The sequence below is a fragment of the Mesorhizobium sp. M0983 genome (assembly GCF_040318975.1).
GTDB lineage: Bacteria > Pseudomonadota > Alphaproteobacteria > Rhizobiales > Rhizobiaceae > Mesorhizobium.
On record NZ_JAMYNH010000007.1, the window covers coordinates 285,777 to 328,491 of the forward strand.

General features: G+C 63.1%; 31 protein-coding genes, 1 tRNA gene and 5 pseudogenes (1 of these 37 running past the window's edge). 13 read left to right on the forward strand and 24 right to left on the reverse strand.

The genetic code is table 11. The annotated features are described in order from the left end of the window. Positions 1-313: the 3' end of a hydroxyacid dehydrogenase gene (locus NKH71_RS16090; RefSeq protein WP_352483965.1), read on the forward strand. It extends 719 nt beyond the left edge of the window; the window shows 313 of its 1,032 coding nt (coding positions 720-1,032); the start codon falls outside the window, past its left edge; its stop codon occupies positions 311-313. A 27-nt stretch (positions 314-340) separates the two neighbouring features. Here NKH71_RS16090 and NKH71_RS16095 read toward each other — a convergent pair whose 3' ends face one another. The 11 genes from NKH71_RS16095 to NKH71_RS16145 all read right to left on the reverse strand — a co-directional run bounded on the left by NKH71_RS16095 (position 341) and on the right by NKH71_RS16145 (position 13,776). Next, positions 341-826: a hypothetical protein gene (locus tag NKH71_RS16095; RefSeq protein WP_023717999.1), complete on the reverse strand. Its 486-nt coding sequence runs from the start codon at positions 824-826 to the stop codon at positions 341-343. Positions 827-930: 104 nt separating this feature from the next. Continuing rightward, positions 931-3,762 carry a nitrate reductase gene (locus NKH71_RS16100; protein ID WP_352790659.1) on the reverse strand — a complete coding sequence of 944 codons (2,832 nt, stop codon included), beginning with the start codon at positions 3,760-3,762 and terminating at the stop codon, positions 931-933. A gap of 3 nt (positions 3,763-3,765) precedes the next feature. Then, complete coding sequence (nirD, locus tag NKH71_RS16105; RefSeq protein ID WP_352483963.1) at positions 3,766-4,095, reverse strand: nitrite reductase small subunit NirD; 330 nt, start codon at positions 4,093-4,095, stop codon at positions 3,766-3,768. Between the two features lie 66 nt (positions 4,096-4,161). Beyond that, the gene (nirB, locus tag NKH71_RS16110; RefSeq protein ID WP_352895157.1) at positions 4,162-6,612 is read right to left on the reverse strand and encodes a nitrite reductase large subunit NirB; all 2,451 of its coding nucleotides are present in this window, start codon (positions 6,610-6,612) and stop codon (positions 4,162-4,164) included. Positions 6,613-6,631: 19 nt separating this feature from the next. Then, positions 6,632-7,933, reverse strand: coding sequence for an MFS transporter (locus NKH71_RS16115; RefSeq protein WP_352483961.1), 1,302 nt, complete (start codon positions 7,931-7,933; stop codon positions 6,632-6,634). Between the two features lie 59 nt (positions 7,934-7,992). Continuing rightward, a complete protein-coding gene (locus NKH71_RS16120) occupies positions 7,993-8,229 on the reverse strand; it encodes a hypothetical protein (protein WP_352790662.1) in 237 nt (78 codons plus the stop codon). Positions 8,230-8,480: 251 nt separating this feature from the next. Next, positions 8,481-9,278, reverse strand: coding sequence for an ABC transporter ATP-binding protein (locus tag NKH71_RS16125; protein ID WP_352790664.1), 798 nt, complete (start codon positions 9,276-9,278; stop codon positions 8,481-8,483). A gap of 11 nt (positions 9,279-9,289) precedes the next feature. Beyond that, on the reverse strand, positions 9,290-10,186 hold the full coding sequence (gene ntrB, locus NKH71_RS16130; RefSeq protein WP_352483959.1) for a nitrate ABC transporter permease: 897 nt from the start codon (positions 10,184-10,186) through the stop codon (positions 9,290-9,292). Positions 10,187-10,260: 74 nt separating this feature from the next. Next, entirely contained in the window at positions 10,261-11,577 is a 1,317-nt protein-coding gene (locus tag NKH71_RS16135; protein WP_352895158.1) for a CmpA/NrtA family ABC transporter substrate-binding protein, read from the reverse strand. A gap of 358 nt (positions 11,578-11,935) precedes the next feature. Beyond that, entirely contained in the window at positions 11,936-13,174 is a 1,239-nt protein-coding gene (locus tag NKH71_RS16140; RefSeq protein WP_352790667.1) for a CmpA/NrtA family ABC transporter substrate-binding protein, read from the reverse strand. 2 nt (positions 13,175-13,176) lie between these two features. After that, on the reverse strand, positions 13,177-13,776 hold the full coding sequence (locus NKH71_RS16145; protein ID WP_352483956.1) for an ANTAR domain-containing response regulator: 600 nt from the start codon (positions 13,774-13,776) through the stop codon (positions 13,177-13,179). Between the two features lie 142 nt (positions 13,777-13,918). On the opposite strand from NKH71_RS16145, the pseudogene NKH71_RS16150 reads away from it, so the two are divergent. Then, a pseudogene (locus tag NKH71_RS16150) lies at positions 13,919-14,313 on the forward strand (ABC transporter permease subunit); the annotation flags it as partial. 418 nt (positions 14,314-14,731) lie between these two features. Further along, positions 14,732-15,571 (forward strand): hypothetical protein, encoded by an 840-nt coding sequence (locus NKH71_RS16155; protein ID WP_352495733.1) that lies wholly within the window; start codon positions 14,732-14,734, stop codon positions 15,569-15,571. 288 nt (positions 15,572-15,859) lie between these two features. Here NKH71_RS16155 and NKH71_RS16160 read toward each other — a convergent pair. From NKH71_RS16160 to NKH71_RS16190, 7 genes and pseudogenes are all read right to left on the reverse strand, one after another. Continuing rightward, positions 15,860-16,329: pseudogene (locus NKH71_RS16160) on the reverse strand (ATP-binding protein); the annotation flags it as partial. A 267-nt stretch (positions 16,330-16,596) separates the two neighbouring features. Then, entirely contained in the window at positions 16,597-17,472 is an 876-nt protein-coding gene (locus tag NKH71_RS16165; protein WP_352791719.1) for a serine hydrolase, read from the reverse strand. After that, positions 17,370-17,753: pseudogene (locus NKH71_RS16170) on the reverse strand (serine hydrolase); the annotation flags it as partial. The pseudogene NKH71_RS16170 and the gene NKH71_RS16165, both read right to left, overlap by 103 nt. Positions 17,754-18,105: 352 nt before the next feature. After that, a complete protein-coding gene (locus tag NKH71_RS16175) occupies positions 18,106-19,605 on the reverse strand; it encodes a helicase HerA domain-containing protein (RefSeq protein WP_352495732.1) in 1,500 nt (499 codons plus the stop codon). A 203-nt stretch (positions 19,606-19,808) separates the two neighbouring features. After that, complete coding sequence (locus NKH71_RS16180) at positions 19,809-20,696, reverse strand: alpha/beta fold hydrolase (RefSeq protein WP_352640724.1); 888 nt, start codon at positions 20,694-20,696, stop codon at positions 19,809-19,811. Positions 20,697-20,774: 78 nt separating this feature from the next. Further along, a complete protein-coding gene (locus NKH71_RS16185) occupies positions 20,775-22,814 on the reverse strand; it encodes a PAS domain-containing hybrid sensor histidine kinase/response regulator (RefSeq protein WP_245278536.1) in 2,040 nt (679 codons plus the stop codon). Positions 22,815-22,866: 52 nt separating this feature from the next. After that, the gene (locus tag NKH71_RS16190; protein ID WP_352483997.1) at positions 22,867-28,572 is read right to left on the reverse strand and encodes a HAMP domain-containing protein; all 5,706 of its coding nucleotides are present in this window, start codon (positions 28,570-28,572) and stop codon (positions 22,867-22,869) included. Between the two features lie 186 nt (positions 28,573-28,758). Here NKH71_RS16190 and NKH71_RS16195 point away from each other — a divergent pair, with 186 nt between their 5' ends. Further along, the gene (locus NKH71_RS16195; protein WP_352895159.1) at positions 28,759-29,157 is read left to right on the forward strand and encodes a hypothetical protein; all 399 of its coding nucleotides are present in this window, start codon (positions 28,759-28,761) and stop codon (positions 29,155-29,157) included. Positions 29,158-30,443: 1,286 nt separating this feature from the next. Next, positions 30,444-30,641 carry a hypothetical protein gene (locus NKH71_RS16200; protein ID WP_031193688.1) on the forward strand — a complete coding sequence of 66 codons (198 nt, stop codon included), beginning with the start codon at positions 30,444-30,446 and terminating at the stop codon, positions 30,639-30,641. A gap of 131 nt (positions 30,642-30,772) precedes the next feature. Here the strand turns inward: NKH71_RS16200 and NKH71_RS16205 are convergent, their stop codons facing one another. The 3 genes from NKH71_RS16205 to NKH71_RS16215 form a co-directional block, all read right to left on the reverse strand. After that, positions 30,773-30,976 carry a hypothetical protein gene (locus NKH71_RS16205; RefSeq protein ID WP_352548929.1) on the reverse strand — a complete coding sequence of 68 codons (204 nt, stop codon included), beginning with the start codon at positions 30,974-30,976 and terminating at the stop codon, positions 30,773-30,775. A 220-nt stretch (positions 30,977-31,196) separates the two neighbouring features. Continuing rightward, positions 31,197-31,272 (reverse strand) — tRNA-Ala (locus NKH71_RS16210). Between the two features lie 162 nt (positions 31,273-31,434). Further along, positions 31,435-31,824, reverse strand: coding sequence for a TIGR02300 family protein (locus tag NKH71_RS16215; RefSeq protein WP_023676282.1), 390 nt, complete (start codon positions 31,822-31,824; stop codon positions 31,435-31,437). 194 nt (positions 31,825-32,018) lie between these two features. Here NKH71_RS16215 and aroA point away from each other — a divergent pair, with 194 nt between their 5' ends. The 4 genes and pseudogenes from aroA (at position 32,019) to rpsA (ending at position 36,235) form a co-directional block, all read left to right on the forward strand. Next, positions 32,019-33,377, forward strand: a complete 1,359-nt coding sequence (aroA, locus tag NKH71_RS16220; RefSeq protein ID WP_352548931.1) for a 3-phosphoshikimate 1-carboxyvinyltransferase — start codon at positions 32,019-32,021, stop codon at positions 33,375-33,377. Next, positions 33,374-33,652, forward strand: a pseudogene (locus NKH71_RS16225) (DUF6881 domain-containing protein); the annotation flags it as partial. The gene aroA and the pseudogene NKH71_RS16225, both read left to right, overlap by 4 nt. A 30-nt stretch (positions 33,653-33,682) precedes the next feature. After that, a complete protein-coding gene (cmk, locus tag NKH71_RS16230) occupies positions 33,683-34,333 on the forward strand; it encodes a (d)CMP kinase (protein ID WP_023718022.1) in 651 nt (216 codons plus the stop codon). 204 nt (positions 34,334-34,537) lie between these two features. Beyond that, on the forward strand, positions 34,538-36,235 hold the full coding sequence (gene rpsA, locus NKH71_RS16235) for a 30S ribosomal protein S1 (protein ID WP_023676278.1): 1,698 nt from the start codon (positions 34,538-34,540) through the stop codon (positions 36,233-36,235). A 90-nt stretch (positions 36,236-36,325) separates the two neighbouring features. On the opposite strand, the gene NKH71_RS16240 is transcribed toward rpsA, so the two are convergent. From NKH71_RS16240 to NKH71_RS16250, 3 genes are read right to left on the reverse strand one after another with little or no spacing between them, the layout of a single operon-like run. Next, entirely contained in the window at positions 36,326-37,033 is a 708-nt protein-coding gene (locus tag NKH71_RS16240; RefSeq protein ID WP_023718023.1) for an SDR family NAD(P)-dependent oxidoreductase, read from the reverse strand. 57 nt (positions 37,034-37,090) lie between these two features. Then, positions 37,091-38,671: a 5-guanidino-2-oxopentanoate decarboxylase gene (locus NKH71_RS16245; protein WP_023718024.1), complete on the reverse strand. Its 1,581-nt coding sequence runs from the start codon at positions 38,669-38,671 to the stop codon at positions 37,091-37,093. After that, positions 38,668-39,516, reverse strand: a complete 849-nt coding sequence (locus tag NKH71_RS16250) for a dimethylarginine dimethylaminohydrolase family protein (RefSeq protein ID WP_352895163.1) — start codon at positions 39,514-39,516, stop codon at positions 38,668-38,670. The genes NKH71_RS16245 and NKH71_RS16250 overlap by 4 nt, the downstream gene beginning before the upstream one ends. 218 nt (positions 39,517-39,734) lie before the next feature. Here NKH71_RS16250 and NKH71_RS16255 point away from each other — a divergent pair, with 218 nt between their 5' ends. From NKH71_RS16255 to NKH71_RS16270, 4 genes and pseudogenes are all read left to right on the forward strand, one after another. Next, on the forward strand, positions 39,735-40,544 hold the full coding sequence (locus tag NKH71_RS16255; protein WP_352483948.1) for an ABC transporter ATP-binding protein: 810 nt from the start codon (positions 39,735-39,737) through the stop codon (positions 40,542-40,544). 54 nt (positions 40,545-40,598) lie between these two features. Beyond that, positions 40,599-41,393: a transporter substrate-binding domain-containing protein gene (locus NKH71_RS16260; protein WP_352483947.1), complete on the forward strand. Its 795-nt coding sequence runs from the start codon at positions 40,599-40,601 to the stop codon at positions 41,391-41,393. A gap of 126 nt (positions 41,394-41,519) precedes the next feature. Beyond that, positions 41,520-42,251 (forward strand): ABC transporter permease, encoded by a 732-nt coding sequence (locus NKH71_RS16265; RefSeq protein ID WP_036244431.1) that lies wholly within the window; start codon positions 41,520-41,522, stop codon positions 42,249-42,251. Then, positions 42,251-42,694 (forward strand): annotated as a pseudogene (locus NKH71_RS16270) (ABC transporter permease subunit); the annotation flags it as partial. The gene NKH71_RS16265 and the pseudogene NKH71_RS16270, both read left to right, overlap by 1 nt. Between the last annotated feature and the right edge of the window lie 21 nt (positions 42,695-42,715).

The window sequence follows — 42,715 nt, forward strand, 5'->3', positions numbered from 1 at the left end:
CATCCTACTCAGCCGGGCTGGCGTGGTCGATTTTCCGGCACTGATGGATGCTGTCCGCAGCGGCCACATCGTCGCCGCCAGTGATGTTTTTCCTGAGGAGCCGCTGGCCCAAGATCACCCGGTCCGCACATTGCCGGGGTTCCTGCGCTCCGCCCACCGGGCCGGCGCACTCGACATCGCTTTCAAGCGGATGGGCGACATGGTGCTGGAAGACATGGACCTGGTCGACCGCGGCCTGCCGCCGATGCGTTCGAAGCGGGCCGAGCGTGAGACCGTTTCGCGAATGCGCTCAAAGCCGGTCGACAAGAATTAAGCCGTCTGTCCCGACGGTCGCACATGCTCAGATCGTGAAGGACCAAAACAGGCAGGCCAGTGTCGCAGCGGCGAAGACGACGAAGAACAGGCTTCTCAACAGGATGTTGCGCCGCAGTTCGTTGATGAAGAGATGGCATCCGACGATGGCTGCGACAAACAGGAACCGCCAGTTCAGCAGTGCCGAGAGCACATCGTGCTGACCGAAAGCAAATCTGGCGGCGAGACATCCAACGATGACCGCGAACAACACGATGACCGTCCAGAAGATTGCATCGGCGGCATGCGTCAGGACGATGCCGGCGAGCCTGATCGGCAGAACCATCATCAGCAGTGCGCTGAGGAAGTAGACCGCCGCGAGCGGAATGAATGCCCCTGCATCGGCGACGTCACTCAAGCGCTTGGCGCCGATCGCGCCATAGGGATAGCCATGCCTGGCCACCGCCAGGCTGAGCGCCATCAGCAAAGCCGTCAGCACGGCCGCAAGCGCGAATGAGGTCAGGGCTTTACTCATGGGGCTCCCGTTCCGAACGAATCGAAGTCAGAACGGTGGTAGCCTATGGTTTGTAAATTGCTAGTAAGCATCATGCAGCGGCGCGGCAGAGTTCCTCGGCGCATTCACTCTGCAGCTTGCAGACGCCGCCCGTCGATAATGGTCTTGATCTCGGCGCGGCAGGAGCCGCAATTGGTGCCGGCGTGAAGGGCGGCGCCGATTGCCGCGACGCTGGTGCAGCCGCCGCGCACCGCTTCCGCGATCTGGTTGGCACCGACCCCGAAACAGGCGCAGACGGTGGCGCCGCGGTCGACGCTCTTGCCGCCAGGCCTGCCGGCGACGATCGCCAGCCGCGCCTGCCGATCGGCATGGTCGGCACCCAGTTGTTCGGCCGCCCAGCCGCGCGACACCGCTACCGGGGTAGGCGCAAGATAGAGCGCGCCGACCAGCCGACCGCCCGCGAAACGGGCGAAGCGATGGTGCCCGCCGGCGATGTCGTGATAGGCGAGCGCCTCGCCTTCCGGGCCGAACAGCGCGGCGGCAAACCCGGTCCAGTCGCGGCTGTCCTGCAGCGCAATTTCAAGGCGCCAGCCGGCGGGGCAGCGGGCGAGGCTCCAATAATCGGCGTCGATGGATGCGGGCCGTTCCGCAAGCACCGCGAAGCCGAAGGCCGTGGCGGCGAACCGCTCGATTCGGGCGGCAACGTTCTTTGAAGCCGGCTGGCCTGAAATCGCATCAGTCGTCGGCGCGACCAGGGCATCGACGCGCGCGCGCGCGGAAAACTGATCGGTCCAGTGCATCGGCACGAACACAGAGCCTTGGCGTTGGCGCCCTGTCACCAGCGCGCGGACCACGACCTCGCCATAAGCTGTCGAGACGCGCACAATATCGGCATCGCCGATGCCGTAGTGCTGCGCATCAGCCGGGTGAATTTCGACGAAAGGCTCGGCCATGTGCTGCGACAGGCGCGGGCTCTTGCCGGTTCGCGTCATGGTGTGCCAGTGGTCGCGCACGCGCCCGGTGTTGAGCACCAACGGGTAGTCCAGGCTGGTGCGGGTTTGGGCGGTTGGGCGGATGGCAATAAAGCGTGCCTTGCCGTCGGGTGTGTAGAAATTGCCGTTGGCAAAGAAGCGGGTGCTTTTGTCCTCCGGCTGGCGCCACGCACCCCCCTCTGGCCTGCCGGCCATCTCCCCCTCAGGGGGGGAGATTGGCAGTTTTGCCGGCACCGCCTTTTCAGCAATGGTAACGATTGGCGAAACCGGTGGCGACATCCAATCTCCCCCCTTGAGGGGGAGATGGCCGGCAGGCCAGAGGGGGGTGCCTTGGCTCGGCGCTGGCCATTGGAATGGCGCCAATTTCTCAAAGGTCCCTGAATCAATCGCGCCATACGCGCCTATATCAAAATCGCGCGCGCCGTCATTCTCGAAACCCGACAACGCCGCATGCTCGGCGAAGATGTCGGCCGCCGACACATGCGAAAAAGCTTCGGCAAACCCCATCCGCCTGGCGACTTCAGCGATGATCCACCAATCTGGCCTTGCCTCGCCGGGCGTGGCCAAAAAAGCCCGCTGGCGCGAGATGCGGCGCTCCGAATTGGTGACGGTGCCGTCCTTCTCGCCCCATGCCGCCGCCGGCAGCCGGACCTGAGCATGGCGGACCGTGTCGGTCTCGCCCAGCACGTCCGAGACAACGACAAACGGGCAAGCCTTGATCGCCGCCTCGATGGTATCGGCGTCCGGCATCGAATCGACCGGATTGGTCGCCATGATCCACAGCGCCTTGATGCGTCCGTCGGCCACCGCTTGGAACATCTCGACCGCTTTCAGGCCGGGCTTTTCGACGACGGTCGGCGCGTTCCAGAAGCGCTGCACGCGGTTGCGGTGCTCGGGGTTTTCGATCTCCATGTGGGCGGCCAGCATGTTGGCCATGCCGCCGACCTCGCGGCCGCCCATAGCATTGGGCTGGCCGGTCACCGAAAACGGCCCGGCGCCGGGCTTGCCGATGCGGCCGGTGGCGAGATGGCAGTTGATGATGGCGTTGACCTTGTCGGTGCCCGAAGACGACTGGTTTACGCCCTGGCTGTAGACGGTCACCGTCTTCGCCGTCGCGGCAAACAGGCTGTAGAAGCGGGACAGTTCGTCCTCACTGAGACCCGTGGCAGCCGCGATGCCGGCAAGGTCGAGCGCCGAGGCAGCGAAAAGCGCTTGCCCGAATCCGGTCGTGTGCGCCGTGATATAGGTACGGTCCAGCGCGTTATGCTGGCCGAGATAGGCGAGCAGCCCTGTGAACAAAGCGACGTCGCCATCGGGCGCGATCCCCAGATGCATGTCAGCGATATCCGATGTCATGGTGCGGCGTGGGTCGATCAGCACCACCTTCATCTCGGGCCGCTTTTCCCGGGCAGCGGCAATGCGCTGATAGAGCACCGGATGGCACCAGGCGAGATTGGAGCCGACGAGCACGATCAGGTCGGCAAGTTCCAGATCCTCGTAATTTCCCGGAACCGTGTCCGAGCCAAAGGCGCGGCGGTGGCCGGCGACCGACGAGGCCATGCACAGGCGCGAATTGGTGTCGATATTGGCCGAGCCGACAAACCCCTTCATCAGCTTGTTGGCGACGTAGTAGTCCTCGGTCAGCAACTGGCCGGAAACATAAAAGGCGACCGAATCGGGGCCGTGTTCGGCAATGGTTTGCGAGAAGGTCGAAGCGACTAGATTGAGCGCTTGGTCCCAGTCGGTACGGCGACCGTGGATTTCCGGATGAAGCAGCCTGCCGTCGAGATCGATGGTCTCGGCCAGTGCGGAGCCTTTGGAGCAGAGGCGGCCGAAATTCGCCGGGTGGTCCGGGTCGCCACGAACGGTTATTTCACCGTCCGCGGCGACCTTCGCCAGCACGCCGCAACCCACCCCGCAGTAGGGGCAGGTGGTCCTCACCTCGCGCGCTTCATCAATCTGCATGGTTCACGCCGCGCGGCTGGCCAGCGCTTCCAGCGCAATGAACAGCCGCTCGCCGTCGATCCGCACCGGAATGGTGCGCACCACGCCCTCGTCGGCGCCGAGCGCCTTGCCTGTCTCGAGCGAGATCACCCAATTGTGCAAAGGACAGGTCACCGCCGTGCCATGGACGATGCCCTGGCTGAGTGGCCCACCCTTGTGCGGGCAATGGTCGTCGATGGCGAAGACTTGATCGTCGGCCGTGCGAAAGACGGCGATCTTTCCTTCGGGTGTGGCGACGCAGCGCGCACCGCGACGCGGAATGTCCGAGAGCGTGCCGATGGATACCCAATTCATGTGGCTATTCCTCTTTTGCGCGTGTTCTTGTCCGGAAACCGCATTCCACTTTTCGGGAACACGCGCCTACTCCGCCGCCTGCGCAAAGCCGACCGAAGCCATCGGCCGGAATTCATGCTTGTCCTTGCCGGAAGCACGTTCCGACCACGGGTCGACCTGGGCGAATTTCTGCGAGAAGACGAAGCGCGCGAAATAGGCCTTGCGCTTCTCGCCATCGTCCATGATCTGGCGCTTGATCTCGGCGATGCCGACGCGCTTGGCCCATTTGTAGATACGCTCGAGATAGCGGCCCTGCTCGCGATACATCTGCGTCAACGCCACGATATGCTCCAGCGCCTCGTCCTCGGTCTTGACCAGGCCGAGCACTTCGGTGCCCTTGATGTCGAGCCCGGCGGCGCCGGCGAAATGGATCTCGTAGCCGCTATCGACGCAGATCACGCCGACATCCTTGCAGGTCGCCTCGGCACAGTTTCGCGGACAGCCCGATACCGCCATCTTGACCTTGGCAGGGGTCCACGAGCCCCACATGAATTTTTCGATGCGGATGCCCAAACCGGTCGAATCCTGCGTGCCGAAGCGGCACCAGTCGGAACCGACGCAGGTCTTTACGGTGCGCAGCCCCTTGGCATAGGCGTGGCCGGAGACGAAGCCAGCCTGGCCGAGATCGGCCCACACCGCCGGCAGGTCTTCCTTGCGGATGCCGAGCATGTCGATGCGCTGGCCGCCGGTGACCTTGACCATCGGGATCTCGAACCTGTCGACGACGTCGGCGATGGCGCGCAATTCGGCGGCGTTGGTGACGCCGCCCCACATGCGCGGCACCACCGAATAGGTGCCGTCCTTCTGGATGTTGGCGTGAACGCGCTCGTTGATGAAGCGCGACTGGTAGTCGTCGGCGTATTCGTCGGGCCAGTCGCAGACGAGATAATAGTTTAGCGCCGGCCGGCATTTGGCGCAGCCGCAGGAGGTCTTCCATTCCAACTCCTGCATGACGGCGGGAATGGTCTTCAGGCCCTTGGCCTTGATCAGCCGGCGGACCTCGTCATGACCAAGCGCGGTGCAACTGCACATCGGCTGGACCGCCGCGGGGTTGTATTTGTCGCCGATGGTCAGCACCATCAACTTCTCGACCAGTCCGGTGCACGAGCCGCAGGAGGCAGACGCCTTGGTGTGCGCGCGCACGTCGTCGAGCGAGGTCAGGCCCTTGGCCGTGATCGCGCCGGTGATCTTTCCCTTGCATACGCCGTTGCAACCGCAGATTTCCGCATCATCCGGCAAGGCTGCAACGGCCGCCATAGGGTCCAGGGGGGCGCCTCCCTGGTAGGACTGGCCGAAGATGAGCGTATCGCGCATCTCGGATATATCGGTCTGCTTCTTCTTGAGGTCGTTGAACCAGGCGCCGTCGGCCGTCTCGCCGTAGAGCACTGTGCCGATGATGCGGTCGTCCTTGAGCACCAGGCGCTTGTAGACGCCGGCCGCCGCATCGCGCAGCACGATCTCCTGGCGGTCATCGCCCTCGGCGAAGTCGCCGAGCGAGAACAGTTCGATGCCGGTGACCTTGAGCTTGGTCGGCGTGTCCATGTGGACGAAAGCCGCTGCCTCATTGCCGGCCAGATGGCTGGCGGCGACGCGCGCCATCTCGTAGAGCGGCGCGACCAGCCCGTAGACCTGGCCGTTGACCTCGGCGCATTCGCCGATTGCATAGATGTCGGGATCGTTGCTGCGCATGCCGGCGTCGACGACAATGCCGCGATTGACGGCAATGCCGGCTTCCTTCGCCAGGACCGCGTTCGGCCTGATGCCCACGGCCATGACGACGAGCGTTGCGGGAATGACAGTGCCGTCGGCAAGCTCCACCCGCTCGACCTTGCCGTTGCCGGTGATCGCCTGGGTGTTGGCCTTGGTGATGACCTTGATGCCGCGCTGCTCGACGGCGCGCTGCAGGAGATATCCGGCGGCCGGATCGAGCTGACGCTCCATCAGCGTCGGCATGACATGCAGCACGGTGACGTCCATGCCTTGCGCATTTAAGCCCGCTGCTGCCTCGAGCCCGAGCAGGCCGCCGCCAATGACCACAGCCTTGGCCCGCGACTGGGCGGCAAGCATCATGGCCCGGACGTCGTCCAGATCGCGATACGTGAGCACGCCCGGCAGGTCATGGCCCGGCACCGGAATGATAAACGGCACCGAGCCGGTGGCGATGACGAGTTTGTCATAGGGCTCGGTCACGCCATGATCGGAGGTGACGGTCTTTGCCTGCCGGTCGATGGCGACGATCTTGTGGCCCTTGTAGAGGGTGATGCCGTGCTTGATGTACCAGCCGTCGCCATGGATGATGATCTCTTCATAGGCCTTTTCGCCCGACAGAACCGGCGACAGCATGATGCGGTCGTAGTTCACGCGCGGCTCGGCGTTGAAGATGGTGACCTGGTAGCGCCCAGGCGCCTTTTCCAGGAGGTGCTCCAGCATGCGCCCGGGGGCCATGCCGTTGCCAATGATAACGAGTTTCTCGGTCATGTCCTGATCCACTCCGGTCTCACTCAGCCGCGTAGGAAAGGCCTGAAGCTTCGTCAGACGCCGTGCGCTCCATCCGCCGGATGGAAAAATGCATCCAGGCAAAGCAGGTGGCGACGATGACGAAGAGCAGCATGAAGCAGCTCGACCAGACGCCGGTGAGGTCGTTGAGCGCGCCGAAGACGATTGGCAGGATAAAGCCGCCGAGCCCGCCAATCATGCCGACAACGCCGCCGACCGCGCCGACACTCTGCGGATAGTAAGCCGGGATGTGCTTGTAGACGGCAGCCTTGCCAAGGCTCATGAAGAAGCCGAGCACACAGGCAACGGCTATGAAGGCGAGCGGGCCGACCTCGAAATGGAAGGCGATCGGCCCGCTGACACCGCGCACGACGTAGTCTGCCGAGGGGAGAGACAGAACGAGAGTCGCGGCGGCACTGACAGCGAAGGTCCAGTAGAGCACGGTGCGGGCGCCGATCCGGTCGGAAAGCACGCCGCCATAGGCGCGGAAAATACTTGCCGGAATTGAATAGGCCGCGCCGATCATACCGGCGGTCGCAAGCCCGAAGCCGTAGACGCCGATCAGGTAGCGGGGCAGCCATAGCGAGAGCGCCACGAATGCACCGAAGGCGAAGAAATAATAGAAGGCGAAGCGCCAGACCTGCAGGTTCTTGAGCGGCGCGAATTCCTGCCAGAAGCTTCTCGAGGGCGCGGCCTTGCCGGCGCGGCGCTCGCGGATGACCGGATCGTCGCCGGTCGTGAACCAGAAGACGGCGGCCATGACGACGAGTGCTGCCGCCCAGATCAGCGCGACCGACTGCCAGCCCCAGGAGAGAAGCACGAACGGTGCCAGGAACTTGGTGACCGCGGCGCCGACATTGCCGACACCGAAAATGCCAAGCGCCGTGCCCTGCTTGCCGGCCGGGAAGAAGCGCGAGACATAGGCGACACCGACGGCGAAGGAACCGCCAGCGAGCCCGACGCCCAGCGCAGCGACCAGCATCTGCCCGTAGGTGTGCGCAAAAGCGAGCAGAAAGGTCGCGACCGCCGCCGCAAGCATGGTCGCGGTGTATACCAGCCGTCCGCCAAAACGGTCGGTCCAGACACCGAGCACCATACGCACGAGCGAGCCGGTGAGGATCGGCGTGCCGACGAGCAGGCCGAACTCCGTCTCGTTCAGCCCCAGCTCCTGCTTTATGCGCACGCCGATGATTGAAAAGATCGTCCACACCGCGAAGCAGACGGTGAAGGCGATGGTGGACATGACAAGCGCCTGCCGGGGAGCACTGTCCTGGCTGGGCGCGGCTGGGAGATTTGCGGTCATTTTCTGGCTCCGGTTAGCGGCGTGGGAAGCACCGCCCTTGTGCTGTTCGTTCGCGACTGTCAGCGGCGCGGCATCGCCCGCAGCGCGCTGACGGCGAGAAAATCGCGGCGCGTGAAGTCCGCGAGGGACGCGCCAGTTCCGATCCGTTTCGTCATCGTCGTCTCCGGTTGGGCGCCGCTTGGGACCAGCGCCGTCGATTGCGTCAAAACAAAAAAGCCGCCGGCCAGGTCTTCGCGTCCGGAGTTCCGGGAGCGCGTGTGGACCTGAGCGGCAGCTTTGCCTGTGGCGCCCGCCATTGGACGCCGTGTCACTTGGCCCTTGCGGACCTACATGTTGAAAAGCAGGAAGCGTGCCAATTCGACAGCGCTCTGAATTATCGAATGAAACCAATGTGAACCGCAGCCGCGCGACTTTTGACCAAGCTCGGCAGCGGATCAAAGATTAGTCAGAATGCCTTGCACAGCAGCATAATATTTGTGCAATGCGGTAGATTGCCCATTGCCGATGCAGATTGCCAATGATGATGACGAGTTTTCCGGTTATTGCCTTACTCCGCGGCTTCGACGAAGCGGTGGCGTTCGTAGAGGAATTTCAGCACCGCCTCGCGGCAGCGCAGGAAGGTGCGGTCGGAGGAAAGCTCGATGCGCCGACGCGGCCGGGCCAGCGGCACGGGAAGAACCTCGCCGATGGTGGCCGCCGGGCCGTTGGTCATCATGACGATGCGATCGGACAACAGCACCGCCTCGTCGACATCGTGGGTGATCATAACGGTCGTCGAGCCGAGCCTCGAATGGATATCCATCACCGCGTCCTGAAGATGGGCGCGCGTCAGCGCGTCGAGCGCGCCGAAGGGCTCGTCGAGCAGCAGGATCTTCGGCTCCATGGCCAGCGCCCGGGCGATGCCGACGCGCTGCTTCATGCCACCCGAAATCTCGGCCGGACGTTTGTCCTTGGCATGCGCCATCTGCACGAGATCGAGATTGCGCATGATCCATTCATGCCGCTGGGCCCGGCTCCTGCTCCGGCCAAAGACCTTTGATACTGCCAAATTGATGTTTTCGTAGACGGTCAGCCATGGCAGCAGGCTGTGGTTCTGGAACACCACGGCGCGTTCCGGGCCGGGACTATCGACCTCCTTGTCCTCGAGCAGAACGGCGCCGGCCGAGACCTTGGTCAGGCCGGCGATCAGGTTGAGCAAGGTCGACTTGCCGCAGCCTGAATGGCCGATGATCGAGACGAATTCACCTTTGTCGATGGTCAGCCGGATGTCCTTCAGCACGTCGCTGACCTGGCTGCCGCGGGCGAAGGATTTGTCGATGTGGTCGAGTTTCAGATAGGCCGTCATCGTCCCTCTCCTCACTTTGCCGTTGTGCCGCGGGTGACGAAGACGCCGACCGCCGCGACCAGGCGGTCGAGGCAGAAGCCGGTGACGCCGATATAGGCGAGCGCGACGATGATGTCGGGCAGCCGCGATGAGTTCCACGCGTCCCAGATGAAGAAGCCGATGCCGACGCCGCCGGTCAGCATTTCGGCGGCGACGATGGCGAGCCAGGACAGACCGATGCCGATGCGCAGGCCGGTGAAAATGTAAGGTGCAGCTGCCGGCACCATGATCTTCACGAAGAATTCGAACTGGTTGAGCCTGAGGATGCGGGAGACGTTGCGGTAGTCCTCAGGGATGTTGCGGACGCCGACCGCGGTGTTGATGATGATGGGCCAGATCGAGGTGATGAAGATGACGAAGATCGCCGACGGGCTGGAATCGCGGAACGCCGCCAGCGACAGCGGCAGCCAGGCGAGCGGCGGCACCGTGCGCAGGATCTGGAACACCGGATCGAGGCCGCGCATCGCCCAGATCGACTGACCGACAAGCGCGCCGAGCGCAACGCCGACGATCGCCGCAAGGCCGAAGCCGACGGCGACGCGCTGCAGCGAGATCAGCACCCGCCAGGCGAGCCCGATATCCTGCGGGCCGTTGTCGAAGAACGGATGGGCGATCAGGTCATAGGCCTCGTTCCACACCTGGCTTGGCGGTGGCAGGCTGGCTGTGGGCGACGAACAGGCGACCTGCCAGACGACGAGCATGATGGTGATGACAATGACCGGCGGCACCAGCGTGCTGGCCAGCTTGCCGGCGATCGCGGCCGGGTCGAAGCGGCGCCGCGCCCTGGCGGTGAAAGCGATGACCTCGGCGGGCTTGGCCGGCGCGGGGAACGGCTTCACCTTGCTGTCCTCGATGGCTTGGATAGACATTTCTCGAAAACTCCTTGGCAGCACATGCACAACGGGCGGCGTTGCCAACGCACTGTCGCGCATCTATGTCGGGCTCAGGCCGACGCCTTGATCTTCAGGCTGTCGAGATAGGCCGACGGTTTCTCCGGATCGAAGATCTTGCCGTCGAAGAAGGTTTCGGTGCCGCGCGACGAAGACGCCGGAATATCGGCCGCGGCGACACCAAGATCCTTGGCCGCCTCGCGCCACAGATCCTCACGGTTGACCTGGCCGACCAGTGCTTTGATGTCGGTGGTCGGCGCGAACTTGCCCCAGCGGATGTTCTCGGCGAGGAACCAGCTGTCGTGGCTCTTGAAGGGATAGGACACGCCGCCCTGCCAGAACTTCATGTAGAGATCGGTGCCGTTGGCGACGCGGCCATTGCCGTAGTTGATGTCGCCCTTGAGGCGGCCGATGATGTCGGCGGTCGGCACGTTCATCCACTGCCGCTTGCCGATGATGGCGGCCATCTCGTCCTTGTTTTCTTTTGCCTCGCACCATTGCTGGGCCTCCATGACGGCCATCAGGATCGCCTTGGTGGCGTTCGGATATTTGTCGATGAAGGCGGCGCGCACGCCGAGCGCCTTTTCCGGATGGCCCTTCCACAGTTCGCCGGTGGTGGCGGCGGTGAAGCCGACGCCCTGATGGACGAGCTGCTCGTTCCATGGCTCGCCGACGCAGAACACGTCCATGTTGCCGACCTTCATGTTGGCGACCATCTGCGGCGGCGGCACGACGATGGTCGAGACATCCTTGTCGGGATCGATGCCGCCGGCAGCCAGCCAGTAGCGCAGCCAGAGGTCGTGCGTTCCGCCCGGGAAGGTCATGGCGGCCTTGACCTCCTTGCCCGCGGCCTTCTTGGCGGCGAAGGCTTCCTTCAGCTTTGAGGCATCGAGGCCGACGCCGGTGGCGGCATATTCCTGGGCGACGGAAATGCCCTGGCAGTCGTAGTTGAGCCGGGCCACGATCGCCATCGGCAGCGGCTGTTTGTTCTGCGTCACCTTGCCGGTGTGCATCAAATAGGGCATCGGCGTCAGGATATGGGCACCGTCAATGCCGTTGGCTTCGCCGCCGAGCACCAGATTGTCGCGCGTTGCGCCCCACGAGGCCTGCTTGAGCACCTCGACATCGGGCATGCCGAATTTCTCGAACAGGCCTTTTTCCTTGGCAATCATCAGCGGTGCCGCATCGGTCAGCGCAATGAAGCCGAGCTTGGCGCCGGTGACTTCCGGCGCGGCGGGTGCCGCATAGGCCCCGGAGGGCAGCAGCGCACGCGCCGCCGCCAGCGTTGCCGCGGTGGCCGCGCTGATCCTCAGGAAATCGCGGCGGCTGATCGCCGGTGGGGCGGAATGGCTATTGGTGCGTTTCGTCATCGTCATCTCCGGTTGGGCGCGGCTTGGGATCGGCGCCGTCGATTGCGTGTTCGACCAAAACAAAAAGCCGCCAGCCAGGCCGCGCGCGTCCGTCATCCGGGATCGCGTGTTGACCTGAGCGGCAGCTTTGCCTGTAGCGCCCGCCATTGGACGCGTATTCCGTGACCCCGAGAAGAGTCTGCCTATTGCATTGCAGGAACCGTGCCAGTTTTCGGAATGGATGGCAAACATCAATGAGATCAATGACATACCACAATCGTCGGCGCGCCGGCCCGCTGGGCGCGCAAGCTAAGGATTGTTCATTAGCGCAGTTGCACGCACATTTTTTGTGCAGTGCACAAGAATGGCGCGGAAATGATCAGGCTTCGGCGCGCGCCAATTTCTGGCCGGCAATGTAGGCGTCGATCTCGTCGGGATCGAAGATCTGGCCATCGAAGAAACCATCGGGACCGAGCACCAGGCTTGCCCCCGCCGAACCGACCGGAGTCGCGGCCTTCAGCGCGCCCTCGACCTTGGCATTGGCACCGGGAAGCGCCACGCCAAGCGGCTTCAACGCCGAGCGGTAGAGATCGGGGCGGTAGCAGTCGCGGGCAATAGCGAGGTTTTCCGGCGTGTGCGCGACATGCCCCCAGCGCACCATCTGCGTGTAGAACCACAGCGCATGGCTCTTCCACGGGAAGTTCGCCGCCTTGTTGAAGGGCAGAAAGAAGTCGCCGACACTGAGTTCGGCGCTGCCGCCGAGCGCCAGATGCCCGCTGAGGATCGGCATCTGCAGCGCCGGCGCAAGCCCGAGGAAGGCCGGCTGCGCCATCAGGGCCGCGAGTTCGCCACGGTTTGCCGGATCCTGGCACCAGCGCGCCGCATGATGCAGCGCGCGCAGCAGGGCCGAAAGCGCGTCCGGCTGTTTTTCCGCCCATGCCTTGCGCACGCCGATGACTTTCTCCGGGCTGGTCTTCCAGATGGCCGCCTTGACCGTGGCGATATGGCCGGTGCCGGCGACGACAGAGGCGCTGTTCCAGGGTTCGCCGACGCAGTAGCCGTCGATCCTGCCGGCGGCGAGCGCGTCCGCCATGAAGGGGGGCGGCACGATGACGATTTCGATCTCATGCGACGGGTCGATGCCGCAGGCGGCGAGCCAGTAGCGCAGTTCGTAATTGTGCCCGGAGTGCGGATGGACGACGGCGAAGCGAAGCGGATCGCCGCCGGCATTCGCCCGTTTGCGGATCAGCGCCCCCAACGCCCTGCCGGCCCGCGCCGGATCGAGGTCGGGTCGGGCGCCGTGCGCGGCCATGCCCGCCCAGACCGCGTTCGAAACCGTGACGCAATTCCCGCCAAGGCCGAGCGAGAACGGCACGACCGTGTCGGAGGCGAGCGGCGTCAGCCCCAGATTGCAGGCGATCGGCATCGGCCCCAGCATATGCGCGAGATCGAAATGGCCGATGGCGATGCGGTCACGGATGTTGGCCCAGGATGTTTCCCGGTTGAGCGTCAGATCGATGCCTTCGCGCAGCGCGAAGCCGATTTCCTTTGCCGCAACGAGGACAGCGCTGTCGAAGAGCGGCATGAAGCCAGCATTGATCCGGTGCTCGGCCGCCATCGTCAACTCTCCTCGGGATCCAGAAGGCCTGCCGCCGTCACCAGGCTCTGGGCGATTTCGCCGATCTTGCGGTTCTGGTTCATGGCGGTCTTGCGCAGCAGCGTATAGGCCGCGTCCTCCGACAAGCCGCGCGACTTCATCAATATGCCCTTGGCGCGATCGATCACCTTGCGGCTTTCCAATTCGCTGCGGGCCTCCTCCAGTTCGCGCGCCATGCGCGAAAACGCGTTAAAGCGGCTGATCGCCATGTCGAGGATCGGCTTGACCCGCTCCTGGCGCAGGCCGTCGACGACATAGGCTGAGACCCCCGCCTCCACCGCTGCCTCGATCGAAGCCTGATCCGAGCGATCGACGAACATGGCGATCGGCCGCTTCACCACGCGCGACAGCTGGAACATGTTTTCGAGCATGTCGCGGTTGGGATTTTCGAGGTCGATGACGATCACGTCGGGTTCGATCTCGGCGATCCGCCGCGCTATGCCGGCGACGTCATGGATGACCGTGACCTGCTGATGCCCGGCCTCCCGCAGTCCTGCCTCGATTATCGAAGCGCGGATGTGGTTTTCATCGATCACCAGGACAGTGAGGGATTTGCGGATCATGCCGCATTTTGCGCAGGCGAGGCGATTGTGCAATGCGGCATGGCGAGATTCACGCAAACAAAGCCAGCGTTCAGGCGCCGCCTGAGGCATTGGACGCGACGGCCGTGGCGACGAACTTGACGTCGCGGGCTCGGCACCGGCCTTCACCTTGAGCCGGACCGGCCTTGCCCTTCTGCTCGATGCCGTCGGCGACAACGAACGGGCAACGCGCCTGCCCGGCGTCCGCTATTGGCAGGCGATCACCGCTCTACGTCATCTCGGGCCTGCTCGCCGGCACTGCTCTACATCGGCCCGGTCAAGGCGCCGTCGCTTGCCGAACCGCTGGTGCTGCCTTCGGTGGCCGCCGCCGTGATCGGCGGAACCTCGATCTTCGGCGGCCGCGGCGGCTACATCGGCACAATCATCGGCGCGCTGATCCTCACCGTACTGACGACGCTGCTGACCTGCAGATGCCCCGGAAGGCACGCGGCGGATTTTGTTGGGCTGATCGTGCTGTTTGTGGCGGCGGCTTGTTTGCGGCTTGTGGAGGAGAGATAGGGGGCGCGACACCACCAGCTGCTTTTGACCCTAAGCCGACCGTCGCAGACCAAATCCTGAATGGCTGCTTTTCACGCAAGCGGACTGGCCGCTTTTAGGCCCTTGGACCATCGATCCGGCCTCAGTTCGGATCTGCCGACGTCGGTCCTGTGACCACCGCGGCTTCTACCGGATCGCCAGGGAAGCGAGGCAAGGCAGCGTCAAGTTCGAGCCAGAGATTAAGAAGAACGGAGCCATCGCCGCACAGGCGTCTGCCTCCGTGGGTATGGACGGATTCACTCATGCGCAATATGGATGGGGAGGCCTGCCGTGGCGCTCACATTTTCGCCGCGTCGCTGAGGCAGGTGACGTTCGTTCAATGACGCTGCGCAGGGCGGGTTGCCGCCTGCAGAAGTGTCGATATCAGGGGATCTGGTCGATGACCGACAACAAGCCAGACGTTACCAAGGATTGGCAAGCGACGCAGGGCCAGAAGTCCTCCGCCACGCGTCTTCGCCTTTTCGCCGCACTCTCGTGGATCGTCGCCATTGGCGGCGAGATCTACGGGATTATTCTGCTTCGCCAGAACAAGTTCGACCAGGGACACCTGCCGCTGATCATCGGCCTTCTGGTCGGCATCGCGATTTTCGCAATCGCCGGCAACTTGCTGTGGAAGGCGGCCAACAGGCACGATCCGGCCCGTGCATCCGACGCGGCCAGGTTCTTCTTCCAAAACCAGCTCGGCGCAATCATCACGCTGATTGCCTTCCTCCCGCTGGTTTTCCTGATCCTCACCGACAAAAACATGGATCCGCAGACCAAGAAGGTTGCCGGCGGCATCGGCGCTGCGCTGGCCGTGCTCGCGACGGTCATGGGGATCAGTTTCAAACCCCCATCGGTCGAACAGTACACCCAGGATATGAACGCATGCGCAGCTCAAATCAAGTCGGGGCAGCCCACCACCGCCTGTTCGCCCGACGTCGCCGCTCAGGCGCAGGCGATCGCGACGGACACCGCTGCGGTGGCGGCGGCGACGCGGGACGCGAGCCACCCCGCCGGTCAGGATGTCGTCTACTGGATCGCGCCCGAAAACGGAGCCGCGAAGTCCACCGAGCCGCATGTTTTCCACCTCTGCGCAGGCGTGAGTCCGCTGAAGGACAAGACCGTGAATAGTGGCTCCGTAACGGAGGCCTACGCACAGAACGCCGTCCGCATCACGAAGCAGATCGATATGGAACAGAAGCAGTGCGGGTTCACCGCCACAACCAGCACCAACTGAACCCGCCTGCGCTCGATCGCGTCCAGCCGTTGGTCTTGTCGAGAGGGATGACGCGTAAGCGCAGGCTCAGTATTGACTCGCCGAAGCAACGCTAAATACCGGGATCGCCCCGGCTGGCCATTATTGTCCAGCTGCAAACTTATCCGCGGCGGGCAACGACTGGGCGTCTTACGCACGGCAGCTTCCGGCCTGAGCGCTTCGAATGGAGAATGACGTTAATGCGGCGCAAAGCAGACTTCACCCCGGCCTGATCCAGCGGCGCTTTCTCAGTGCGCCTGCCCCGCCGCTTCACACCACCGCACTCCCCTGCTCCGCCTCCGCCGCATTCGGATCGCCCGGCGCGGTCGCCCAGGCGAGCTCCACCAGCGTCACCGTCCGCCGTCCAACCCCGTCGAGCTGACACACGATCAGCCCCTGCTCCTCGATGTAGGTCAGCAGGCGCGGCGTAGCGAGTGCGAGCCGTAGGCGCGGGCGATCGCGGCGTCGCTCGGGCAGGGCCAGCCCTCCTTAGCGGCGCGGGCGATCATCATGAACACGCCTTGCATGTCCTCGGGCAGCAGCGAGGCGCGCGCCGAGACGTCCTGCCAGGCGTCGTCGCCTGCCATGTCGGAGCCGAGGCCGGCGCGGGCGCGCGTCAGCATGCGGCGGAACTCCGGCACGTCCGGCACGACCGCGGCGAGGCCCTCGATGCGGCAGCGGACGACGAACTCCTGATAGAGCACGCCGATGACGCGGAAGCCGGCATCAGGCTGCGCCAAGAGGCGGCTGATGGTGTCGGGACTGCGAGCAGCGCGGCATTCGCGGTCGGCTACGAAAGCGGGATGCCGAAGAGGCGAGAGGCAGAACCTTGGCCGCAGCATGAGCAGGCCGTGAGCAGCGATGAAGCCGGCAAAGGTCATCCTCAGGAGGCTAAGCGGTCGGCCGGAAATAGCCGATGTCGCGCTTGCCTTGCCGGGAAATATGCCGTCCGTCAGGCCCCTCCATAGCGCCAATCATCACGCACGTCCTCCCGATCAGCGCGAAAATCAGCGTGGAGCGATCTCTGCGACGAGATCGTTCGTCGTCTTGACCCCAGCCATGAAGCCGGCGGCATTGAATTCGTTCATGACGAAGAAAGCGCCGACGCCGCGTGTCGGTGCAATCGCAACATAGAGAAACATCCCTTGCAGGCCGCCGCTCTTCTGGAGGATGAGCGGGCGATGCTCGTTAGGGAGCATGATGACCCATCCGAGACCCATGGCGTCCATCGGCCCACCGTCATCCAGCCCCATCACCGACGCGAGCCCGTCCCGGTACAAAAAAGCCGCGTGGTTCAAAAGGCGCAACTCGGCGTCGGCCGCGGAAGGCTTGTTGTCGACATGCCAGTTCATCCAGCGCAGCAGGTCGCCCGCGGTCGAGTACAATCCACCGGCGCACTCCATGGCTGTGCTCGTCGGCACGATTGGCATGGGGCTGCCGTCGAAGTTATGGCCCTGCATCAGGCGCGGCTCGTCCTCCGGTCTTGGGTTGAAAACCGTGTCTTTCATGCCGAGGGGATCGAGGACACGCTCTCGAAGGACCTCGGCATAAGGCTTTCCAGAGACATTCGCGAGCGCCGCTCCGAGGAGGTCGTATCCGAAGTTCGAATAGAGAACGGCGGTGCCCGGCGCGAACAGCAGCGGATTGTCCTTGAGGGCGGCAATCTGCGCCTCTTTGGTGTTCGTAGAGAAAGGGTCTGAGGGGGCGCCTCGGCCACTGGCACCTCCCGCGGAAGGCCGGAAGCTTGCGCGACGAGATCGATCAGGCGGAGGGCGCGGCCGTCCTTCTCCGGGAGCGTGACGTCCCAGCCAAGGCGATCCTGCAGCCGGTCGGTGAGTTGTACCTTGCCGTCGATCGCCAGCGAGGAAAGCACACCGCCGCAGAACACTTTGCTCACGGACGCGATGCGGAACATTGTGTCGCCGTCGGGCACTTTTTCACTCCCGTCGGCAATCTTGCCGAAACCGGCCAAGGCCGTCTCGCCGTTGCGGACGGCGCCGAAGATCAGGCCAGGCACCTTGGTGGAGAGATACAGGATCGTACCGTTGAACTGCACCGCTTCCGTCAGCAGCTTGTCCTCGGCATGTCCATAAGAGGGAAGGGTGACGGCTGCGATTGCCGTCAAAGCGATGGCCATAAGTCGGCGCGATCGAGACAAACGCATTGCCAAAATCCTTTGATAAAGCTGCAGAATAAAATCTTCGGAAAAAGGGCCGCCGCGTAGTATCTTACCATCTCTCCAGAAGCAGGAGATGTCAACAGAATGAACCGAAGGGGTAATCGGCGGAGGTAGCGTAGGTTCGGCGGATATTTGCGCTACAGTCCTGCCGTATTTCTTGTCTTCGTCAGTTGATCGCGGCTGATCTCTTCATTGACAAACCGACCCGCTGGTAATTTAGAAGATATGTAAAGCGCCGTCGGCAAGAGGGAGTGCTGTAGCGTCGAACAACTTACAATAGCGGATCTGCGTCGCGCCAATCGTCGTCGTATGATGAAGACCGCGCTCGGCCGCCGCCTCACCCCACCGCACTCCGCTGCTCCGCCTCCACCGCATTCGGATCGCCCGGCGCCGTCGCCCAGGCCAGCTCCACGAGCGTCACCGTCCGCCGTCCGCCCCCGTCAAGCTGACACACGATCAGCCTCTGCTCCTCGATATAGGTCAGCAGGCGCCGTGCGCGGCGTAGCGAGTGCGAGCCGTAGGCGCGGGCGATCGCGGCGTCGCTCGGGCAGGGCCAGCCTTCCTTCGCCGCGCGGGCGATCATCATGAAGACGCCTTGCATGTCCTCGGGCAGCAGCGAGGCGCGCGCCGAGACGTCCTGCCAGGCATCGTCGCCTATCATGTCGGAGCCGAGCCCGGCGCGGGCGCGCGTCAGCATGCGGCGGAACTCCGGCAGGTCCGGCACGACCGAGGCGAGGCCTTCTATGCGGCAGCGGACGACGAACTCCTGATAGAGCACGCCGATGACGCGGAAGCCGGCATCGGGCTGCGCCAGCACGGCGCGCAGCACCCGGTCGACGCGCTCGCGCCGCTCCGCCAGATCCTCGGCGCTGATCGGCGGCTCCACCGGTTCGGGGCGGATTTCCAGCGCCGCCGATTTCGCCGCCATCAGCTGATCGAGCAGGTCCGGCGAGGAGCGGCGCTGCGGCCGGACGGTTTCCGGCGGCGGGGCCGCCAGGATGATCGCGCGGGCATCCTCCAGCGCCGATTCCGGCAGCGGCATCAGGCGCGGGGTCGCGTTGCGCGGACTCGTATCGGTCGGGCCGATGCGCAGACCGAGCGGACGGCGCGACAGCGCCGGGCCGAGCGCCATGAACTGCCCGCGCTCGAGGTCGCGAAAAGCCTCCGCCTGGCGCCGCTCCATGCCGAGAAGATCGGCGGCGCGCGCCATGTCGATGTCCAGAAAAGTCCGGCCCATGAGGAAATTGGAAGCCTCGGCGGCGACGTTCTTGGCGAGCTTGGCCAGCCGCTGGGTGGCGATGATGCCGGCCAGCCCGCGCTTGCGGCCACGGCACATCAAATTGGTCATGGCGCCGAGCGAGAGTTTGCGCGCCTCGTCGGAAACCTCGCCGGCAACCGCCGGCGCGAACAGCTGCGCCTCGTCTACCACCACCAGCATCGGATACCAGTGGTCGCGGGCGACCTCGAACAGCCCGCCGAGAAAGGCGGCGGCGCGCCGCATCTGGTTCTCGGCGTCGAGCCCTTCGAGATTGAGCACCGTGGAGACGCGGTGGATGCGCGCCCGCTCGCCGGCGCTCTGCAGGCCGCGCTCGGTATGCTCCTCGGCATCGATCACCAGATGGCCGAAACGGTCGCCAAGCGTGACGAAGTCGCCTTCGGGATCGATGATGGTCTGCTGTACCCAGGGCGCACTCTGCTCCAAGAGCCGGCGCAGCAGATGGGATTTGCCGGAACCCGAATTGCCCTGCACCAGAAGCCGCGTCGCCAGCAGTTCCTCAAGATCCAGCGCCGCCGGGGCGCCCGCGCTCGTCTGGCCCATCTCGATCGCAACGGTCATGTCCGACTCTCCTTGGGGAGAGGGCTTATCAACCGCATCACAGCCCGTCGAGCGCGCCATGGCCGGCGCTCCGTGTTGCGCACAGGCTGGATGCTGCTAGGGTCAAAGATACGAAACGTACCGTTTCGATTCGAGACTGCCGCTAAGGGGTGGATTCCTGTCCTTGGCATCGGCAACCGGATCAAACCGATCGCCCAAAGCCTTCATTGACGCGATGGAGATCGAGCGGCCGAAGCCGGTTTTTTGCGGACATTTGCCCGCTCCTCCAGGTCTCGCCAGAAGCCAAGCACTGTCGCCACGATCGCTTCCGGCGCGTCCTCCTGCATAAGATGCTTCGCGTTCGGCACGACATGGAAGGAAGCACTCGAAATGCGGCGCGCGAGCTCGCGACCGTCATCGATGGGAATCCACTGGTCGTCCTCGCCCCACAGGATGGCAACGGGGCAACGAATCTCGCCGTAGCGCCACTCGACCTCTTGCGAGTATTTGTCATCCATCTGAGCGACCTGGCGCCAGAAAGCTTTTTGACCTTCGGCTCCCAGCCACGGCGCGAGGTAGAGCGCCATCTCTTCCTCGCGCAGCGCATTCGCTACGGCGGCGCCGATATAGGCGCGCAGGATTGCTTCATGAATGTAGTGCGGAAGGCCGGAAAAGACCGCCTCGTGTTTCTTGGCGGCCTGAACAAGTGGTGAGCCTTGCGGGCTGATTGCGACCGGATCGATCAGCACCAGCGACCGATAGTCGAGCCCATTGAGCAAATGACCGCGTAACGCTGTTGAGCCGCCGAAATCATGCGCGACGACATCGGGGGCACGCAGGCCCCAATGATCGTAAAGGGCCGCGAAAAGCTCGTTCTGAATGCCACGAGACACGTCGCTATCGGGTTTATCAGATCGACCATAGCCGAGCATGTCAAAGCAATAGATTCGCCTCTGTTGGCCGAGCAAAGGCGCAATTCTACGCCATGCCGACGATGAGAAAGGCGTGCCATGCAGCAATACCGCGGGTGAGCCCTCGCCCATCGCGCCCCAGGCGATCGAGTTCCCTTGAAAGGTGAAGCGTTCAGGAAGAGGCCAGTCCGCTGTCGCCATCAGTCTCTCCTCCGATCCTAGCGCAGCCAGAGACCTACCCAACGGCAACCCATGGATCAGGTTCCAATGGTCCGCCTTTCACCGGCTGGCCTGCTTGGCCCTCGGCGATCCGGCGCGCGCAGCCGCTGCAAGAATGCTCTCCATCAGGTCCTTTTCGCGCAGCGGTTTGCCGAGCAGCGGCACGTCGGGGGGCCGGTCGGCGATCGCGTCGGCGTCGGCATATCCGGTTATCATCACCGCCGGCCAATCGGACCGCAGATTGCGGGCGAACCGGATGACCTCGAGCCCCGAGACGAGCGGCATGGCAAAATCGGTGACGATGACATCGAAATCGTACGGCGCCCGCTCGATCATCGCCAGCGCTTCCGCACCGCCCCCGGCGCAGGTAACCGCAAAGCCATGTTGGCGAAGCGATTGCGCCGTCAGTTCCCGCAGTACATTGCTGTCGTCAATCAGCAGGACCGACGGATAGTCCTCGCCGGCATTCACGACGGTGTTGTCGGCATCGGACTTGTCGGCGATTTCCACCGGGCGCTCGATTGAACGCGGCAGCCAGAGCTGGACGGATGTTCCACTGCCGACGGTGCTCTCAATGCGGAGCGTGCCGCCCGATTGCTTGACGAAGCCATGCACCGTGCTCAGACCGAGGCCAGTGCCCTTGCCGACCGGTTTTGTGGTGAAGAACGGTTCGACGACCTTGGCGAGAATGTCGGCCGGTATGCCCGACCCCGTATCCTTGACGGTGACCACGACATAGTCGCCCGCCGAAATATCCTCGGCTGCACTGCCTAGCGTTCGATTTTGCGCCTCCACGATTATCGTGCCGCCGGACGGCATGGCATCGCGCGCGTTGAAAACCAGGTTCATCAGCGCCAGCTCCAGCTGGCCGGCATCGACATGCGCCGGCCACACCGTGTCGTCGACAAGCCAATCGAAACGGATCAGGCCGCCCAGAACCGGGGCCACCAACCCGTTCATGGTGCCGCCAAGCGCAGCGAGGCGCACGGCCTGCGGCCTCAGTGTCTGGCGGCGCGAGAACGCAAGCATGCGGTTGACGAGCTCGGCGCCTTGTTTTGCCGACCGGCGCGTCAGTTCCAGAACTTGCCTGGCCTGTCCATCGAACTCGGCGTGGCGCTCGAGCAATCCCAATCCGCTGAGAATTGCGGCAAGCAGATTGTTGAAATCATGCGCCAGGCCGCCGGTAAGCTTGCCAATCGCGTCGAGGCGCTGCGATTGCAGCAGCTGGTTCTCAAGCTCGCGCCGCTCGGTAACGTCCAGCAATGTGCCGAGGATCTCGGGCCTCTGGCCATCGGAACCGTTCGACAGGACGCCCTGGTCGAGGAAAATCCGGTAATTGCCGTCGGCGCATTGCCAGCGGAATTCGCAGGTGTAGGAGCCGATGGCCTTGGCTGCGAGCAGGGCTTGCCTCACTCTCGGCAGATCGTCGGGATGAACCCGGCTTAGGCCGAAGCCTGGATCGGAGGTCAGCCGTTCGGCAGGAAAGCCGGTCAAGCGTTCGACCCCTTCAGTCACAAAGCTGGCGCCGAACGGCGGCTCCGCCGCCCTTGCGTGGAAGCAGACCGGAAGAGAGCTCAAAATGGCATGCTGCCGCTCCTGGGCGCTACGCAGCGCCCGCTCGGCCTCGAGTTTTTCCTGCTGCGCCTGCAGTGCCTGGGCCAGCAGCCGTTGCTCGGCAGCCGCCTTTTGCTGGATTTCGAGCGTCTTCTCATGAAGTTCGACGAACACGGCTACCTTGGAACGCAGCATGGCCGGGTCGAAGGGCTTGAACACGTAATCCACCGCGCCGGCGTCATAGCCGCGCAGCATGTGGGCGTCTTCCTTGTTGATGGCGGTGAGAAAGATTATCGGCGTTCGCCTGGATTGCTCGCGCTGGCGAATCAATCCAGCGGTCTCGTAGCCGTCCAGCCGAGGCATCAGCACATCCAGCAGGATGACTGCGAAATCCTCTTTCAGCAGAGCGCGCAGCGCCTCTTCGCCCGACTGCACGCAGACGACTTCGCCGACAGGGGCCAGAACCTCGCCGATCGCCAGCAGATTGCGCTCGTCGTCATCCACGGCCAGGATGCGCGCCTTTGCCGGCCCTGTCGCCGGGGCCATAACCTCCAGCTTCCTCGCCCCGTTTCTCGACAGTTTCTGCATCGAGCGGCCGTCAGTTCACTGCCATGAGCGTCTTTTCCGGACGATGGACACGGGATCGCGAGCGGCCGATCCAGACACGCAGCAAGGCCAGCAGCAGGTCGAGGTCGACCGGCTTGGCGATATAGTCAGAGGCGCCGGCGTCGAGGCACTTCTGCCGGTCGCCCTTCATTGCCTTGGCGGTAACCGAGATCAACGGGATATGGGCGATTGCCGGCATGCCGCGGATCTGCCGCATCGTCTCGTAGCCGTCCATCTCCGGCATCATGATATCGATCAATGCGGCGTCGATATCCGGGCTCTGCTCCAGAAGCGCAATACCTTCCCTACCGCGCTCCGCGTGCAGCACCTGGATGTCATAGGTCTCAAGAACGCTGGTGAGCGAATAGATGTTGCGGATGTCGTCGTCGACGATGAGGACCTTTGCGCCGGCGAGGTCGAATTTATCCGGCTGTTCGGCTGCCGAACTGTCGTGGCCTCGCCCCGGGAGCGTTGCGGATATCAGGAGAGCCAGCTGCGCGAAATTCTCCGCCCGCGGAACGTCCGCCAATGCCGGATGCAAGGCGAGCGACTGTTGCAGCGCTTCCGGATGCGGCGCGAAGAACAACAGTCGCGACACGGACTGCCCGAACAGGACGGCAATCTCATCCAGCATCTGGGCGTTGTCCTTGGCCGAGCGGCCAAGGCCGAGCACAACGGCATCATAGCCGGCGATGCCGATGTCGTCGGCATTCGCCGCGACGCGGCCGATCGCGGTGACCGAGGTGACGCCGTCGCGGATCGCCTCGATCAACGAGAGACGGCGCTCGGGATCGGTATCGGCAATCAGAACGCGGCGCTGGACGCGGAGCTTTCTGGAGTGAATGTCCTGGAAGACCTTCATCAGTTCGTCCGCCGACACGGGCTTGGTTGAAATGGTGGATGCGCCCTTGCGGGCAAGCACCTCGATATCTTCGGCACCCGAGATGACATGGACGGGAATGTCCTTGGTTTTCGGGTCATGGCGAAGCAGATCGAACAACACCCAGCCGTCGATATCCGATAGTCCGAGATCCAGCGTGATCGCATCGGGAACCAGCTTGCGGGCCAAAGCCAGCGTGCCAGAGCCCGCGGTCGACAGGACGCCCTTCAGCCGGGCCGAACGCGCCAGGCCGAGCAGCAAACCGCCAAAGGTCGGGTCGTCCTCGACGATCAGCACGACCCTATCTTCCGGTGAGATCGTATCGCGGTCATCAAGCAATTCGGAGGATGGCGGGCTCGGCTGCGCCGTCGTCGCGACCACCTCCATCGCCGGCAGCAAGGCCGCTTGCGGGGCCAAGGCCATCCGAGGTCCGTCGAACGGGATGACCAGCGTGAACGTCGAACCCTTGCCCGGCGTGCTCTCGACCCGCAATTCGCCGCCGATCAGCCGGGCGATCTCCCGGCTGATCGAGAGCCCAAGCCCGGTGCCGCCATATTTGCGACTGGTGGTGCCGTCGGCCTGCTGGAAGGCCTCGAAAATCAGCTTCTGCTTGTCCTGCGGAATACCGATGCCCGTATCGGTGACCGCGATAGCGAGCGCTTCCATCGGTTGCACCGAGCCGTTGTGACGGCCAGTCTTTTCGGCCCGGAAATTCAAGCTGACTTCGCCCTCGGAGGTGAACTTGAACGCGTTCGACAAGAGGTTGAGCACAATCTGCTGCAAGCGCTTCTCGTCGGTGCGGACGGTCTCCGGAAGCTCGGGATCGACGTTGATGGCGAAGCCAAGCCCCTTGTCGGTCGCCAGCTGCCGGAAGGTTCGCTCCATATGCTGGCGAAGATGCACCACCGGCATGTCGTTGATATCGATCGAGACGGTACCCGATTCGATCTTCGACAGATCGAGGATATCGTTGATGAGGCTCAAAAGGTCGGTGCCGGCCGAGTTGATGGTGCGCGCGAACTCGACCTGCTTGTCGTTGAGATTGCCTTGCTGGTTGGTTGCGAGCAGGTTTGAAAGGATGAGCAGCGAGTTCAGCGGCGTACGCAGTTCGTGGCTCATATTGGCGAGGAATTCCGACTTGTATTTCGAGGTAAGCGCCAGCTGCTCGGCCTTCTCCTCCAGCGCACGGCGCGCCATCTCGATTTCGAGGTTCTTGTTCTCCACCTGCTTCTTTTCGTTCTCGAGCAGCTGCGCCTTTTCCTGCAGCTCCTCGTTGGTGGCGTGCAGCTCTTCCTGCTTTTTGGTCAGCTCGGTCTGACGCGCCTGCAGCTCCGAGGTCAGCAGCTGCGACTGCTTGAGCAGGCCTTCGGTGCGCATGGTGGCGGCGATGGTGTTGAGAACGATGCCGACGGATTCCATCAGCTGGTTGAGGAATGACTGGTGCGTGTCGCGGAATTCGCTGAACGAGGCGAGTTCGATGACGGCCTTCACCTCGTCCTCGAACAGAGCCGGAAGAATGATCACGTTGGCCGGCGCGGCATTGCCAAGGCCCGACGTGACGCGCAGGAAATTCGGCGGCACATTGTCCAGCATGATGGCGCGCTTGTCGGCGGCACTTTGCCCGACAAGGCCTTCGCGCAGATCGAGGCGTTGCTTGATCTCCGCCTTGCTTTCGGCGCCATAGGAGGCGGCGAGTTCCAGATAGAATTCATCCTCGTCGCGGTTGGTCACGTAGAACACGCCATATTGCGCATTCACCAGCGGCGCGAGTTCGGACATGATGAGACGCGAGACCGTGGCCAGGTCGCGCTCGCCCTGCAGCATGCGCGAGAACCGGGCGAGATTGGTCTTCAGCCAGTCCTGCTCGGCATTCTTCAGCGTCTGGTCCTTCAGATTGCGGATCATCTCGTTGATGTTGTCCTTCAGCGCCGCGACCTCGCCGGAGGCCTGGACGCTGATCGAGCGGGTCAAATCGCCCTTGGTCACCGCCGTCGACACCTCGGCAATCGCGCGCACCTGCGTGGTCAGATTGGCGGCGAGCTGATTGACGTTGTCGGTCAGGTCGCGCCAAAGGCCGGCAGCGCCGGGCACACGGGCTTGGCCGCCGAGCTTGCCTTCGATGCCCACTTCGCGGGCGACGTTGGTGACCTGGTCGGCGAAGGTCGCAAGCGTCTCGATCATGCCGTTGATGGTGTCGGCGAGCGAGGCGATCTCGCCCTTGGCATCGACCGTCAGCTTGCGCTTGAGATTGCCTTGCGCGACCGCGGTCACGACATCGGCGATGCCGCGCACCTGGTTGGTCAGGTTCGTCGCCATCAGATTGACGTTGTCGGTCAGGTCCTTCCAGGTGCCGGCGACGCCCTCCACCCGTGCCTGGCCGCCAAGTTTGCCCTCGGTGCCGACCTCGCGGGCGACACGCGTCACTTCGCCGGCAAAGGAGTTCAACTGGTCGACCATGGTGTTGATGGTCGATTTCAGCTCCAGGATCTCGCCCTTGACGTCGACGGTGATCTTCTTCGATAGGTCGCCGCGCGCCACTGCGGTGGTGACCTCGGCGATGTTGCGAACCTGGCCGGTCAGGTTCTCGGCCATCGAATTCACATTGTCGGTCAGATCTTTCCAGGTGCCGGCAACGCCGCGCACCTGCGCCTGGCCGCCGAGCTTGCCCTCGGTGCCGACCTCGCGCGCCACGCGCGTCACTTCCGAGGCAAAGGAATTCAGCTGGTCGACCATCGTATTGATGGTGTCCTTCAGCTCGAGGATCTCGCCGCGCACGTCGACCGTGATCTTCTTCGACAGATCGCCAAGCGCCACCGCAGTCGTCACCTCGGCGATGTTGCGCACCTGCCCGGTCAGGTTGGCGGCCATCGCATTGACGTTGTCGGTCAGGTCCTTCCAGGTGCCGGCAACGCCGCGCACCTGCGCCTGGCCGCCGAGCTTGCCGTCGGAACCGACTTCGCGCGCCACGCGCGTCACCTCGGAGGCGAAGGAATTCAGCTGGTCGACCATCGTGTTGATGACGTCCTTGATCTGCAGGATCTCGCCCAATGCATCGACCGTGATCTTCTGGGTGAGGTCGCCGGTCGCAATTGCCGTCGCCACCTTGGACACGTCGCGCAACTGCACGGTCAGATTGCCGGCCATGGCATTGACGTTGTCGGTCAAATCTTTCCAGGTGCCGCCGACACCCTCGACATGCGCCTGGCCGCCGAGCTTGCCTTCCGATCCCACTTCGCGCGCCACACGCGTCACTTCCGAGGCGAAGGAATTGAGCTGGTCGACCATCGTGTTGACGGTGTCCTTGAGCTCCAGGATTTCGCCCTTGACGTCGACGGTGATCTTCTTCGACAGGTCGCCGCGGGCCACGGCGGTCGTCACCTCGGCAATGTTGCGCACCTGGCCGGTCAGGTTGGCGGCCATCAGGTTGACGTTGTCGGTCAGATCCTTCCAGGTGCCGCCGACGCCCTTCACCTCGGCCTGGCCGCCGAGCTTGCCTTCGGTGCCGACCTCGCGCGCCACACGCGTCACTTCCGAGGCGAAGGAGTTCAATTGGTCGACCATCGTGTTGATGGTGTCCTTGAGCTCGAGGATTTCGCCTTGCACGGCGACGGTAATCTTCTTCGACAAGTCGCCCGAAGCAACCGCGGTCGTCACCTCGGCGATGTTGCGGACCTGGCCGGTCAGGTTCTCGGCCATCGAATTGACGTTGTCGGTCAAGTCCTTCCAGGTGCCGGCAACGCCGCGCACCTGCGCCTGGCCGCCGAGCTTGCCCTCGGTGCCGACTTCGCGGGCGACGCGCGTCACTTCGCCGGCAAATGAGTTCAGCTGGTCGACCATGGTGTTGATGGTTGATTTCAGCTCGAGGATCTCGCCCTTGACGTCGACCGTGATCTTCTTCGACAGGTCGCCAAGCGCCACAGCAGTGGTCACCTCGGCGATATTGCGCACCTGGCCGGTCAGGTTCTCTGCCATCAGGTTGACGTTGTCGGTCAGGTCCTTCCAGGTGCCGCCGACACCTTCGACGCGCGCCTGGCCGCCGAGCTTGCCTTCTGTACCGACCTCGCGCGCAACGCGCGTCACTTCCGAGGCGAAGGAATTGAGCTGGTCGACCATCGTGTTGATGGTGTTCTTGAGCTCGAGGATTTCGCCCTTCACATCGACGGTGATCTTCTTCGACAGGTCGCCGGAAGCGACGGCGGTCGTCACCTCGGCGATGTTGCGCACCTGCCCGGTCAGGTTCGTCGCCATGGCGTTGACGTTGTCGGTCAGGTCCTTCCAGGTCCCGGCCACACCTTTCACGCGGGCCTGGCCGCCGAGCTTGCCTTCGGTGCCGACCTCGCGCGCCACGCGCGTCACCTCCGAGGCGAAGGAGGCCAGTTGCCCGACCATGGTGTTGACGATCTTGCCGATGCGCAGGAATTCGCCGCGCAACTGCCGGCCGTCGATTTCGACCATCATCGTCTGCGACAGGTCGCCTTTGGCGACCGCGCCGATGACGCGCGCCACTTCGGCCGTCGGCTGAACCATGTCCTCGATCAGATCGTTGACGGAACGGACGCTCGATTCCCAACTGCCGGTAGCGTTGCGGACACGGCCGCGTTCGCCGATCCGGCCATCCTTGCCGACGACCTTGCTGAGGCGTTCGAACTCGCGCGTGACCTGATCGTTGAGTTCTACGATTTCGTTGAAGGTGTCGGCGATCTCGGAATCGAGGCCGGTGTAGACATTATCGATGCGAACGGAGAAATCACCGCTCCGAAAAGCCTTCAGCGCGTTCAGTATTTGACGGTGGTCCAATTGCCTTGTGGATGCAAGCACGCTCACAGCGCCCCTCCCAGCTCACGGATTTCTTGAATGTCCTGGTGAAACTGTCCCCTGCGGCCGACACAACTCCCCGCAAGCGCCATAACGCGGCATGCTCGATTTGGTTCCAGACGAAATTGCCGCTATGCGGCAGGAATTTCGCAGCCGCATTCACGAAACGACGAGCAACAAAGATCCATAATGGTTGTATCGATCACTATTTATGCCAAACGGAACATCTCGAAAAAACTCTCGTTGGGTATAGATCGCGATAGAGCGATGCAACTCGATGGAGACACTAAGATGATGAAAATTCTCTCTGCATTCCTACTTGCTATCGGCCTGGCCACATCTGCCATGGCACAATCGATTGGCTCCGGGACCGATGGCAATACCGGCGTCAACACAGGCACTTCCGGCGGCAACATCGGGACCGGCAGCGCAACTACCCCGAACACGATCGATCCGAACGCAACGAACGCCACCACGCCGCAGACAAACGGTATGGAGGACCGCTGCAAGGATACGGCGGGCAGCGATACCGACAACAATACCCCCAGCGGCGCCATGACGTCGGATATGCAGAACTGCAACAAGTAACGGAGTTTTGCTCAGCGGTCATTTCAGCCCGCTGCCTGGTTCAGACCCGGCGCTCGCGGTTCAAACCACAGCCAGAAAAATGCACTGACCGGGCACGGGCTCACTACTTTTGGACCGGCGAGCCCAAGCCGGGCGGCCGACTACACTAGTCTCAGCTAGGTTCCGCGATAGGCGGCGGGCAGCCCGGGAGCGCAAAGAGTGGGGGAGTCATTTCCAAGCCAGTTATATGCGACGATGGCTTAGTCCAATTTAATGGACGATTTCGGTTAAGCGCTGCAACTGATAAAACAGTTAGGAAACAGTTGGCACTCTCGCTGAAAACAGCGGCGGAACAGTGTCCGATGCGCACTGAAAACAGTGAAGGAACAGCGACCCGGGCAAGGGAATTTCATGCCTGAAAACAGACCGGAAACAGACGGGACGCGACCCTGGATTCTGGCGCACTATATCCAGACTCCAATAGCGCGCGACGAATGGGATTCGCGACCAGTACGCGCGCCAGGGGGAGTTAGCTCAAAGAACCTGTATTAGGTGGCAGTTAGATAGTGTCTCAGTTTGAAATTTTGCCGCTCGCCGCTCGCCTGTCGCACCGCGCACGGCGCACGACCGGCCGAACCAAAGAAGAGGCGCGCTCCCTTGTTTCGCGCCGTATCCCCATCTAGCCTGCACTACTTTCAGTTGTGGGGATCGGGTATGAAACAGAATCAGGTTGGCACTCGGCGATCATTCGCAGGCAACGCATTGGCCATCGGGCTTTTGATGTCGAGCATATCTCTGGCAGGGTGCACTACAGTTTCGACTAGCGGCGCGGATGGATGGCTTACGAAGCGAACTGCTTACGGGGTTTCCGACGCAATGGCTAAGAAGGGCATGATGCCCGTAGCCGTCGACTGCCGGTTCGATAGAACAGATCCGGACAATGCGGCCTTTGGATCCAAGGTTACGTGGAAACCTGCCCCACCAAACTTCCTCTGGCAGTGGCATGTCGGCTATCCCGATTACGTTGCGACGAAGGAAGCTAGATCACGCGCAATGGGCCTCCATCGCGTGTTTTCGAAAAGGGTTCGTGATCAGGCAACGGGTCAAGTGGTTCAGTGTTCGATCTGGACGAATTGAAGCCGCTCGGCCTCGGCCCAAAAGGGAATCGATTCCGGCTTGGGGGTGACTACCGATAAACGCGATTATCGCTGGCGTCCGTCACAGCTGAAGAGGGAACCGATGGCAGAAGCTCAGCACATCACGAAGATCGTCGACGGCGTGGCAGCCTACGGCTCGGAGAAAGCGAAATGAGCCACCAAGCTGCAATAATGCGAGCACTTCTCGTTGGCATCCCTTTCCTGATTCTTATGGCGTTTCTGCTTTGGATGGCAAACCGCTCAAGGATCGTCATGGCAAACGCCGCGAAAGAGATCGCCAAAGAAATTCGGGAAAATACGGCAGCGGTGAAGGCTCTTAGCGAGCGTATCGACAAAATGAAGCGTTAGTCCAAAAGACCGATTTTCATGTGGCGATACCGGGCGCCGTCGAGCCACCGCATCCAATTGGCCGGTATAATTAGCGGTATCCCGGTCGACCGCTGCAGCTGAAAACAGTTGGGGAACAGTAGCTTCGGACCTCAGTCTTGGCTCGGCTTACCAGACATGCGGTTGTCGATATCAGTCAACTTGGTCAAGATGCCTTCTTGCGCCTGCACCATCGCTTGCTGAACGTGGATGAGTTTGAACGTGAGCCAGATAGAAACCCAAAGGCTTGCTGCGAGATAAATCAGCATCGGCATCCAGGAGATGAAGATCCCGAGCAGCGAGTTTTCCGATTCCATATTGCCCCCACATACGATGTTGCCGCGATATCCTTGCCGCCGGGCGTGCATGAACGCAAGCTACTGGCGCCAAGATCGATATCTCGTCCACCGCTGTCAGGCATTGCTGCTTCGGACCTGAAAAATGTTTTGCGCGGTGCGCTGGCGGTGCCCCGGACCTTTCCAAGGCAAGGCCCCTGAGGGGGTGGAAACTAATTTTCTGAAAACGTGAAAGAACTTTTGGTGGAGCCAATCGGAATCGAACCGACGACCTCTTGAATGCCATTCAAGCGCTCTCCCAACTGAGCTATGGCCCCACTCCGGCAGTTCGCCGGCGCCGTTTCCGGCGAAGAGATCCGGCGCGGGTTGAGACCGCGTCGTTAGTGCAGGCGGCTTCTAACCCCGCCTTCAGTCAATATCAAGCCTTCAAGAACCGCTTTTTCTAGGCAGCGCCGCGAAAGCCGGCGAATGCGGTTCGCTCAGACTTCGTCGTCGTCTTCGCCGACGCCGATCATGTCGGCAACGTCGTCGTCTTCTTCCTCCTCGTCGGCAAGGAACGTGTCATCCTCGTCATCGCCAAGGTCAACGTCGTCCTCGTCATCGCCGAGATCGGGAAGCTCGTCGGCCTTCGCGTCCTCGTCCGCCTCTTCGAGAGAGACGACCTCGACGCCCTCTTCCTCTTCGGCGTCCACTTCCTTCTCGGCAACTTCCTCTTCCTCCTCGAGGGCGGCTATCTTGCCTTCCTCGAAATAGGAGCGCGGATAGCTCTTGCCCGTGTAAGGCGAGACGATCGGGTCCTTGTTCAAGTCATAGAATTTTCGACCCGTCTCCGGGTCGATGCGTTTGGTGCCAAGTTCGGGTTTTGCCACAGCAAGCCTCGTCGATGAAAGTTTGGTCCCCTTAACCAGAGTTTACGGCGCTGTCAAAGCGAAAAGCCGGCGTCCCAAAAAGCTTGAATTCGAAGGCCTTCGTACCAAGGGGATGACCATCTCGATCCGCCATGATAGGAGACCGCGCAAACCACAAGAAAATGGCCGGCCGCCGGCGTTTCCAGGAAAGAACCATGTCGCACACTGCCGCCCCGAAGCAGGCCACCGCCCGAAAATCAGCTGGTCTTTCCGGCGCGGCACGGGTGCCGGGCGACAAGTCGATCTCGCACCGTTCCTTCATGTTTGGCGGGCTGGCCTCCGGCGAAACCCGCATCACCGGACTACTGGAAGGCGAGGACGTGATGCGTACGGGCGCTGCCATGAAGGCGATGGGCGCTCATATCGAGAAGCATGGCACTGAGTGGGTGATCCGCGGAACCGGCAATGGCGCGCTGCTGCAACCGGAGGGCCCGCTCGATTTCGGCAATGCCGGCACGGGCTCCCGCCTCACCATGGGCCTGGTCGGCACCTATGACATGGAAACCACCTTCATCGGCGACGCCTCGCTGTCCGGCCGGCCGATGGGCCGCGTGCTCGAACCGCTTCGCCAGATGGGCGTGCAGGTGCTGAAGGCGACACCCGGCGACCGCATGCCGATCACGCTGCGCGGGCCCAAGCACGCCGCGCCGATCACCTACCGCGTGCCGATGGCATCGGCACAGGTCAAGTCGGCGGTGCTGCTGGCGGGGCTGAACACGCCGGGCATCACCACCGTCATCGAGCCGGTGATGACGCGCGACCACACCGAAAAGATGCTCAAGGGATTCGGCGCCAATCTGTCGGTCGAGACCGACGAGCGCGGCGTGCGCCACATTTTCATCGAAGGCCAGGGCAAGCTCACCGGCCAGACCATCGCGGTGCCTGGCGACCCCTCCTCGGCCGGCTTTCCGCTGGTGGCGGCGCTGATCGTGCCGGGCTCGGACATCACCATCGAAAACGTGCTGATGAACCCGACGCGCACGGGCCTTCTTTTGACGCTGCAGGAAATGGGCGCCTGGATCGACATAATCGATCCGCGCAACGAAGGCGGCGAGGACGTCGCCGACCTGCGCGTACGCTATTCCGAACTGAAAGGCGTCACCGTGCCGCCCGAACGGGCGCCGACCATGATCGACGAGTATCCGGTGCTTGCCGTGGCGGCGAGCTTTGCCGAGGGCGAAACGCTGATGCTCGGGCTTGAAGAACTGCGGGTGAAGGAATCCGACCGGCTGTCGGCGGTCGCCAACGGGCTGAAGCTCAACGGCGTCGATTGCAGCGAGGGCGAGGCCACGCTGGCCGTGCGCGGAAAACCTGGCGGCAAGGGCCTCGGCCAACACCCCAACGGACAGGGCACCATCGTCCAGACCCATCTCGACCACCGCATAGCCATGAGTTTTCTGGTAATGGGGCTGGCGACGGAAAAGCCCGTGACCATCGATGATCAAGCGATGATCGCGACAAGTTTTCCGGAATTCATGGGCCTGATGAAGGGGCTCGGTGCGGCGATCGAGTGAGATACTTTTACGTTTATTGGAAACATAGCATACCGGAGGAGCCGTCCCATCTCTGGTATGAAGTTGCCGACGACAATTTCCAGAACCGGACTATAGAGTTCTATGCCGATGGCTCCGTGGGTTTTGCCATTCGCGGCGCTGCCCTCGACGGGTCGGAGGATATTGAGATCGGGGGCACCAGAAATTCCGTAGAAGGCTTTCCCGATCTCACAGAGATCAATTCCGACAATCAGTTCGAGGCCTCGGAGGTCAACGCGGTTGACTTCGAGCGCCGATGGAGTGAGGCACTTGCATCGAGGTTTCGAATGACGACAGGCTTCACCATCGCCATCGACGGCCCTGCAGGCGCTGGAAAGGGCACCCTTGCCCGACGGCTCGCCGATCACTACCGGCTAAACCTGCTCGACACCGGCCTCACCTATCGCGCGGTGGCGCATTCGCTGCTCCGGCTCGGCCTGCCGCTCGACAATGTCTCGGCCGCTGAAACCGCGGCTCGTCAGGTCGATCTGGCAAAGCTCGACCGCGCCGTGCTTTCGGCACACGCCGTCGGAGAGGCTGCCTCGAAAGTGGCTGTCATCCCGTCGGTGCGGCGCATCCTGGTCGACAAGCAGCGCGACTTTGCAAAAACCCCGCCGGGCGCGGTGCTCGACGGCCGCGACATCGGCACTGTCGTCTGTCCCGATGCCGACGTAAAACTCTATGTCACGGCCAGTGCCGAGGTGCGGGCAAAGCGGCGGCTGGACGAAATCGAGAGCATCGGCGGCACTGCCAATTTCGATGAAATCCTTGCCGATATCGTGCGTCGCGACGAGCGCGACATGGGCCGCATGGACTCGCCCTTGAAACCGGCAGCCGATGCGCACTTGCTCGACACGTCGGAAATGGCTATAGAAGCCGCGTTTCTGGCAGCTCGGGCGATCATCGATGACGTCCTGGCCAAGAGAAACGAAGCCTGAGCCGGGTTTTCCTGCCGCCGCCGATTGCCGGCGACAAAAAGAATTCCCATATCGGGCATGAACCAGCCTGCCAGCATTCTTCATGCGCCGGAATTGCCGCCCAAAGGCGGCCAGGGCTTTTTGCCCGGAACGCCGGCAGGCCAACGCAACGCTAACCCACGGCGCCCGCCCCGCGACAGATTGCGGGGCATTCCAGGAGAAACTATGTCAGTTGCAAATCCCACTCGCGATGATTTCGCGAGCCTGCTCGAAGAATCATTTTCCGCCGGCCATTCCGGCGAAGGCCAGGTCGTCAAGGGCATCATCACTGCCATTGAGAAGGACATGGCCATCATCGACGTCGGCCTCAAGGTCGAAGGCCGCGTGCCGCTGAAGGAATTTGGCGTCAAGGGTAAGGACACGACGCTCAAGGTCGGCGACACGGTCGAGGTCTATGTCGAGCGTATCGAGAACGCGCTTGGCGAAGCCATGCTGTCGCGTGAAAAGGCCCGCCGCGAAGAGAGCTGGGTCCGTCTCGAAGAGAAGTTCACCAAGGGCGAACGCGTCGAAGGCGTCATCTTCAACCAGGTCAAGGGCGGCTTCACCGTCGACCTCGACGGTGCCGTGGCTTTCCTGCCGCGCAGCCAGGTCGATATCCGCCCGATCCGCGACGTCTCGCCGCTGATGCACAACCCGCAGCCCTTCGAGATCCTCAAGATGGATCGCCGCCGCGGCAACATCGTGGTGTCGCGCCGCACCGTACTCGAGGAAAGCCGCGCCGAACAGCGTTCGGAAATCGTGCAGAACCTCGAAGAAGGCCAGGTGGTCGAAGGCGTCGTCAAGAACATCACCGACTATGGTGCGTTCGTCGACCTCGGCGGCATCGACGGCCTGCTGCACGTCACCGACATGGCATGGCGCCGCGTCAACCATCCGACCGAAATCCTCAATATCGGCCAGACGGTCAAGGTGCAGATCATCCGCATCAACCAGGAAACCCACCGCATCTCGCTCGGCATGAAGCAGCTCGAGAGCGATCCGTGGTCCGAGATCGGCACCAAGTTCCCGATCGGCAAGAAGATCAAGGGTACCGTTACCAACATCACCGACTACGGCGCATTCGTCGAGCTGGAGCCGGGCATCGAAGGCCTCATCCACGTTTCGGAAATGTCGTGGACCAAGAAGAACGTGCATCCCGGCAAGATCCTGTCGACGACGCAGGAAGTCGACGTGGTGGTGCTCGAAGTCGATCCGGCCAAGCGCCGCATCTCGCTCGGCCTCAAGCAGACGCTGGAGAACCCGTGGGAGGCCTTCGCGCGCAGCCATCCGGTCGGCAGCCAGGTTGAGGGCGAGGTCAAGAACAAGACCGAGTTCGGCCTGTTCATCGGCCTCGAAGGCGATGTCGACGGCATGGTCCACCTTTCCGACCTCGACTGGACCCGTCCGGGCGAGCAGGTGATCGAGGAGTACAATCGCGGCGACATGGTCAAGGCGCAGGTGCTCGACGTCGACATCGACAAGGAGCGCATCTCGCTCGGCATCAAGCAGCTGGCCAAGGACACGGTCGGCGAAGCGGCGACGTCAGGCGAACTGCGCAAGAACGCAGTCGTCACCTGCGAGGTTATCGGCGTGAAGGATGGCGGTCTGGAAGTGCGGCTGGTCGACAGCGGCATCGAGACCTTCATCAAGCGCTCCGACCTCAGCCGTGACCGCGACGAGCAGCGCCCCGAGCGCTTCACTGTCGGCCAGAAGGTCGACGCCCGCGTCATCGCCTTCGACAAGAAGACCCGCAAGCTGCAGGTCTCGATCAAGGCGCTGGAAATCGCCGAAGAGAAGGAAGCGGTCGCCCAGTACGGTTCGACTGACTCCGGCGCTTCGCTGGGCGACATCCTGGGTGCCGCGCTGAAGAAGCAGGGCAGCTAAGCCAACACTGCGCCTCGCGCAGGTTGTAAACGAAACAAAAAGCCCCGCCGGAGCGATCCGGCGGGGCTTTTTTTGCACCCGACCTGAATTTCAGGCCCTGCCGTAAAGCGGCACCAGCGTGCCGCTCATCGCCAGATTGGCCGGCGAAGCGAGGTAGGCAATGGCCTCCGCGGCTGCTTCCAAGCTGACCCATTTGCTGAAATCGGCGCCCGGCATGTCAGCCCGGGTGGCCGGCGTGTCTAGGGTCGAGGGCGCCACGGCGTTGACCAGTATGCCCTTGCCCTTCAGCTCTTCGGCCATCGCCACGGTCATCGCGGCGACCGCCGCCTTGGCGGCAGCGTAAGCCACCTTGCCGGAGCCGCGCCGCGGATCGAGCCCGGCTCGCGCGGTGACATTGACGATGCGGCCCGATACGGAAGATTCCAGCATCGAGCGTATCGCCGCGCGGCAGCACAGGAAGGTGGTGCGGGCGTTGGTGTCCATCATCTCGGCAAAGGAGGCGGGCTCGATCTTCTCGACCGGTGCGGCGGTGAAGCCGCCGGCCAGATGCACCGATGCCCACAAATCCGGAACGCTAGCATAGAAGGCATCGACCTTGGCAGCGTCGGCGAGGTCGACATTGTGCGCCAGCCTGACGCGGTCATGTGCCGGGAAGGGAAAATGGGCAGGCGCGGCAGCGTGGGCATTGGGCACATGGCAAATCGCGCCCTGCTCCAGCAGTTTCCCTACGACCGCGCCGCCAAGCGCCCCGGTGCCGCCGGTCACCACGATATGTCTGCCGTCCAGTGTTTCCGTCATATTCGACCGCTCCGTCGTTGCGCGCCGCCGATGCGGAAGGTCGCGCCTTTCGCGCGATCACTCAACCGAAATCTCGATGACGTAGGGTCGTCCAGCCGCCCGCGCCCGCCGTAGCGCGTCCGCCAAGCCGCCGGCGCCGGAAATCCGCTCGGCGGCAATGCCATAGGCTTCGGCCAATTTGCAGAAATCCGGCGGTGCCGGGGAGACGCCGACCGGCTCGACGCCGACATCGAGCATCGAGGTTTCGATCTCGCGGTAGCCGCGATTGTTCCAGACGGCGAAGATCACCGGCGCCGCCGCGTCGAGCGCGGCGCCCAGTTCCGGCAGGGTGAACTGGAAGCCGCCGTCGCCGGTGAGACAAACGACCGGCGCCTCAGGCCTGGCAAGGGCAGCACCGATCGCCGCCGGCGGGCCATAGCCGAGCGCGCCGAAGCCGGTAGCGGCGTTGAACCAGCCGCCCGGCCGGTCGTGATCGTAATAGAGGTTGGCGGCGTAGACCGGCTGGGTCGAATCGCCGACGATGATCGAGCCAGGCAGCGCATCACGGATCGTCTCGACGGCGCGCAATTGCGCCTGCATAGCTGGGCCAATCTCGGCAAAGGCCGCTTGCCGCGTCGCGGCCGCGCGAGCGGCGCCGTCGCCTGATTGCGCCTGGCCCATGCCGAGTTCGGCATGCAGCGCCTCGAGCGCTGCGCCACAATCGGCCTGGATCGAAATCCGGGCCGGCCGCCTGGTAAGTTGGTCGGCGCCGATGTCGATGCGGATCAGATTGGCGGGCAGGACAAAACCGCCGTCGCCATAGCCGTCATAATCGGTCGGACCGAATTCGGTACCGGCGGCGATGACCAGGTCGGCATCGGCCATCAGCGCACGCACCGCCTTCAGGCTGGGGCTGGCCGGCACGCCAAGCGGATGGCGATAGAGCAGGCCGCGCGCATTGGCGGTCTGGACGACCGGCGCTCCCAACCTCTCGGCCAGGCGCTGCAACGGCGCTTCGGCAGCTTTGGCGCCGCCGCCGGCCAGGATAAGCGGCCGGCGGGCGGCAGCGCAAAGCCTGGCTGCCTCAGCGATCACCGCGGCGCCCGGCTCGGGCGGGGCCGAATTCCGCAGCAGCGCCACGATGCCGGTGGCGGGCATGGTCATGACATCGGTCGGGATCTCGATATGCACTGGCCCCGGACGCGAGGATGAAAAAAGTGCAAAAGCGCGGGCGAGCACGCCGGGCAATTCGCCGGCCTCGGTGACACGGTGCGAAAACAGCGCCACCTTCTCCATCATGCCGCGCTGGTCCGGCAGTTCATGCAGATGGCCAAGGCCCTTGCCCAGCGTCGGCGTGGCGTTGACGCCCGAGATTACCAGCATCGGCACCGAATCGGCGCGCGCCTGGCCCATGGCGGTGATGGTGTTGGTCAGCCCCGGCCCGGTGATGACGAAGGCGACACCCGGCTTGCCGCTGGCGCGCGCATAGCCGTCAGCCATGAAGCCGGCGCCCTGCTCGTGGCGCGGCGTGACGTGACGGATCTTCGACCGCGCAAGCCCGCGGTAGAGCTCGACCGTGTGCACGCCGGGAATGCCGAAGACGGTGTCGACGCCGTGCGCTTCCAGCAAGGTGATGAGCGCTTCGCCGATCGTCGTCATTGTCTTAGCACCGGGCGCGTGAGGCAGGTTGGGCCGCCCTCGCAGGCAATGCACAGCGCATCGGCCTCGAATGTCGAGACCGTACAGCCGGCGGCCTGCATGGCAGCCGCCGTCTTCGGAAAACCGGCAACGGCGATAACCTGGCGCGGCGCGGTCGGCAGGACATTCAGGCTGAGCCCGCTCGAGGCGAAGAATTCGTCGGCGTCGCCCTCGACCAGGCGAATGCCATGCGCACGCAGCATCTGGTGGAAGGCGACCGGCAGGAGCGGCCCATAGACCAGCGCCAGATCGTCGGCGAGCGGGCTGATCACCGACATCAGATGCAGGCAGGCGTCCTGGCCTTGCCAGAGCGGCAGGTCGAAGCCATAGACCTGGATGCCTTTGGGTGAAAGCAGATTGGAGAGCTGCTGGATGCCGTGCTGATTGGTGCGTACGCCGCGGCCGACCGCCAGTGTGTTTGCATCCATCCACACGCAGTCGCCGCCCTCGACCTGGCCGGGAGTCTCGATACGGCCGAGGACAGGTATGCCCATGCGCCCATAAGCTGCCTCGTGCAGGCCGGGCTCGGGCCGGCGCAGCGCCTTGCCCATGGCAAGGATGACCGCGCCATGGTCGGTCATCAGCGAGGGATCGTGGGTAAAGACAGAATCGGCAAGCCCGTCATCGGCGTCGCTCAGCCATTCGATCTCGGCGCCTGAGCCGGAAATCAGCCCGGCCAGCGCTTCATGCTGGGCCGCCGCTTTTTGCGGATCGAAGCCGGGACCGTAGTGCCATTCCAGTGCTTCGGCCCGATGCATGGCGCTGGCGGCGGAGCGCATCAGCAGGCGCTGCAGCGGCCCGGCCATCGACTGCGACCCGTATGCTTTGCCCACTAAATTCTCCTGAAACGCGCTCCCTCCTGCCAATAGCCACTCGGCAGGCCGTGATCAATGGTCCAAAAACTGCGGTTGACGGAGGCAAGCGGAACGGTCCATCTTGAGAATCGGAACGCTGTCCAGTGACGGGTAATGGGTAATAAATTCCAGCAAGGACTGCCTCGGCTGCTCCGCGGGGCACCGCGACGATGACAGCGCCGGCCACCGCCCTGAAGCATACGGTGCAGAACGGCGCCGCCGAAGCCATCCACGTCGAGAACCTGCACAAGAATTTCGGCAAGCTGCACGTATTGAAGGGCGTTTCGCTGTCGGCGCGCGATGGCGAGGTGATCGCCATCATCGGCGGCAGCGGCTCGGGCAAGTCGACGCTGCTGCGCTGCATCAATTGCCTGGAGAACCCGACCAGCGGCATCATCCGCGTCAATGGCGAAGAGATAAAGCTGAAGGCCGACAGCCACGGCCACACGGTGCCCGCCGACCGCAAGCAGATCGAACGCATCCGCTCCAAGCTCGGCATGGTCTTCCAGAACTTCAATCTTTGGAGCCACATGACGTTGATCGAGAACGTCATCGAGGTTCCCGTGCATGTGCTCGGCGTCAAGCGCGATGTAGCGATCGGCGAGGCGGAAAAGCTGCTCGCCCGCGTCGGCCTGGCCGAAAAACGCGACGTCTACCCCGTCTATCTGTCGGGCGGCCAACAGCAGCGCGCAGCGATAGCCAGGGCGCTGGCCATCAATCCGCGCGTCATGCTGTTCGATGAGCCGACCTCGGCGCTCGACCCGGAGTTGGTCGGCGAAGTGCTGAAGGTGATCGGCGACCTGGCGCGCGAAGGCCGCACCATGGTGCTGGTCACGCATGAGATGAAGTTTGCCCGCGAGGTGGCGACGCATGTCGTCTATCTCCATAACGGGCTGGTCGAGGAAGAAGGGCCGCCGGAACAGATCTTCGGCGCACCAAAATCCGAAAGGCTGAAGCAGTTTCTGCGCAATGTTGGATGACTTGCGAGAAAAGCAGACGGGAACGTCAAAACCAAAAAACGGGAGAACTGAAAAATGAAACCTTTTCTCAAAACGGCGCTCGCGGCCACGCTGATCGCATTGTCGGGCGCATTTTCGGCAAGCGCCGAACAGATCAAGGTGGGTTTTTCGCCGGAAGCCTATCCGCCGTTTTACTCGCAGGATGCTTCCGGCAAGTGGGGTGGCTGGGAAGTCGACATTGTCAACGCCATTTGCGGCGAAGCCAAGCTGGATTGCGCATTGACGCCAGTCCCGTGGGACGGCCTCATCCCGGCGCTTAAAACCAAGAAGATCGATGCGATCATGAATTCGATGTCCATTACCGACGAGCGCAAGAAGGAAATCGACTTCTCCGACAAATACTATAACACGCCGACTGCGGTGATCGGCGCCAAGGATCAGAAATTCGATGCGACGCCAGAGGGGCTGAAAGCCAAGATAGTCGGCGTTCAGGCGTCTACGGTGCACGCCGCCTACGCCAAGAAGCACTTCACCGACGCTGCGGAAATCAAGGAATACCAGACGCAGGACGAGGCAAATCAGGATCTCGCCGCCGGCCGGATCGATGCCACTCAGGCCGATTCGATCGCGCTCGACGCGTTTTTGAAGTCGGACCAAGGCAAGGCGTGCTGCGACCTCAAGGGTTATGTCGCGCCGGACCTTGAAGTGCTCGGGCCGGGCGTCGGCGCCGGCATGCGCCAAGGCGACACCGAGCTCAAGGACAAGATCAATGCCGCCATCAAGGCCATTCGGGCCAATGGCAAATATGCCGAAATCACCAAGAAGTACTTCGATTTCGACATCTACGGCGAAGCGTCGCAGTCCAACTGACGGCAACGGCGTCAAGCCGGGCATGCCTAGCCGCCGTCGTCGCGGTGGGCATGTCCGGCTTGACGCATCATTGGCGCCTCAACCCGCAAGTCCAGGGGACATAAGCTGAGCGACGTTCTCGCCACCATGTTCGGAGCCAGTTCGCTGGAATTGCTGTCCTTCGAACCGCCGAACGGCAGGGGTCTCAGCCTTCTGCATGGGCTGGCAAACTCCGTCGGAATTGCTTTCGGTTCCTTTGGGGTTGGTCTTTTGATCGGCGTCGGCGGCGCCTATGGCAAGCTCTATGGCGGGCCGGTGGTCCGTGACCTGCTGGAAGTTTACACCACAGTGGTCCGCGCCGTGCCCGAGCTGGTGCTGATCCTGCTGCTTTATTTCGCTGGTACCGACCTCATCAACCAGTTGCTTACCGCGCTCGGCTATGCCGCGATCGACATCAACGGGGTTGTCGCCGGCATAGGCGTGCTCGGGGTCGTGCAGGGCGCCTACTCCACCGAAGTCTTGCGCGGCGCAATCCGCGCCGTTCCGCAAGGCCAGATCGAAGCCGCGCGGGCCTATGGAATGCCTCCCGGCCTGCTTCTCAGGCGTATAACGCTGCCGGCGATGCTGCCCTTCGCCATTCCGGGGCTGGCAAATTTGTGGCTGATCGCCACCAAGGACACCGCGCTTCTCGCGATCGTCGGCGTCAATGAACTGACCCAAACCACACGGACGGCAGCCGGCGCGACGAAGGCTTATTTCACCTTCTTCATGGCGGCGGGCGCGCTTTATCTCGTTCTGACCCTCGTCTCCAACGTCGTCATCGGGCGGGTTGAGCGCTGGGCGCGACGCGGCATGCCGTCGATCGCGGGATCGCACTGATGGCGACCGAAACCCCGGTCATTGACGCCGCCGCACGGGCCTCGCTCTGGATGCAGCCACACCGCATAGCTCTGATCCTGATCGCGCTGGTTGTCGTACTGGCATCGATTTTCCTCATGCGCTGGGATTGGCTTCCCACCTATCTGCCGCTGGCTTTGCAAGGCATATGGCGGACCATCTGGCTGCTTGTGGTAACGTCGGCTCTGGGCATCGCGCTCGCCATCCCCCTCGGCCTGGCGCAGGTGATCGGCCCGCCGATCTTGAGCGTGCCGGCCAAGGTGTTCTGCACGATTGTTCGCGGCACGCCGCTGCTGCTCCAGCTCTGGCTGCTCTACTACGGACTGGGTTCGCTGTTTCCGCAATTTCCGTGGATACGCGAGTCGTTCCTCTGGCCCATTCTAAGGCAGGCATGGCCCTACGCCGTTCTTTCTCTGACGAGCTCATGTCTCTTGTAGGCGGATGCG

Excerpts from the sequence above, each read along its gene's own strand:
- NKH71_RS16095 (WP_023717999.1), bottom strand. The coding sequence starts at position 826 with ATGAGTAAAGCCCTGACCTCATTCGCGCTTGCGGCCGTGCTGACGGCT.
- NKH71_RS16100 (WP_352790659.1), bottom strand. The coding sequence starts at position 3,762 with ATGCAGATTGATGAAGCGCGCGAGGTGAGGACCACCTGCCCCTACTGC.
- nirD (WP_352483963.1), bottom strand. The coding sequence starts at position 4,095 with ATGAATTGGGTATCCATCGGCACGCTCTCGGACATTCCGCGTCGCGGT.
- nirB (WP_352895157.1), bottom strand. The coding sequence starts at position 6,612 with ATGACCGAGAAACTCGTTATCATTGGCAACGGCATGGCCCCCGGGCGC.
- NKH71_RS16115 (WP_352483961.1), bottom strand. The coding sequence starts at position 7,933 with ATGACCGCAAATCTCCCAGCCGCGCCCAGCCAGGACAGTGCTCCCCGG.
- NKH71_RS16120 (WP_352790662.1), bottom strand. The coding sequence starts at position 8,229 with ATGGCGGGCGCCACAGGCAAAGCTGCCGCTCAGGTCCACACGCGCTCC.
- NKH71_RS16125 (WP_352790664.1), bottom strand. The coding sequence starts at position 9,278 with ATGACGGCCTATCTGAAACTCGACCACATCGACAAATCCTTCGCCCGC.
- ntrB (WP_352483959.1), bottom strand. The coding sequence starts at position 10,186 with ATGTCTATCCAAGCCATCGAGGACAGCAAGGTGAAGCCGTTCCCCGCG.
- NKH71_RS16135 (WP_352895158.1), bottom strand. The coding sequence starts at position 11,577 with ATGACGAAACGCACCAATAGCCATTCCGCCCCACCGGCGATCAGCCGC.
- NKH71_RS16140 (WP_352790667.1), bottom strand. The coding sequence starts at position 13,174 with ATGGCGGCCGAGCACCGGATCAATGCTGGCTTCATGCCGCTCTTCGAC.
- NKH71_RS16145 (WP_352483956.1), bottom strand. The coding sequence starts at position 13,776 with ATGATCCGCAAATCCCTCACTGTCCTGGTGATCGATGAAAACCACATC.
- NKH71_RS16155 (WP_352495733.1), top strand. The coding sequence starts at position 14,732 with ATGACCGACAACAAGCCAGACGTTACCAAGGATTGGCAAGCGACGCAG.
- NKH71_RS16175 (WP_352495732.1), bottom strand. The coding sequence starts at position 19,605 with ATGACCGTTGCGATCGAGATGGGCCAGACGAGCGCGGGCGCCCCGGCG.
- NKH71_RS16180 (WP_352640724.1), bottom strand. The coding sequence starts at position 20,696 with ATGGCGACAGCGGACTGGCCTCTTCCTGAACGCTTCACCTTTCAAGGG.
- NKH71_RS16185 (WP_245278536.1), bottom strand. The coding sequence starts at position 22,814 with ATGGCCCCGGCGACAGGGCCGGCAAAGGCGCGCATCCTGGCCGTGGAT.
- NKH71_RS16195 (WP_352895159.1), top strand. The coding sequence starts at position 28,759 with ATGGTTGTATCGATCACTATTTATGCCAAACGGAACATCTCGAAAAAA.
- NKH71_RS16200 (WP_031193688.1), top strand. The coding sequence starts at position 30,444 with ATGAGCCACCAAGCTGCAATAATGCGAGCACTTCTCGTTGGCATCCCT.
- NKH71_RS16205 (WP_352548929.1), bottom strand. The coding sequence starts at position 30,976 with ATGGAATCGGAAAACTCGCTGCTCGGGATCTTCATCTCCTGGATGCCG.
- aroA (WP_352548931.1), top strand. The coding sequence starts at position 32,019 with ATGTCGCACACTGCCGCCCCGAAGCAGGCCACCGCCCGAAAATCAGCT.
- cmk (WP_023718022.1), top strand. The coding sequence starts at position 33,683 with ATGACGACAGGCTTCACCATCGCCATCGACGGCCCTGCAGGCGCTGGA.
- rpsA (WP_023676278.1), top strand. The coding sequence starts at position 34,538 with ATGTCAGTTGCAAATCCCACTCGCGATGATTTCGCGAGCCTGCTCGAA.
- NKH71_RS16240 (WP_023718023.1), bottom strand. The coding sequence starts at position 37,033 with ATGACGGAAACACTGGACGGCAGACATATCGTGGTGACCGGCGGCACC.
- NKH71_RS16245 (WP_023718024.1), bottom strand. The coding sequence starts at position 38,671 with ATGACGACGATCGGCGAAGCGCTCATCACCTTGCTGGAAGCGCACGGC.
- NKH71_RS16250 (WP_352895163.1), bottom strand. The coding sequence starts at position 39,516 with ATGGCCGGGCCGCTGCAGCGCCTGCTGATGCGCTCCGCCGCCAGCGCC.
- NKH71_RS16255 (WP_352483948.1), top strand. The coding sequence starts at position 39,735 with ATGACAGCGCCGGCCACCGCCCTGAAGCATACGGTGCAGAACGGCGCC.
- NKH71_RS16260 (WP_352483947.1), top strand. The coding sequence starts at position 40,599 with ATGAAACCTTTTCTCAAAACGGCGCTCGCGGCCACGCTGATCGCATTG.
- NKH71_RS16265 (WP_036244431.1), top strand. The coding sequence starts at position 41,520 with ATGTTCGGAGCCAGTTCGCTGGAATTGCTGTCCTTCGAACCGCCGAAC.